Source organism: Noviherbaspirillum suwonense (assembly GCF_900182955.1).
Taxonomy (GTDB): Bacteria; Pseudomonadota; Gammaproteobacteria; order Burkholderiales; family Burkholderiaceae_D; genus Noviherbaspirillum_A; species Noviherbaspirillum_A suwonense.
Genome location: NZ_FXUL01000033.1, coordinates 1 through 57,671, shown reverse-complemented (window position 1 = coordinate 57,671; position 57,671 = coordinate 1). Strand labels below are relative to the sequence as shown.

The 57,671-nt window shown below is 62.5% G+C and carries 48 protein-coding genes (1 of these 48 running past the window's edge); 20 read left to right on the top strand and 28 right to left on the bottom strand.

Features of this window, described 5'->3' with window-relative positions; all coding sequences use genetic code 11:
* Together QOL82_RS26820 and QOL82_RS26815 are read right to left on the bottom strand one after the other, a co-directional pair.
* A protein-coding gene (locus QOL82_RS26820) for a dioxygenase family protein (protein ID WP_283445391.1) crosses the window boundary here: on the bottom strand, positions 1–157 show its 5' end (the start). Its footprint begins 629 nt before the window's first position; only the first 157 of its 786 coding nucleotides appear in the window; it begins with the start codon at positions 155–157; the stop codon falls past the left edge of the window.
* An 82-nt stretch (positions 158–239) separates the two neighbouring features.
* Entirely contained in the window at positions 240–698 is a 459-nt protein-coding gene (locus tag QOL82_RS26815; protein ID WP_283445390.1) for a hypothetical protein, read from the bottom strand.
* 522 nt (positions 699–1,220) lie between these two features.
* Here QOL82_RS26815 and QOL82_RS26810 point away from each other — a divergent pair.
* Complete coding sequence (locus QOL82_RS26810; protein WP_283445389.1) at positions 1,221–2,027, top strand: pentapeptide repeat-containing protein; 807 nt, start codon at positions 1,221–1,223, stop codon at positions 2,025–2,027.
* Between the two features lie 130 nt (positions 2,028–2,157).
* Positions 2,158–2,442 carry a hypothetical protein gene (locus QOL82_RS26805; RefSeq protein ID WP_283445388.1) on the top strand — a complete coding sequence of 95 codons (285 nt, stop codon included), beginning with the start codon at positions 2,158–2,160 and terminating at the stop codon, positions 2,440–2,442.
* Between the two features lie 21 nt (positions 2,443–2,463).
* Here the strand turns inward: QOL82_RS26805 and QOL82_RS26800 are convergent, their stop codons facing one another.
* Together QOL82_RS26800 and QOL82_RS26795 are read right to left on the bottom strand one after the other, a co-directional pair.
* Complete coding sequence (locus QOL82_RS26800) at positions 2,464–5,487, bottom strand: FAD-binding and (Fe-S)-binding domain-containing protein (protein WP_283445387.1); 3,024 nt, start codon at positions 5,485–5,487, stop codon at positions 2,464–2,466.
* A 128-nt stretch (positions 5,488–5,615) separates the two neighbouring features.
* Positions 5,616–6,836: a pyridoxal-phosphate-dependent aminotransferase family protein gene (locus tag QOL82_RS26795; protein WP_283445386.1), complete on the bottom strand. Its 1,221-nt coding sequence runs from the start codon at positions 6,834–6,836 to the stop codon at positions 5,616–5,618.
* A gap of 202 nt (positions 6,837–7,038) precedes the next feature.
* Between QOL82_RS26795 and QOL82_RS26790 the strand changes: the two genes are divergently transcribed.
* Positions 7,039–7,791 (top strand): GntR family transcriptional regulator, encoded by a 753-nt coding sequence (locus tag QOL82_RS26790; protein ID WP_283445385.1) that lies wholly within the window; start codon positions 7,039–7,041, stop codon positions 7,789–7,791.
* Positions 7,792–7,821: 30 nt separating this feature from the next.
* Here the strand turns inward: QOL82_RS26790 and QOL82_RS26785 are convergent, their stop codons facing one another.
* The 10 genes from QOL82_RS26785 to QOL82_RS26740 form a co-directional block, all read right to left on the bottom strand.
* Entirely contained in the window at positions 7,822–9,321 is a 1,500-nt protein-coding gene (locus tag QOL82_RS26785) for a tripartite tricarboxylate transporter permease (protein WP_283445384.1), read from the bottom strand.
* An 11-nt stretch (positions 9,322–9,332) separates the two neighbouring features.
* Complete coding sequence (locus QOL82_RS26780; RefSeq protein ID WP_283445383.1) at positions 9,333–9,851, bottom strand: tripartite tricarboxylate transporter TctB family protein; 519 nt, start codon at positions 9,849–9,851, stop codon at positions 9,333–9,335.
* Positions 9,852–9,923: 72 nt separating this feature from the next.
* Positions 9,924–10,928 carry a Bug family tripartite tricarboxylate transporter substrate binding protein gene (locus QOL82_RS26775; protein ID WP_283445382.1) on the bottom strand — a complete coding sequence of 335 codons (1,005 nt, stop codon included), beginning with the start codon at positions 10,926–10,928 and terminating at the stop codon, positions 9,924–9,926.
* A gap of 209 nt (positions 10,929–11,137) precedes the next feature.
* Positions 11,138–12,376, bottom strand: coding sequence for an MFS transporter (locus QOL82_RS26770; protein WP_283445381.1), 1,239 nt, complete (start codon positions 12,374–12,376; stop codon positions 11,138–11,140).
* 25 nt (positions 12,377–12,401) lie between these two features.
* Positions 12,402–13,622 (bottom strand): CaiB/BaiF CoA transferase family protein, encoded by a 1,221-nt coding sequence (locus tag QOL82_RS26765; protein WP_283445380.1) that lies wholly within the window; start codon positions 13,620–13,622, stop codon positions 12,402–12,404.
* A gap of 73 nt (positions 13,623–13,695) precedes the next feature.
* Positions 13,696–14,472 (bottom strand): enoyl-CoA hydratase/isomerase family protein, encoded by a 777-nt coding sequence (locus QOL82_RS26760; RefSeq protein ID WP_283445379.1) that lies wholly within the window; start codon positions 14,470–14,472, stop codon positions 13,696–13,698.
* Between the two features lie 30 nt (positions 14,473–14,502).
* The gene (locus QOL82_RS26755; RefSeq protein WP_283445378.1) at positions 14,503–15,195 is read right to left on the bottom strand and encodes a GntR family transcriptional regulator; all 693 of its coding nucleotides are present in this window, start codon (positions 15,193–15,195) and stop codon (positions 14,503–14,505) included.
* Between the two features lie 20 nt (positions 15,196–15,215).
* On the bottom strand, positions 15,216–16,733 hold the full coding sequence (locus tag QOL82_RS26750; protein ID WP_283445377.1) for a tripartite tricarboxylate transporter permease: 1,518 nt from the start codon (positions 16,731–16,733) through the stop codon (positions 15,216–15,218).
* A gap of 24 nt (positions 16,734–16,757) precedes the next feature.
* Positions 16,758–17,240, bottom strand: a complete 483-nt coding sequence (locus tag QOL82_RS26745; RefSeq protein WP_283445376.1) for a tripartite tricarboxylate transporter TctB family protein — start codon at positions 17,238–17,240, stop codon at positions 16,758–16,760.
* Between the two features lie 82 nt (positions 17,241–17,322).
* On the bottom strand, positions 17,323–18,324 hold the full coding sequence (locus QOL82_RS26740; RefSeq protein ID WP_283445375.1) for a Bug family tripartite tricarboxylate transporter substrate binding protein: 1,002 nt from the start codon (positions 18,322–18,324) through the stop codon (positions 17,323–17,325).
* 311 nt (positions 18,325–18,635) lie between these two features.
* On the opposite strand from QOL82_RS26740, the gene QOL82_RS26735 reads away from it, so the two are divergent.
* From QOL82_RS26735 to QOL82_RS26705, 7 genes are all read left to right on the top strand, one after another.
* Positions 18,636–19,607: a tripartite tricarboxylate transporter substrate binding protein BugD gene (locus QOL82_RS26735; RefSeq protein ID WP_283445374.1), complete on the top strand. Its 972-nt coding sequence runs from the start codon at positions 18,636–18,638 to the stop codon at positions 19,605–19,607.
* A gap of 1,585 nt (positions 19,608–21,192) precedes the next feature.
* Positions 21,193–22,215, top strand: a complete 1,023-nt coding sequence (locus tag QOL82_RS26730; protein WP_283445373.1) for a hypothetical protein — start codon at positions 21,193–21,195, stop codon at positions 22,213–22,215.
* Between the two features lie 2 nt (positions 22,216–22,217).
* Positions 22,218–23,549 (top strand): HlyD family secretion protein, encoded by a 1,332-nt coding sequence (locus QOL82_RS26725; protein ID WP_283445372.1) that lies wholly within the window; start codon positions 22,218–22,220, stop codon positions 23,547–23,549.
* The gene (locus QOL82_RS26720) at positions 23,546–25,720 is read left to right on the top strand and encodes a peptidase domain-containing ABC transporter (protein WP_283445371.1); all 2,175 of its coding nucleotides are present in this window, start codon (positions 23,546–23,548) and stop codon (positions 25,718–25,720) included. Before QOL82_RS26725 ends, QOL82_RS26720 begins: the two co-directional genes overlap by 4 nt.
* A 424-nt stretch (positions 25,721–26,144) precedes the next feature.
* On the top strand, positions 26,145–28,109 hold the full coding sequence (locus QOL82_RS26715; RefSeq protein WP_283445370.1) for a site-specific integrase: 1,965 nt from the start codon (positions 26,145–26,147) through the stop codon (positions 28,107–28,109).
* 912 nt (positions 28,110–29,021) lie between these two features.
* A complete protein-coding gene (locus tag QOL82_RS26710; protein ID WP_283445369.1) occupies positions 29,022–29,720 on the top strand; it encodes an AAA family ATPase in 699 nt (232 codons plus the stop codon).
* On the top strand, positions 29,717–30,784 hold the full coding sequence (locus tag QOL82_RS26705; RefSeq protein WP_283445368.1) for a ParB/RepB/Spo0J family partition protein: 1,068 nt from the start codon (positions 29,717–29,719) through the stop codon (positions 30,782–30,784). The genes QOL82_RS26710 and QOL82_RS26705 overlap by 4 nt, the downstream gene beginning before the upstream one ends.
* Before the next feature lie 30 nt (positions 30,785–30,814).
* Here QOL82_RS26705 and QOL82_RS26700 read toward each other — a convergent pair whose 3' ends face one another.
* The 3 genes from QOL82_RS26700 to QOL82_RS26690 form a co-directional block, all read right to left on the bottom strand.
* Entirely contained in the window at positions 30,815–32,164 is a 1,350-nt protein-coding gene (locus QOL82_RS26700) for a replication initiation protein (RefSeq protein WP_283445367.1), read from the bottom strand.
* Between the two features lie 1,351 nt (positions 32,165–33,515).
* Positions 33,516–34,076, bottom strand: a complete 561-nt coding sequence (locus tag QOL82_RS26695) for a hypothetical protein (protein WP_283445366.1) — start codon at positions 34,074–34,076, stop codon at positions 33,516–33,518.
* Between the two features lie 213 nt (positions 34,077–34,289).
* Positions 34,290–34,463, bottom strand: a complete 174-nt coding sequence (locus QOL82_RS26690; protein ID WP_283445365.1) for a CsbD family protein — start codon at positions 34,461–34,463, stop codon at positions 34,290–34,292.
* A gap of 255 nt (positions 34,464–34,718) precedes the next feature.
* On the opposite strand from QOL82_RS26690, the gene QOL82_RS26685 reads away from it, so the two are divergent.
* On the top strand, positions 34,719–34,883 hold the full coding sequence (locus tag QOL82_RS26685) for a hypothetical protein (RefSeq protein ID WP_283445364.1): 165 nt from the start codon (positions 34,719–34,721) through the stop codon (positions 34,881–34,883).
* 49 nt (positions 34,884–34,932) lie between these two features.
* Here the strand turns inward: QOL82_RS26685 and QOL82_RS26680 are convergent, their stop codons facing one another.
* Together QOL82_RS26680 and QOL82_RS26675 are read right to left on the bottom strand one after the other, a co-directional pair.
* A complete protein-coding gene (locus QOL82_RS26680) occupies positions 34,933–37,167 on the bottom strand; it encodes a xanthine dehydrogenase family protein molybdopterin-binding subunit (protein WP_283445363.1) in 2,235 nt (744 codons plus the stop codon).
* On the bottom strand, positions 37,164–37,640 hold the full coding sequence (locus tag QOL82_RS26675; protein WP_283445362.1) for a (2Fe-2S)-binding protein: 477 nt from the start codon (positions 37,638–37,640) through the stop codon (positions 37,164–37,166). The genes QOL82_RS26680 and QOL82_RS26675 overlap by 4 nt, the downstream gene beginning before the upstream one ends.
* Before the next feature lie 399 nt (positions 37,641–38,039).
* On the opposite strand from QOL82_RS26675, the gene QOL82_RS26670 reads away from it, so the two are divergent.
* Together QOL82_RS26670 and QOL82_RS26665 are read left to right on the top strand one after the other, a co-directional pair.
* Positions 38,040–39,710 carry a sensor domain-containing protein gene (locus tag QOL82_RS26670; RefSeq protein ID WP_283445361.1) on the top strand — a complete coding sequence of 557 codons (1,671 nt, stop codon included), beginning with the start codon at positions 38,040–38,042 and terminating at the stop codon, positions 39,708–39,710.
* 92 nt (positions 39,711–39,802) lie between these two features.
* Positions 39,803–40,003: a hypothetical protein gene (locus QOL82_RS26665; RefSeq protein WP_283445360.1), complete on the top strand. Its 201-nt coding sequence runs from the start codon at positions 39,803–39,805 to the stop codon at positions 40,001–40,003.
* 12 nt (positions 40,004–40,015) lie between these two features.
* Here the strand turns inward: QOL82_RS26665 and QOL82_RS26660 are convergent, their stop codons facing one another.
* Positions 40,016–40,357 carry a hypothetical protein gene (locus QOL82_RS26660; protein ID WP_283445359.1) on the bottom strand — a complete coding sequence of 114 codons (342 nt, stop codon included), beginning with the start codon at positions 40,355–40,357 and terminating at the stop codon, positions 40,016–40,018.
* 500 nt (positions 40,358–40,857) lie between these two features.
* Here QOL82_RS26660 and QOL82_RS26655 point away from each other — a divergent pair, with 500 nt between their 5' ends.
* On the top strand, positions 40,858–41,304 hold the full coding sequence (locus QOL82_RS26655) for a hypothetical protein (protein WP_283445358.1): 447 nt from the start codon (positions 40,858–40,860) through the stop codon (positions 41,302–41,304).
* A gap of 13 nt (positions 41,305–41,317) precedes the next feature.
* On the opposite strand, the gene QOL82_RS26650 is transcribed toward QOL82_RS26655, so the two are convergent.
* On the bottom strand, positions 41,318–42,259 hold the full coding sequence (locus QOL82_RS26650) for a transglutaminase-like domain-containing protein (RefSeq protein ID WP_283445357.1): 942 nt from the start codon (positions 42,257–42,259) through the stop codon (positions 41,318–41,320).
* A 215-nt stretch (positions 42,260–42,474) separates the two neighbouring features.
* Between QOL82_RS26650 and QOL82_RS26645 the strand changes: the two genes are divergently transcribed.
* Positions 42,475–43,239 (top strand): SDR family oxidoreductase, encoded by a 765-nt coding sequence (locus QOL82_RS26645; RefSeq protein WP_283445356.1) that lies wholly within the window; start codon positions 42,475–42,477, stop codon positions 43,237–43,239.
* A 91-nt stretch (positions 43,240–43,330) separates the two neighbouring features.
* A complete protein-coding gene (locus tag QOL82_RS26640) occupies positions 43,331–44,317 on the top strand; it encodes a tripartite tricarboxylate transporter substrate binding protein (protein WP_283445355.1) in 987 nt (328 codons plus the stop codon).
* Between the two features lie 109 nt (positions 44,318–44,426).
* Here the strand turns inward: QOL82_RS26640 and QOL82_RS26635 are convergent, their stop codons facing one another.
* The gene (locus tag QOL82_RS26635; RefSeq protein ID WP_283445354.1) at positions 44,427–45,224 is read right to left on the bottom strand and encodes a DUF3014 domain-containing protein; all 798 of its coding nucleotides are present in this window, start codon (positions 45,222–45,224) and stop codon (positions 44,427–44,429) included.
* 82 nt (positions 45,225–45,306) lie between these two features.
* A complete protein-coding gene (locus tag QOL82_RS26630; RefSeq protein ID WP_283445353.1) occupies positions 45,307–45,750 on the bottom strand; it encodes a hypothetical protein in 444 nt (147 codons plus the stop codon).
* Positions 45,751–46,060: 310 nt separating this feature from the next.
* On the opposite strand from QOL82_RS26630, the gene QOL82_RS26625 reads away from it, so the two are divergent.
* The gene (locus QOL82_RS26625) at positions 46,061–47,173 is read left to right on the top strand and encodes a zinc-binding dehydrogenase (protein WP_283445352.1); all 1,113 of its coding nucleotides are present in this window, start codon (positions 46,061–46,063) and stop codon (positions 47,171–47,173) included.
* A gap of 74 nt (positions 47,174–47,247) precedes the next feature.
* Here QOL82_RS26625 and QOL82_RS26620 read toward each other — a convergent pair whose 3' ends face one another.
* The 4 genes from QOL82_RS26620 to QOL82_RS26605 form a co-directional block, all read right to left on the bottom strand.
* Positions 47,248–47,823: a winged helix DNA-binding protein gene (locus QOL82_RS26620; RefSeq protein WP_283445351.1), complete on the bottom strand. Its 576-nt coding sequence runs from the start codon at positions 47,821–47,823 to the stop codon at positions 47,248–47,250.
* A 124-nt stretch (positions 47,824–47,947) separates the two neighbouring features.
* Entirely contained in the window at positions 47,948–49,243 is a 1,296-nt protein-coding gene (locus QOL82_RS26615; protein ID WP_283445350.1) for a TRAP transporter large permease, read from the bottom strand.
* Between the two features lie 10 nt (positions 49,244–49,253).
* Positions 49,254–49,766: a TRAP transporter small permease gene (locus QOL82_RS26610; RefSeq protein ID WP_283445349.1), complete on the bottom strand. Its 513-nt coding sequence runs from the start codon at positions 49,764–49,766 to the stop codon at positions 49,254–49,256.
* Between the two features lie 120 nt (positions 49,767–49,886).
* Positions 49,887–50,861, bottom strand: coding sequence for a TRAP transporter substrate-binding protein (locus QOL82_RS26605; RefSeq protein ID WP_283445348.1), 975 nt, complete (start codon positions 50,859–50,861; stop codon positions 49,887–49,889).
* Positions 50,862–51,105: 244 nt separating this feature from the next.
* On the opposite strand from QOL82_RS26605, the gene QOL82_RS26600 reads away from it, so the two are divergent.
* Positions 51,106–54,777 carry a hydantoinase B/oxoprolinase family protein gene (locus QOL82_RS26600; RefSeq protein WP_283445347.1) on the top strand — a complete coding sequence of 1,224 codons (3,672 nt, stop codon included), beginning with the start codon at positions 51,106–51,108 and terminating at the stop codon, positions 54,775–54,777.
* A gap of 119 nt (positions 54,778–54,896) precedes the next feature.
* Positions 54,897–55,340 (top strand): CHRD domain-containing protein, encoded by a 444-nt coding sequence (locus QOL82_RS26595; RefSeq protein ID WP_283445346.1) that lies wholly within the window; start codon positions 54,897–54,899, stop codon positions 55,338–55,340.
* 60 nt (positions 55,341–55,400) lie between these two features.
* Here QOL82_RS26595 and QOL82_RS26590 read toward each other — a convergent pair whose 3' ends face one another.
* A complete protein-coding gene (locus tag QOL82_RS26590; protein WP_283445345.1) occupies positions 55,401–55,724 on the bottom strand; it encodes a hypothetical protein in 324 nt (107 codons plus the stop codon).
* Between the two features lie 146 nt (positions 55,725–55,870).
* Here QOL82_RS26590 and QOL82_RS26585 point away from each other — a divergent pair, with 146 nt between their 5' ends.
* The gene (locus QOL82_RS26585) at positions 55,871–57,268 is read left to right on the top strand and encodes an amidase family protein (protein WP_283445344.1); all 1,398 of its coding nucleotides are present in this window, start codon (positions 55,871–55,873) and stop codon (positions 57,266–57,268) included.
* Positions 57,269–57,671 lie beyond the last annotated feature (403 nt).

The window sequence follows — 57,671 nt, the reverse complement described above, 5'->3', positions numbered from 1 at the left end:
GCGCGCCGTCCGACTCCCAGTGCGCGGAGATGACGAGGATGGACGTTGGCCGCGGCAGCGAACGTCCGAGCGACTCGAGGAAGCGGCGGGCCGGGCTGTCGCTGATCGCCAGCATCGGCGAGCCATGCGAAATGAATAGGACAGGCAGGGGCTCCATCGGGATATCCTTTAATAGGCGTTGCATCTGGATCAGCGTGATTCGCCGTCCTGCCGCTGTCCTTGCCGTCCCCGCCGGCCGACTAGCGCCGGCTGCGGCGATAGAGCGCCAGCAGGATGCCGGCGCCCAGTCCCCAGGCGGCATTGACGCAAAGACCGGTGATCATGTTGTTGGCCTTGAATCCGCCGGCCATCGGCAGGCCCTTGAGGGGCGCGACCACGAACCAGGCAACCAGCGTCGGAAAGATCATGCCGAAGATCAGGCACTTCAGCAGGAAACCCGCGCCGACGGGCCAGCGGCGGCTCACCGCCTGCAATACCATGCCCCAGATCCCGCCCCAGAAGGCAGCCGAGATGAACTGCGGCACGCCCAGCGGCCCGACCGCCTTGCTTGCATACGGCACCGCCTGGGTGATGCCGAGCGAGGAAAGCAGGCCGAGCATGGGCTGGTGCAGCGCCAGCACGGCAACGAAGCCGGCGGCGAAGGCAATGGGCCACTGCATCGTGGGCTGTCGGATGGCAATCGACTCGGTGTTGGGCATGCGGCTACTCCCGGTAAGTTATCGTTTGATATAGTAAATACAATTTTACGGGGATGCCGCCCGGTCGGGCGGCGGGCGGCACGAGGTCTTGTCCTGACGCATGATTGCAGCGGTCAGCCGGGGATCGACCCGCATGCGACCGAACGGCAACGGTCGCGGCCTGCCATGCGCCCGGTGGCCGTCGTCCTCACCGCTTTTCCCGGCATGCGGCAGAGCGTGCGGCAGGGCGTCCGGGGCGCTACCTTTGCGCAGACGCCCGCTGCAGCCTGCGGTTCCGCCGCGGCGGTGTCCATGCGTGCCTGTTTCACCTGCCTTTGCCCGTCATCAGAAGTTGTGTAAAAACTCATTTCCTGCGCGACTGCACGCATTATGTCTTTTTGTACTATGAAGTCCGACAACGCCGCTGTCGCTGCCCGCAGACCACCCGGATCGACGCAAGGCAGCAGGAAAGGCGGCGCATTTTCCCCACCGACCGAGGAGTCCGTCATGGCCAACCGGCGCTTGTTTCCCACGAGCCAACACATGCGCTCCCTGTTGATGGCGCTGCTGATGGCGCTGCTGCTGGCGCAAGCCGGCGCGGCGGGCGCGGCCGAATGGGCTGGTTACGAAAAGCTGGACCGGGCGCAGGTGCTGTCGCGGCTGGCCGGGGCGACGGCTGCCGCGCCGGCAGATTTCTATGCCAGGAACCTGTCCGGGCTGGACCTGGCGTCTATCGATTTCAAGGGCGCCAACCTGGGCGCGGCGGTGCTGAACGGCAGCAAGCTCCAGCATGCCAACCTTGCCGGCTGCAACCTGACCGTCAGCTTCGGCGAAGGCGCGGACTTCAGCGGCGCAAACCTGTCGGGCGCAATGATGTTTTCGATGCAGCTCAAGGGCGCCAACCTGGCCGGCGCGAACCTGGCCGGCGCGCGCTTCATCGGCGACCTGTCGCGCGCGCGGCTGCGGGGCGCGAACCTGGCCGGGCTGCAGGGCGCGGCCGACATGAAGAACCAGTCGATGGGACTGATGCGGGCAAGCTTCGCCTCGGCCGACCTGCGCGACGCCAACCTGGCGGGCGCGGACCTGAAGCGGGCCGATTTCAGCTTCGCCGACCTGCGCGGCGCGAAGCTGATGAATGCCAACCTGGCCGGCGCCGAGTTCGCGTCGGCGGACCTGCGCGGCGCGGACCTCAGCGGCGCCGACCTGCGCGGCGCGGAATTGATCGATACGCGCTTCGCCGACGCCGTGCTGACCGGCGCGCGCTTCGAGGGCGCCAGCTGGCGCGGCGTGCAGGGCATGGAAAACGCGGCGGCGCGCGGAGCCCTTGCCGTCCCCGAGTCCCTGCGCTGACCTGCAGCGGGGCCTTGCCGCCAGCCATGCCGGCGCGTCCGATGTTCTGCGCGGGTTCAAGGCCGGCGCTGCGGACGGGATTAGCATTGAACGTTCATAACCCGGCCCACCCTACCGACCAGGAGCGATCATGCCTTTCAATCACTGCGCTGCGAAGCACCGGCCGCCTGCGCATTTATCCCGGATAGACAAGCAGGCCATCGGCGCCCGCGCCATCGGCACGCAGGCGATCGGCAGCACCGTGCTCGGCGTGATGGCGACCGGCGCGCTGGCGATCGGCGCGGTGGCGCTGGGCGCGCTGGCGATCGGCTCGCTGTCGGTCAAGAAAGCGCGCATCAGGCGGCTGGAAATCGACGAGCTTGTCGTACACAAGCTGAGCGTGACCGGCAAGCTCGACCTGCCCGACAGGTCCTGACGGGCCCGCCGGCGTCCCACTTCAGCCGAGCGCGCTTGCCGGGCCGGCCTGCAGCGAGGAGGCCAGTACGCGCGCGACATGCACCGCGTTCCTGGCTGTCCCGTCGTGTATCTGGTGCCGGCAGCTGGTGCCGTCGGCGACCAGCAGCGTGTCGCTCGCCGCCTTGCGCACCGCCGGAAAGAGCGACAGCTCGCCCATCGCCTGCGACACCGCGTAATGCTCCGCCTCGTAGCCGAAGCTGCCCGCCATGCCGCAGCATGACGACTCGATCACGGAAACCTGCAGGCCGGGTATCCAGCGCAGCACGGTCTGCACCGGATGCACCGCGTCGAAAGCCTTCTGGTGGCAGTGTCCGTGGACCAGCGCCTGGCTCGTGGCGAGCGCATGCAGGTCCAGGGCCAGGCGGCCGGCTTCCTTTTCCCTCACCAGGAATTCCTCGAACAGGAAGGCCGATGCCGCCAGCTTCTCCGCTTCGGCGCCGTAGCCGTAATGCAGGAATTCGTCCCGCAGCGACAGCAGGCAGGACGGCTCCAGCCCCACGATGGCGAGGCCGCGCTCGACATAGGGCAGCAGCTGGTCCAGCGTGCGCCTGGCTTCGGCCCTGGCCTGGTCGACCAGGCCCGCCGACAGGTAGGTGCGGCCGCAGCAGAGCGGCCGCTCGCCGTTCCGGGTATTGAAGTGCACCGCGTAGCCGGCGGCTTCGAGCACGCGGCGCGCGGCTTCCGCGTTTTCCGGCTCCATGTAATTGTTGAAGGTGTCGACGAACAGCAAGACTTCCTTGCTGCCGGCCGCGGCAGGCCGGTTTGCGCCTGCGCCCGACAGAAAGGACTTGCGGAATTGCGGAAACGCCCGCTGCGACGCCAGCCCCAGCTTGCCCTTGAGCCAGGCCGAGAGCCGCGGCGCCCGGTCAGCCGCGGCCATCAGCCCGCCGACCCTGCTTGCATACGGCGCATAGCGCGGCATGAAACCGACCAGCTTGTCGCGCGCCGACAGGCCATGCTTGCGGGTCCAGGCGGCGCGGGCCTCGATCTTGATCTTGGCCATGTCCACGCCGGTCGGGCATTCGCGCTTGCAGCCCTTGCAGGAAACGCAGAGGTCCAGCACGTCCTTGACGTCCTGGCTGGCCAGGCCGTCTTCCCCCAGCTGGCCGGAAATCGCCAGCCGCAGCGTGTTTGCCCGGCCGCGGGTCACGTGCTTTTCGTCGCGGGTGGCCCGGTAGCTCGGACACATGGTGCCGGCATCGAACTTGCGGCAGTGCCCGTTGTTGTTGCACATCTCCACTGCCTTGGCGAGGCCGCCGCTGCGGTCGGAGCCGGTTCCAGGCGCGCTTTCCTCGCCGGTCAGCGGGTCGCGGGTGACGTTCCAGGCAGACCAGTCCAGCGCCGGCGTGAGCGGCAGTTCCCGGTAGCCGGGCGCGAAACGGAAATTGCGCTTGTCGTCCATCTTGGGCGGGCGCACGATCTTGTCGGGGTTGAAGCGGTTGTCCGGGTCGAACAGGTCCTTGATCTCGCTGAACGCCTGGTTGATCCGGGGACCGTATTGCCACGCGACCCATTCGCCGCGGCACAGTCCGTCGCCATGCTCGCCCGAATAAGCGCCCTTGTACTCGCGCACCAGCGCCGACGCGACCTCGGCGATCTCGCGCATGTCGCGGGCGCCGTCGCGCCGCATGTCGAGGATCGGGCGCACATGCAGCGTGCCGACGCTCGCATGGGCATACCAGGTGCCCTCGGTGCCGTACTTGTGGAAGACATCGGTCAGGCGGCTGGTGTATTCGGCGAGATGCTCGAGCGGCACCGCGCAGTCCTCGATGAAGGACACCGGCTTGCCGTCGCCCTTCATGCTCATCATGATGTTCAGCCCGGCCTTGCGCACTTCCCACAAGGCCTTCTGTTCATTCGCATCCGGCATTTTCACGACGGCGCCCGGCAGCCCCAGGTCGCTCATCAGCTCGGCGAGGCGGTCCAGCTTTTCCTTCAGCGCTCCCTTGTCGTCGCCGGCGAACTCGACCAGCAGGATGGCCTGCGGATGCCCGGCAAGCGCCTTGCGGATGACAGGCTCGAAGGCCGGGTTGGTCAGCGCCAGGTCGATCATGGTCCGGTCGACCAGCTCGACCGCGGTCGGCCCCAGCCTGACGATATGCTGGGTCATGTCCATGGCCTGGTAGAAGGTCGGGAAGTTGACCACGCCCAGCACCTTGTTGCCCGGCAGCGGCGCCAGCTTCAGCGTGACCTGGCGGCTGTATGCCAGCGTGCCTTCCGAGCCCACCAGGATATGGGCGAGATTGGCCGTGCCGTCGTCGGTATAGGCGCGCGGGTTCTGGCAGTCGAACAGGTCGATGTTGTAGCCGGCGACCCGCCGCAGCACCTTGGGCACCCGCTCGACGATCTCGCTGCGCTCGCGCCGCGCGATCCGCTCGATGCCCGAAACGATGTCCCCCACCCGGCCTGCCGGCGGCATGCCGGCCATCGCGCCGAACCGGGCCTGCGTGCCATCGGCCAGCACCGCGTCGACGGCGAGCACGTTGTGCACCATGTTGCCGTATTCGATCGAGCGCGAGCCGCAGGAATTATTGCCCGTCATGCCGCCGATCGTGCACTGGGCGGCGGTCGACACGTCGACCGGGAACCACAGCCCATGCGGCTTGAGCCAGGCGTTGAGATGATCGAGCACCATGCCCGGCTCCACCGTCACGGTCATCGCGACCGGGTCGAAGTCGATCACCTGGTTGAGCCACTTGCTGTTGTCGATCACCAGCGCGTCGCCCACCGTCTGGCCGCACTGGCTGGTGCCGGCGCCGCGCGCCAGCACCGCGGCCCGGTGGTGGCGCGCGATGTCGAGGCAGCGCAGCAGGTCTTCCTGGTTGCGCGGGACGGCCACGCCGACCGGCATGACCTGGTAGATCGACGCATCGGTCGCATAACGGCCGCGGTCGGCCCGGCTGAACAGCACCTCGCCCTGCATTTCCTGCCGCAGGTGCCGTTCGAGCGGCGACTCGGCGCGTCCGGGGCCGGCTGGGACGAAATGGATGGGCTGGGTATGCATGGCTGCCAATTTCCTTTTGCTGGGTGCGGGCGATACGGCGGCGCCGTTGCGACTGTGAAACCGTGAAACAGTGAAACAGTGAAACGGTAAGACGGTGAGGGCGGCGCCGATGCGCCGCCGCGCCTGGATCAGGCTGCCTTCCTGTCCGCTGCCGCGATGGACCCGGCCATCAGGTTTTCCATCGCCGCGCTCACGCCGCTGCCGGCAATTGGCACGCCCGCCAGCTTCAGGCCCATCTCGCAGCCGGCCAGCGTCGCCATCAGCGTCAGTTCATTGGCTTCGCCGAGATGGCCGATACGGAACATCTTGCCCTTCATCTTGCCCAGGCCGGTGCCGAGCGACATGTTGAAATTATCATAGATGATGCGGCGGATCGCGTCGGCGTCGAAGCCTTCCGGGGTCATCACGCCGGTCAGCACCGGCGAATAGACGGCCGGGTCGGCGCACTGGATCTCGAGGCCCCAGGCATTGACGGCGGCGCGGCAGGCGGCCGCCAGGCGCTGGTGGCGCTGGAACACGTTGTCCAGCCCTTCGCCCAATATCATGTCGAGCGCCTCGTGCAATCCGTACAGCAGATTGGTGTTGGGCGTGTACGGCCAGTAGCCGGTCTTGTTCATCTCGATGATCTCGGTCCAGTCCCAGAATGCGCGCGGCAGCCGGGCCGACTTGCTGGCGGCGATGGCTTTTTCCGACACTGCGTTGAAACTGATTCCCGGCGGCAGCATCAGGCCCTTCTGCGAGCCGGATACGGTAACGTCGACGCCCCATTCATCGTGCCGGTAATCCGCCGAGCCCAGGCCGGAAATGGTGTCGACCAGCAGCAGCGCCGGATGGCCGGCGGCGTCGATCGCGCGGCGGACCGCGGCGATATCGGACGTCACGCCGGTCGAGGTTTCGTTGTGGACGACGCAGACCGCCTTGATCGCATGGCTGCTGTCTTCGCGCAGCCGGGCCTCGATCCGGTCGGCCTGCACCCCGCGCCGCCAGCCCTCGATGCCCGGATCGCCCAGGAACTCGGGCTTCAGGCCGAGCGCCTCGGCCATCTTCTTCCAGAGCGTCGCGAAATGGCCTGTCTCGTACATCAGCACCGCGTCGCCCGGGCTGAACACGTTGCACAGCGCCGCTTCCCAGGCGCCGGTGCCGGACGCCGGGTAAATGATGACCGGCTGCTCGGTCTTGAACACCTTCTTGATGCCAGCCAGCACCTTCAGCCCGAGCGCGCCGAATTCCGGGCCACGATGGTCGATGGTCGGATAACTCATCGCACGGAGTATGCGGTCGGGCACCGGGCTGGGTCCCGGGATCTGCAGGAAGTGGCGACCGGCGGGATGGAAGTCGAGAGTCAGCATGGTGTCCTTGTTATCCTAGATCGAGTCTTTGAATTTTGAATACAAAATACTCTAACAAAGCGTTCGCTGTCCGTAAACAGCTTTCTGAATTAATTCTCCAGGCCCTGTTTGCACGGCGTACTCTCTGACACCAAGGCCAACTAGTGGTCACCCTGGCCCGGGTAACAACTTCGGTTAAAATACCGCGATTCGGAGGTTTAGCATGCAAAATACAGAAAACGAGAGCGCGCCATCCAGTTTCCTGGCCGTCACCAAGGTCGAGCGCATGCGCCTGCATGACACCGTGGTCACCCATCTGCGCAACCTGATCGTCGAAGGCGCGCTTGCGCCCGGCATGAAGCTCAACGAACGCGAACTGTGCGAAACGCTGGGCATTTCACGCACCCCGCTGCGCGAGGCAATGAAGGTGCTGGCGGCCGAAGGACTGATCGATATCGCCCCGAACCGCGGCGCATTCGTCTCGCGGATGTCGGACACCGAAATCTGGGAAAGCTTTGAAGTCATGAGCGGCCTGGAGGCAATGTCCGGCGAACTGGCGGCCATGCGAATCACCCCGGTCGAGATTGCGGAAATCAAGGCGCTGCACTATGCGATGATCGCCTGCCGCGCGCAGAACGACTTGCCGGGCTATTACAGCCGCAACCAGACCATCCATAACAAGATCAACGAGGCGGCCCGCAATTCGGTGCTGCGCCAGACCTACCTGTCGATCAACCGCCGCCTGCTCGCGCTGCGCTTCAAGTCCAACTTCCAGGCCGGAAAATGGGACAGCGCGATCCAGGACCATGAGGAAATGATCAAGGCGCTCGAAACCCGCGACGGCCCGCGGCTGGGCGCCATCCTCCGCAAGCACTTGCTGGAAAAACGCGACGCCATCCTCCGGGACCTGGCCGGCGCTCCGGCCGCCGCCGATAGCAAGTCAACGGCGTCCGACAAGACAACCGCGGCCGCCTGAAGCCGGCGCGCGGCGTCCTGGCCCTTCTGCTCAGGCAGTCCGCATCCGCATCCGCTCGCGCAGGCTGCCGATCAGCGACCAGACCAGGCCGGCGACAGCCAGCGTCATGATGGTGCCGACCAGGCCATTCGCCCAGAAGATGCCCAGCCCGCCCTTGGACGCCAGCATGCTTTGCCGGAACGCGTCCTCGGCACGGTCGCCCAGCACCAGCGCCAGCACCATCGGCGCGAGCGGATAGTCGAGCTTCTTGAAGACATAGCCGACGATGCCGAAGATCAGCATCAGCCAGATATCGAACTGCGCGTTGTGCACGGTGAATGCGCCGATCGCGCAGATCACCAGGATGGCCGGCGCGATGATGGAAAACGGTATGCGCAGGATCGCGGCGAACAGCGGCACCGAGGCCAGCACGATGATCAGGCCCGCCAGATTGCCCAGGTACATGCTGGCGATCAGCCCCCAGACAAAGTCCTTCTGCTCGACGAAGAGCAGCGGCCCCGGCTGCAGGCCCCAGATCATCAGACCGCCCAGCAGCACGGCCGCCGTCGCCGAGCCGGGAATGCCCAGCGCCAGCATTGGCAGCAGCGCGCTGGTGCCGGCCGCGTGGGCGGCGGTTTCCGGCGCAAGCACGCCCTCGACATTGCCTTTGCCGAAGCTGTCCGGGTCCTTGGAGAATTTCTTGGCGACGCCGTAGCCCATGAACGATGCCGCGGTGGCGCCGCCCGGGGTCACGCCCAGCCAGCAGCCGATCAGCGACGACCGTATCAGCGTCATGAAATAGCGCGGCATGCCGGCCCAGGTCTTGAGAACGACCTTCAGGTCTATCCTGGCCTGCTTGCCCTTGAAGGCCAGCCCCTCCTCCATCGTCATCAGGATCTCGCTGATGCCGAACAGGCCGATGACGGCAACCAGGAAGTCGAAGCCGCGCAGGAGCGGCGCCATCCCGAAAGTCATCCGCAGCTCGCCCGAAATCGTGTCCATGCCGACCGCCGCCAGCACGAAGCCGACGCACATGGCGATGACGATCTTCGCCTTCGGCTCCTTGCCCATGCCGATGAAGCTGCAGAAGGTCAGGAAGTAGACCGCGAAGAATTCCGGCGGCCCGAAGCGCAGCGCGAATTTCGCCACCAGCGGCGCGAGGAAGGTGATCATGATCACGCCCACCAGCGCGCCGATGAAGGAGCCGGTGAATGCGCTGGTCAGGGCTTCGCCCGCCTTGCCCCGCTGCGCCATCGGGTAGCCGTCGAACGTGGTCGCCACCGACCAGGCTTCGCCGGGGATATTGAACAGGATGGAGGTAATGGCGCCGCCGAACAGCGCGCCCCAGTATATGCAGGACAGCAGGATGATGGCCGAGGTCGGGTTCATCGTGAACGTCAGCGGCAGCAGGATGGCCACGCCGTTGGGCCCGCCGAGGCCGGGCAGCACGCCGACGACGATGCCCAGCAAAATGCCGATCGCCATCAGGCCGAGGTTCTGCCACGACAATACCGTGTAGAACCCGGAAATCAATAGGGAAATATCATCCATGTGGGCTCCTGTCAGTATCCAAAAAATGCTTCGAGCGGACCCTTGGGCAGGGGGACCTGGAACATGGCCTCGAAAATCCAGAACAGCACCAGCGAGGTTGCACAGCCGGTCACCAGCGCTTTCCACCAGCTGAATTTCCCGACGAAGATCATGAAGGCGCCGATGAATACGGCCGAGGCCAGGTAGATGCCGGTAAACTGCACCGCGGCGACGAAGACGATCAGCGGCAGCAGTACGGTGGCCACCAGGCGCAGCTGCCCCTTCTCGATAAACGCCGACCGGTCCTTGCTCACATAGGCCTGCCTGAGCACGACGAGGCTGCCGATGAAGATGGCGAGGCCGAGGCGGAACGGGAAATAGCCGGCCTGGGGGCCGTCGCTGGCCCAACCGGCGCCAAGCTGGTAATTGCTGACCATGACGAGGATGGCGACCAGCGCCAGCACGCCGCCCACCGCCAGTTCGGCGGTTCGTCGCGTGACGGCGGTTTCGGTCTGCTCGTCGACCTCGTGGACTTCAGGCTGTGTGCTCATGATGAAGGACGTCGAATGAAAGGTGGGGAAAGCCGCAGCGCGACGCTGCTGCGGCATGGGTGCGGCAGCAGCCTAGTTTTTCGCGAGGAAACCGGCTGCGCTCATGATCTCGCGATGCGCTTTTTCATCCTTGGCCAGGTAGTCGCGGAGCGGCTGGCCCACCAGCGCGGTCGACTTCAATGCATTCTTCTCGAGATAGCTCTTCCACTCGGGCGTGGCCATGACCTTCTGGAACAGGTCCTCGTAGAACTTCGCGGCGTCGGCCGGCACCTTGCCCGGCAGCATGAACACGCGCAGCATTTCATACTGCACGTCCAGGCCCTGCTCCTTGCAGGTCGGCAGGTCCGCCCAGCTCTGGGTGTCGGTGACCTTTTCCTTGTACTCGCTGCGCTTCTCGGAGAACAGGCACAGCGCGCGGTGCTGCCCGGCGCGCCATTGCGCGATCGATTCCGACGGATTGTTGATGTTGGAATCGATATGCTTGCCCGACAGCTGCGTCGCCGCTTCGCCGCCGCCCTTGTACGGGATATAGGTGAACTTGACGCCGGCCTTCTTTTCCATCAGCGCGGTGATGATGTGGTCCTCGCGCTTGGAGCTGGTGCCGCCCATCTTGAACACATCCGGCGTTTTCTTGACAGCGGCAAGGTATTCGCCGGCAGTCTTGTACGGCGTCTCGCTGTTCACCCACAGCACGAACTGGTCCTGCGCGACCATCGCGACCGGGGTCAGGTCCTGCCAGTTGAACGGCAGCCCGGTGGCCAGCGGCACCGTGTAGAGCCCGGACGACGAAGCGACCAGCTTGTGCGGATCGCCCGCCGACGCCTTCACGTCCAGCAGCCCTTCCGCTCCGCTGGCGCCGGCCTTGTTCTGGACGATGATGGCCTGCTTCATCAGCTTGTGCTTGGTGATGATGCCCTGGATCGAGCGCGCCATCTGGTCGGTGGCGCCGCCGGCGCTGAATGGCACGACGATCTCGACCGGCTTGGTCGGCTCCCATGCATGCGCAGTGCCGGCGAGGCCGGCGCCGAGCGAAACCAGGGCGAGAGGAACAGCGAATTTCAACGATGGGTTCAACATTTTGTCTCCTTCGCGGCTCGGGCCGCAGCTTGTAATTAGTTGTGTCGATCAGTAATCCGCGATCTGCCGGGGTGGTTTCGACCGGCCCGGCAGCGGCTGCCTCCAGGCCGGTCCACGGCAACCGCTACTTCCATTCCGGCAATTCCTCGGATTACATTTTGAATACAATATCCGAAATGATGTAGCGGGCAAAGCGTTTTTTCCGTCCTTCAGCCGGTCACCGGGATCTCCGGCCGGGCGCGGCGCAGCAAGCTGAAGGTGAACGACGCCGCCAGCACGCCGGCGCTTCCAAGCAAAATCACCAGCGACGTGCCCGCCCTCTCCACCATCGCGCCGGCCAGGGCGACGCCGACCGACTGGCCGAGGTAGAAGCAGGACGCGAATGCGGCGACCGCGGCGCCGCGCCGGTCGCTGGCCATCTGGGTCGCGTTGATCTGCAGCGTGTTATGCAGCATGTAGAAGCCGACGCCGGCCGCGAAGCAGCCGGCCAGCGCGTACCACATCGACGGCGCCAGGCTGATGCCCAGCAGCGCCGCGCCCAGGGTCAGTCCGCCCCACAGTGCCAGGCCGTGCTCGCCCAGCCGCGGCACGATGGCTTTCGCGCCGGCCGCGAACAGCAGCCCGCCGAGTCCGAACGGCATGATGACCATGCCCGCGCTGGACAGCGACATGCCCAGCACGCGGTGCAGGTGGGACGCAATGAACGCGAATGCGCCGTAGACGAATGCCCCTTCCAGGAAAACCGTCGTCAGCACCACGCGCGCCCAGGGCCGCCCGAGCACGTAGCCGAAATCCGCGAGGATGCGGCGCATCATCGGCCCCTCGCTCCTGCGCGCAATGCGGGCGCTGGCGGGCAGCCTGCCGTTGATCTTCAGCAGCACCGACGCGATGCCGGCGAACAGCAGCGCGATGCCGATGAAGGGCACGCGCCAGTTCAGGAAGTCTGACGCGAACCCGCCGACCAGCATGCCCGAGGACAGGCCCAGGATCTGGCCGGCGAGGAAGCGCGCCAGCACCGGCTGCCGCTGCTCGTACGGGACGACATCGCCCAGCCAGGCCATCGACAGCGGAATGATCGCGCCCGCGGTTGCGCCCGCCAGCAGGCGGCCCAGCAGCAGCATCTGGTAGCCCGGCGCGACCGCGCAGAGCGACGCGGTCACCGCGCAGGCGACGCAGGCCCAGGCGACGACCAGGTATTTCCCATGCCGGTCGCCCAGCGGACCGAAGAACAGCTGCGACGCGCCATAGGCGATGGAGAACGTCGTCACGATGTAGGCGGCGTCGCCCAGCGACACGCCCAGCTCCTCGGCCAGCCGGGGCAGCTGGGCGTCGGTCACGCGCAGCGACAGCGCGCTGGCAAAGGAGGCCAGCGCCAGGTAGACCACGGCGGCGCGCGGCAGCGCATCCCCGGCCGGGGCGGCCGGCGTCATCCCCGGCTTCCCGTCCATGCGCGTCGCGCCGGCGGCCGGCGCATCATGCTTCGGCCCCGGCGGCCACCGCACTCGCCAGCACCGCATTGGCGCGCACCAGCGCGTCGACTTCCTCGGCCGAATAACCGATTTCCATCAGCACGTCGCGGGTATGCTGCCCCAGCATCGGCGCCGGCAGGCAGGCCTCGCTCTTGCCGTTGGAAAACCGGATCGGCAGGCCGATGCCCTTGACCGTGCCGGCCGCCGGATGCTCGGTCTCGACGATCATGTCGCGCGCCAGCGCCTGCGGGTGGGACAGCGCATCGGGAATCTCCAGGACCGGACCGGCCGGCAGGCCGGCAACGTCGAACAGGGCCATCCATTCGTCGGTGGTGCGGGTCTGCAGGCGCTCGGTGAGCAGCGCGACCAGTGCGTCCCGGTTCGCCATGCGGTTCTGGTTGGTGACGAAACGCGCGTCCGTTGCCAGTTCGGGCATCTCCAGCACCTCGACCAGGCGCTGGTAGTTGGCCTGGTTGGCCGCGCCGATATTGATCCAGCCGTCGCGCGAGCGGAATGCCTGGTAAGGCGTGCTGGTGGAGTTGGCCGATCCCATCTTCGGCAGGATGGTGCCGTTGCCGAAATAGTTTGCCGCCGGCCAGTACATCTGCTGCAGCCCGGCTTCGAACAGCGACGTGTCGACCACCTGTCCGAGACCGGTGCGAAGTTTTTCCGCATAGGCGGCGGCGATGCCCAGCGCCGCCAGGATGCCGGCATTGATGTCGGCCACCGGCGAGCCGGCCTTGATCGGCGGACGGCCTTCCTCGCCTGTCATGCTCATCAGCCCGCTCATGCCCTGGGCGATCAGGTCGAAGCCGCCCTTGTCGGCATACGGCCCGGTGCGGCCGAAGCCGGAAATGCAGCAGTAGATCAGGCCGGGATTGAGCTTCCTGAGCTCTTCATAGCCCAGGCCGAATTTCTCCATGGTGCCGCCGCGGTAATTCTCGGTGACCACGTCGGCATCCTTGAGCAGCCGCGCCAGCACCGCGCGCCCGCCTTCGGTCTTCAGGTTGATGCCGATGCCGCGCTTGTTGCGGTTGACGATCATGAAGGACGCGGACTCGCCGCATTCCAGCACCGGCGCGAAGCGGCGCGAATCGTCGCCGTCCGGCGTCTTTTCCACCTTGATCACGTCCGCGCCCATGTCGGCCAGCATCATGCCGCATACCGGGCCCGACATGATGTGGGCCAGTTCGATCACGCGCATGCCTGCAAGAGGTCCTGTCATCTCGATTTACCTTTATTCGTTGTGGTTTTCAGGTGGTCGCCTGGTGTTAGCTCAGTGCCCGCTCGGTGCCGGCTCAGCTGCCGGTCCAGACCGGGCGTTTCTTTTCCATGAAGGCCTCGACGCCTGCCCGGAAGTCCCGGCTGCCGTAGCACATCCTGATCAGGTCGCTGCCATCGGGCAGGCCGGCCGCGACGATGCGGCGTATCGCTTCCTTCGACGCGCGCATCGTCACCGGCGCATGTTTCGCCAGGCGGCCGCAGAGCGCCGCCGCCCGCGCGTCGATTTCTTCCGGCTGTGCGATTTCCGTCAGGAAGCCGCAGTCCAGCGCTTCCTGCGCGCCCAGGCTCTCCGCCAGCAGCATCAGGCGCTTCGCCCGGGGTGCGCCGACCGCGGCAACGACGCGGGCGTAATTGGCCATCGACAGGCAGTTGCCCAGGGTCCTGGCGATCGGCACGCCGAACGATGCGTCCGGGGTGCCGATACGGAAGTCGCAGGCCGCCGACAGCGCAAAACCGCCGCCGATCGCATAGCCTTCGACGATGGCCACGGTCGGCATCGGCAGCCGCTCGATCGCCTCGATCATCGCGTCGATTTTCTTCTCGTATTCGATGCCGTCCTCGCCGTCCTTGAACGTCAGGAACTGCTCGATATCGGTGCCTGCGACGAACGCTTCGCCGCCGGCGCCGCGGATGGTGGCGACCCGGACGTCCGGGCTGTTGCCGAGCTGCTCGCAAATGGCGCCGAGCTGCTGGTACATCGCCCAGGTCATCGCATTGCGTGCCGCCGGCCGGTCGATCAGGATGGCTGCAATGCCATCACTGACGCTCAGGCGCACTTCCCCTGTACTCATAATCGCTCCTTGTTGATAGTCGTCACCCGCTCAGGCGGCATCGCGGCCGGCAGCGGGCAAACGGTTGATGTAGTCCTGCGTGATGCGCACCGTCGTCTCCAGCACGTGCGCCTTGAGCAATTCGGCCAGCCTGGCGCCGTCGCGCTGCTCCAGCGCGGTCACGATCTGTTCATGCTCGGCGATGGCCTTCTTCCACTGGTCGACGGTCTTGCCTATCGTGAAGCGCACGCAGTGGATGCGGGTCAGCATCTGCTGGTACATGCCGGCCAGCGTGGCATTGCCTGTCATCTCGACAATGGCTTCATGGATCAGTCGGTTGTGCCGCAGGTAGGCAGCCTCCTCGCCGGCCTCGTAATGGCCGACCATCGCATTGTGCAGCGCCCGCAGCTGCGCAATCTGCGCGTCGCTCGCCTTGCGGCAGGCCTGTTCTCCGGCAACCGCTTCCAGCGCCGCCATGATGGGGAACAGTTCCTCGATATCCTGCGGCGTGGTTTCGGCCACGATGGCGCCGCGATTGAGCTGCAGGCGCAGCACGCCTTCCGCGGCAAGCACCTTCACCGCTTCCCGCATCGGCGTCCGCGACACGCCGAAGCGCTCGCACAGCATCTGTTCAGGCAGCTTGTCGCCGGGGCGCAGCTCGCCTTTCAGGATCAGTTCGCGCAGGTGGCTGACCAGCATGTCATGCAGGCTGCTGCGCACGATGTGTTGAGGATGCATGTCCATGAATATCCCGTTCCTTCCTGTCAGGCCGACTGTTCGGCCAGAGCCGTGGCCGCCGGCTTCCTGCGCCGGGCCAGCGACAGCAGCGGCAGGCTTAGCAGCACGAAGCCGACCAGCATCATCGTCGTGACCAGGGGGTTGGACCAGAAGATGGAGGCCGACCCTTCCGCTGAAATCATCGCCTGGCGGAACGCGTCTTCCGCCTTGTCGCCGAGCACCATGGCCAGCACCAGCGGCGCCAGCGGATAGTCGAGCTTCTTGAACAGGTAGCCCAGCACGCCGAAGGCCAGCGCCAGGTAGATGTCGAATTCCTTGCCGGCCACGGTGAAGGCGCCGGTGATGCAGACCACCACGATGACCGGCCCGATCACGTTGAACGGGATGCGCAGCATGGCGGCGAAGAAGGGAACGGTCGCCAGCACCAGCACCACTGCGATCAGGTTGCCCATATACATGCTGGCAATCAGTCCCCAGACGAAGTCCGGGCGCTCGACGAACAGCATGGGACCGGGCGCCAGGCCCCAGATCATCAGGCCGCCCATCATCACGGCCGCGGTGGCGGAACCCGGGATGCCAAGCGCCAGCATCGGCAGTAGCGCGCAGGAGCCGGCGGAATGGTCGGCGGTTTCCGGCGCGACGATGCCTTCCGGCGCGCCCTTGCCGAACGCCGCCTTGTTGCCCGCCATGCGGCGCGCGATGCCGTAGCTCATGAAGGACGCGGCGGTCGGGCCGCCCGGGGTGATGCCCATCCAGCAGCCGATCGCGCTGCTGCGCAGCAGCGTCTTCCAGTAGCGCGGCAATTCGGCCAGCGCGCTGCCGATCTCGCGCAGCGTCAGCTTGGCCCGCACGCCCTTGAATTTCGCGCCTTCCTCGATCGTCATCAGCAGCTCGCCGAAGCCGAACAGGCCGATCACGGCGATCAGGAAGCTGATGCCGGCAATCAGGTTGTCGAAGCCGAATGTCAGCCGCGATGCGCCGGACACCGTGTCCATGCCCACCGTCGCCAGGCCGAAGCCCAGCGCCATCGACACCACCGTCTTGAACGCCGAGCCGCTGGACATGCCGATGAAGCCGGCGAACGCGATGAAATAGACCGCGAAGAATTCGGCCGGACCGAACTTCATCGCGAACCCGGCCATCCAGCCGGACAGCAGCGTGATCACCACGACGCCGATCAGCGCGCCGAAGCCGGCCGACGCGAATGCCAGCGTCAGCGCACGGCCGGCCGCGCCGCCCTGCGCCATCGGATAGCCGTCGAAGGTCGTGGCGACCGACGACGGCTCGCCCGGGATGTTGAACAGGATGGACGTGGTCGAGCCGCCGAACAGCGCGCCCCAGTACATGCTGGTCAGCAGGATGATGGCGCTGACCGGGTCCATCGTAAAGGTGAGCGGCAGCAGCAGCGACACGCCGTTCGGCGCGCCCAGGCCTGGCAGCACGCCGACCACCAGCCCCAGCAGCACGCCGGCGACCATGATGAAGATATGCTGGTAGGTCAGCGCAATGCTGAACCCGTCCATCAGTGAATGCAGGTTGCCCATGATTTTCCTCGCTCGCCCCTGCGGTCAGTAGATGCCGAACAGGCCCAGCAGCGGCCCCTTCGGCAGCGGCAGCTTGAACGCGTATTCGAAACAAACAAAAAAGAACAGGGCAGTGCCCAGGCCGAGCGCCAGCGCACGCGGCAGCCGCAGCTTCGCCTTCCAGACGCCGACGACGAGCAGGTAGGCCGCGGTGCTCACATACAGGCCAAGGAAGGCCACCGCGACGGCGAAGGCAAGCACCGAGCCCATGAACACGAGCACCTCGTTTTTCCGGTCAGCCGGGATGAACTCGCCCGTCAGCCGGCGCCGGGCCAGCGTGGCCTGCACCAGGTTGCCAACGCTGCCGAGCACGATCAGGCAGCCGATGTAGAAAGGGAAGAAGCCTGCCGCCGGCCCGTTCTCGGTCCAGGCGATGCCGTGCCTGAGCGCGCCGAAGGCGAACACCAGCCCGACCGCGGCAGTGAACAATGCAGCAATGACTTCCATTGCGAAGCGCGTATTGAACATCCGGTTACCTCATTGTGTTGCGGACAAGGAGCGATGCGGGACCGGGACCAGCGGCCAGCGCCGCAGTCCCGCCCGGTATCCGTTACTGCGCGGACCAGCCGTTGCGGCCGAAAATCTCTTCGTAGCCTGCCTTGTCGGTGGCAATGAAGGAACGCAGCTCCTCGTCCACCATCACGGTGGGTATCGTCACCGACCGTTCGACGTAGGATTTCCATTCAGGCGTCTGCGTGACCTTCCTGAACAGGTCCTTGTAGAACGCCACGACGTCCGGGTCCATGTTGGCCGCGAGCCAGATCGTGCGCGGCTGCTCGAACGGCCGCACATTCAGGCCGGCTTCCTTGCAGGTCGGAATGTCCGACCATGACTTGCCCTCGCCCACCGGCGTCGTGCCTGGCATGCGCTTGGCGCTGAACACGCAGAGCGGGCGTTGCGCGCCGGCGCGCCATTGCTCGACGCTTTCGGCCGGGTTGTTGACGTTGAAGTCCAGATGCTTGCCGGCCAGCTGGGTCGCCACCTCGCTGCCGCTCTTGTAAGGAATGTAGCGGGCATTGATGCCGCTTGCGCCCTTGATCAGCGAGACCAGGGTTTCGTCCGCTTCCCTGGCTTTCGCGCCGCCTGCCTTGAAGCCGCTCGGGCTTGCCTTGGCCTTGGCGACGAAGCTGGCGACGTCGGTGATGCCGGATTCCGGCTGGACCCAGAGCAGGAAGGGGTCGAACAGCATGGAAATCACCGGCGTCAGGTCGGCCGGCGTGTACGACAGCTTCGAGCCGATCGGGAGCAGGTAGACATCCTGCGTGCCGAAGTAAACCTTGTACGGGTCCTTCGCATTGGTCTTTGCGTAGACAAACGCTTCGGCGCCGCTGCCGCCGCCCTTGTTGGTCACGATGACGGACTGCGGCAGCAGCTTGTTCTTGTTGATCGCGGTCTGCACCGTACGCGCGAAGACATCTGTGCCGCCGCCCGCGCCGGCGGACGCGATGAATTCGATCGGACGGGTGGGCTGCCAGTCGGCTGCCTGCGCGGCTGTGCTGAATGTGACTACGCCTGCGCCTGCCATTGCGGCGGCGAAAAACAGTTTTTGCATGAAGTCTCCGGATTGTGGTTTTAGCCGGCCGCATTCTCTGGCGATGCCGTGGATTTATGATGCCTTGGATTCAAAATAATGTCTATTACATTTTGAATGCAAAATTATGAATGCAGCTTCGCCCCCTGTTTCCCGCTTCGATCAACAAACACATCGGTTTTGTGACTGTCCGTACTTTCCACACTGGCATTTCGCCAGGACTTGAAATATTGTCTCGGACTAGCGAAATCCCGGCGCGCACCAGTGCGCGCCGCGGACGCGAACCTTACCCTGCCTCGCATTCCGAACACATCGATAAAATTGGAGACTGCATGAAGACACCACTGCGTTATGCCTTTGTGACCTTGGCCCTGGCGGCCAACGTGGCCGGCGCCCAAACCTATCCGACCAAGCCAGTGACGATGGTCATCCCGTTTGCCGCCGGTGGACCCACCGACGTGGTCGGCCGCCTGCTGGCGCAGTCGATGAGCAAGACGCTCGGCCAGCAGGTCATCGTGGAAAACACCGTCGGCGCCGGCGGCACGATCGCGGCGACCCGCGTTGCCCGCGCCGCGCCGGACGGATACATGGTCCTGCTGCATCACATCGGCCATTCGACCGCCCCGAGCCTGTATCGCAAGCTGCCGTATGACGCATTGAACGGGTTCGAGATGCTGGGCCTGGTGACCGACGTGCCGATGACAGTCGTGGCCAAAGGGAATTTCCAGGCGAAGGATTTCGGTGAAATGGTCCGCTACGTCAAGGCCAACAAGGAAAGCATCAACCTGGCCAATGCCGGCACCGGCTCGGCCTCGCACCTGTGCGGCCTGCTGCTGCAGGACGCGATCAGCACCAAGGTGACGACGGTTCCGTACAAGGGCACCGGCCCGGCAATGAACGACCTGCTGGGCGGACAGGTCGACCTGATGTGCGATCAGACCACGAACACCACCAGCTATATCAAATCCGGCAAGATCAAGGCTTATGCAGTGACGACGCCGAAGCGGCTGGCCGTGCTGCCCGACCTGCCGACGACCCGCGAAGCCGGCCTGCCGGCGTTCGAGGTGGCGGTCTGGCACGGCATGTATGCGCCGAAAGGCACGCCGGGCGATGTCGTCACCAAGCTCAACGGCGCAATGAAGGTCGCGCTGAAAGACCCGCTGGTGATCGAGCGTTTCGCCGGACTCGGCACCGAGCCGGTCGCGGAAACCCGTGCTACGCCGGAAGTGCATCGTCAATTCCTGACGGCTGAAATCGCCAAATGGAAGAGCGTGATCGAAAAGGCTGGCGTCCAGCCGGAATAATTGTCGCGCTCATCGGCTGCCATGGCGACTTGTGCGTTGTGGCAGCCTGGTAGTGGCAAGCACGCCGCGCTGATCGGCGAGTGCCATTACATGAATTTATCCCGCCTTGTAAGCGCCCGTCCCGCTAGCGAAGTTCATAGGACAAGCCAGGCCAGGCCGGATGACTATGACAGCCTGGCCGACCTTCTCGCCCTCCCCCAAAACTCAGCAAAACCGGCGATCGTCTGCGCCTCGACACTTAACGTTGGCGGTTGTCGGGAAATCGGTTTGCGAGCACGACCTATGCAGACTGCTAACCGCACGTTCGCGCATCGTTCTACACCATCTTCGAGCCAGAAAATCCAAAGCCAGGAGCATCTGGGCGCGGCAGGTAACGGACGGGCCGGGATCAGTTCGCGTCGCTTGATAGCCGATTGACCTCCCCACGGTTTTACCTACTGGCGATATCGCTTCCTTCCCGCGTCATGCTGGCAATGCATTTGCCATCGATAGGGTACAGCTGTCAATGCCGCTGCTGAATTAGCTCTTCCTTACTTCAAATATGTCACCCCGGATTCGGACCGCTATCCGGCGGCACTCCTGAAATACTCGACAATAGGAGATTGATTGATATTCACTGAACATCCTTTCCTATTTTCTCAAATTATTCGCTTGGATGAATAAAATCGCGTTAATGATTTCAAGTTTTTCTGTGAATAACCGCATGCCGGCGCGAAAAATAGCGGATCAAATCTTCATTTGATGAATATCAAAAAAATTTTCAATCAGCGATTCATTCTGATCCCATGGAAATGCGGAATCATGGATAAAGAAATTCAGCGAGAAAACGAATACCAGGCCACCTTCTCTATAGAATCGCCATCAACCTGATTAGGTGGTCTTACTGATTCAAAATGAGTGATAGAAACCGTCATGCATTAAGCTGATGCATCGATCCTGAGTCGATGCTCTTGTATAAATAGCTAAAAAATGACTGCACTCGACAATTTTCGTCACGATATGAATGCAATAGTCCTGCTCGTAAAGAGATTCCTTGATCAGCTAATTGACGCGTTTTTTTCAAAAAGTTTCGCGGCACCTGCACAGATTTTATTTCTTCCGACAAAGCAGACTTCTGATTCAGATTCTTTTTTAATCATTTCGCATCTAGAACTTGCCTCAAAGGCAAGACCGCTGCAAGAGCCTTTTGCAGCGGATAACCGATGTCTATAGGAACCAGACATCTTCTGTATCTTGAAAATGGAGACTGCTATGAGAAATCTGACCAGTACTGAACTTGAACATGTTTATGGCGGGAATAAGGCGTACGGCGACAAGGACAGGTCCAAGTCACATACCCGCGGGCATGGAGGGAGAAGCAAAAGCGGTTCGCATCATGGCAACAAAAATCAGAGCGGCAGCCGCAGCCGTAGCCACAGCCATAACAAGTACTAAAGCCGTATTTGCCTGGAAGGCCGTTGCAATCTGAATGATGGCCCTAGTCGCACCGGGCCAGGCGTTCTGACAAAACGCTTGGCCCGGCACTATCCGTAAATCGCCTGCCGGCTTTGTGAATGAACCCTCGGTGTTGGGCGCCGGGGATTACATGATCTATCCGATAAAGGCATGCATTTTACTGTTCGCAAGATCAACTTTTTATGCGCAAGCGGGAAGATTTATGGACAGGTTCCAAAACGGGCATGAGACTGCGGCGCAAGCTGCCGGCCAGCAGGAATTATGGATTCTAGGCCAGCCTCCGCTGAAAAAATACCTCGACTTTGTCGATGACCTTGGGCGAGAAGGTGCAAATGGAATCCGTAGCGACAGGGTAAATGAATGGCGTAACGCTAACGATTACTATGAACTTCTCATGAGAACCGAGAGAAACATCGCGGACGCGATAGAAACTTTCTCGCTTCCATCGGAACTCGATGATTGTGCAGCGGAACTTGCAGCTGATCCCCGCTTTCGGCATACATTCGAAAGTCTGCCGACCGCGATTAAGATGGTCGAACTCGATCGCCTGGTGGTATGTCAAAACCATGTGAATCGCAATTTCGTGGAAATGCTCAAGTCCCGACTTGGGCAGGCGGCGGATATTGCATCCTTGTTTCGCTTCTGTCTGCCGCTTGAGGAATACCAGGCGCCCGTCCAGATAAGGGAGGCGGATTCGAGGCGATATATCTTTCGCTCGTCTTCTACAGACTTCCGCTTTCATGAAGCCCTGATGCTCAAACCCGGCCAGATTTCAGGTCATGAGTCATTTGGGCAGATTGCCGGCGTCATCGGTTTGGTCGTGGGATTCAGCTCGAATTTCCTGAATGCGATCCATGATGACGACAGCGGTCGATTGGTTCTTAATAATGGATACCATCGCGCATGCGCATTGAGCGAGCTGGGCATCACTCACGCGCCATGCATTGTCCAGACGGTAACCCGCCGTGATGAACTCGACCTTATCGCCAAACCCATCGTCGCCAATGACCCGGGCTATTTCTTCAATTCCCCGAGGCCGCCGCTGCTGAAAGATTTCAAGGATCCGAAGATCAGGAAATTGTGCGCAACCAAAAAGGTTGCCCGGACAATTGAAGTCAGCTACGAGATCCGTGACTATCTGGTCGAAGAATAGATATGGAAGGCTCGGTCCGGACACAAGCCATCGATGCGGGCCCCGGTAAAGCGCTGGCCCCCAAGGATTCCCTATTCCGGCCACAGGTTCTGGTCGAGCAGCAGACCCAATGGCTGGGCACGGTTCTCCTAAAGCCCCGTCCGTCCCAGCGATGGTTCACGGCGATTGCCCTTGTCCTCACCGCTGGAATCCTTTCCCTGCTGTTCTGTGCCAGCTATGCCAGGAAAGCGCATGTGGGGGGCTGGCTGGTGCCGGAACAAGGCGTGGCACGGGTATTTGCCTCGCAGCCGGGCGTCGTGACGAGTTTTTTCGTGAAGGAAGGCGATGCGGTTCGCAAGGGACAGCCCCTGGTCGCCCTGTCGACGGAGCAGCAAAGCGTCAACCTGGGCGATACGCAGGCCAGTATCGCCCGGGCAATGGCAGCGCGACGCGAGAGCCTGCTCCAGGAAGGACGTCAAAACCAGCAGTTATTGAAGCAGCAGTCCAAAGCAATCACTGACCGGCTGACCGCGTTGAGCCTGGAGCAAGCTCAACTCAAGGAGGAGATCGATCTGCAGCGGTCGCGTCTGCAACTGGCAATCAAGACGGAAGAACGCCAGAAAGACCTGGTTGACCGCGGATTCATCTCTCAGCAACAGCTTCAGACGGCTGCAGAAGCGCGGATCGAGCAGGCCGCCAAGCTGAGGGCGCTGGAGCGAAATCGCATGATCTTGCAGCGCGATCGTCTTGGACTCGAAGGTGAACTCCGGGATCTCCCGATAAAATTTCAGGCCCAGGACGCCAGCATCGCCCGCAACATTTCCGTCATCGGCCAGGAGTTGGCTGAAGCGGAAGCGCGGCGCGAGATAGTGGTGCCTGCGCCGCAGGACGGTACGGTGAGCGCCGTGCAGGTTGAATTGGGGGGCGGCGTAAAACCTGCGGTGCCCTTGCTTAGCATCATCCCATCCGGCACCCGGCTGGAAGCCCACCTGTACGCGCCTAGCCGGGCAATTGGTTTTTTGCAGGCGGGCCAGCGTGTACTGCTTCGCTACCAGGCCTACCCTTACCAGAAATTCGGCCACTACGAAGGAACGATATCCAGCATCGCCAAGTCGGCGATCAGCCCTGCGGAGCTGCCGCCGCAACTCGCTGGACTCGTCAACGCCCCTGGCTCCACCGAGGCGGTGTACCGCGTGACCGTCCGTTTGACTACACAGGATGTCACAGCCTACGGCAAGGCCTTGCGATTGCAGCCGAATATGCAACTCGACGCGGATATTGTCCTGGAGCGGCGTCGCTTGTATGAATGGGTGCTGGATCCTCTTTACTCCTTTACCGGAAAGTGGAACGGATGAGCCTCTTGGACGAGCTCAACCTTGGCTTGGGCAAGCCCCTGCCGATGATGCTGCAGACGGAAGCGGCTGAGTGCGGTCTCGTTTGCCTGGCGATGATTGCCGGCTACCATGGCAATCACGTCGACATGGGAGAGCTGCGCCGGCAATTTGGCCTGTCGCTCAAGGGGTCGACCTTTAAAGACCTGATCGGCATTGCCGACAAGATCGGGTTGGCATCGAGACCGCTGCGTTTGGAAGTGGAGGAATTGCGTCAGTTGCAGGCGCCCTGTATTTTGCACTGGGACCTGAACCATTTCGTCGTTCTCAAGCATGCTGGCGCTGCCAGCATCGTCATTCACGATCCGGGCGTCGGCGTGCTCCGGGTATCCAACACGGAGGTCCTTCAGCATTTCACCGGCGTGGCGCTTGAACTGACGCCGACAGCCCAGTTCGATGAAATGAAACCGGCGGCGCGCGTCCGCATCAGCAGCCTCCTGGGGCGCATGGTCGGCCTGAAGCAGTCCCTCGGGATGCTTGCATTGATGGCGCTTGCCATTGAGGTGTTTGCGGTAATAAGTCCCTTTTTCATGCAGTGGGTCGTCGATGAAGCGCTGGTCACCGCAGACGCCAACCTCTTGCTTACCCTTGTGATGGGCTTCATGCTGCTCCTTTTTATCCGGGTGGCAGTGACAGCAATGCGGGGATGGACCCTCATTGCAATTTCCAGTTCCTTGAAGGTCATGGGCCGCGCGAATCTGTTCACCCATCTTATTAATCTACCTGCGAGCTATTACGAATCGCGCCACATCGGCGACGTCATGTCGCGATTTGGGTCGCAGGAGGTGATCCTGCAGGCGATTACGACTGACATGGTCGAAATCCTGCTCGACGGACTGATGTCCTTGATTACCCTGGTGGTGATGTTCATCTATGCGCCCGCCCTCGCCGCCGTCGTGCTTGCAGGCGCATTGCTCTACGCCCTTTTGCGGTGGGGTCTGTACACGCCGCTGCGACAGGCCTCGATTGAGTCCATTGTCTGGGGCGCTAAACGGGACAGTCATTTTCTGGAAACCATGCGCGGCATAAAAACCATCAAGCTATTCAATGCGCAGGAAAATCGCCGTGCGCACTGGCTCAATCTGTTGGTCCAGACCGTAAACCGCCAGATCACGACGCAGAAGCTTTCCCTGGCGTTTAAAACAATTAATTCCCTCCTGATCGGCACGGTTGCCATCCTGGTCGTCTGGCTGGGTGCAAACCGCGTACTGCAAAACACCTTTTCCGTCGGGATGCTGCTTGCGTTTCTCAGCTATAAGGACCAGTTCCTGAGCCGTGCGACAGAAGTGATCAACAAGGCGCTCGATCTTCACCTTCTACGGTTGCATGCTGAACGCCTGGCGGATATCGCATTGACCGCGCCGGAGCCGCGAACCCCCGTTTTCGAGCAGGAGCGGCAAACCAGGCCTCCCGCAGTCGAAGTAAGAAACCTGCGATTCCGATATGGCGCAAACGATCCCTGGGTGCTGGACGGCCTGAATTTTCGAATCGAACCAGGAGAATGCGTGGCCATCGTCGGCATTTCCGGCTGCGGCAAGACTACCCTGCTCCGCGTGCTTGCGAGCCTGCGCGAACAGACGTCGGGTGATGTGCTGATCGATGGAAGTCCGCTCGACCGTGTCGGATTGGAACGTTATCGCGCCATGATCGGCGTGGTGCTGCAGGACGATCACCTGTTTGCCGGCTCCATTGCGGATAACATCAGCTTCTTCGCGGACAAGCCCTCCCCTGCCAGGGTCAGAAAGTGTGCCGAACTAGCAGCAGTGCATGAGGACATCAATAACATGCCGATGGGATATCACACGCTGATCGGCGATATGGGAACCGTCTTGTCCGGAGGACAGAAGCAGCGCGTCCTGATTGCGCGCGCGCTCTACAACGACCCGGTCATCTTGCTGCTCGATGAAGCGACAAGCCACCTGGATGTGGCGCGAGAAAGAGCAGTCAATGCTGCAATTTCCGAGAACCGGATGACCCGCATTATCGTCGCGCACCGCCCCGAGACCATCTTGTCAGCAGATCGCGTGATCGTCATTGACCGAGGGAAAGTGATCGACGATGTCCGGACGATGGAACACAAGGAAGCGCTTCTTGCTCATTCTTTTATCGTGCGTCCCGAACAGATCGGTGCATAAGTTTCCGAAGCACTGATTTGCCCTAGGGAAAGTATCGGGGTTCGCCTGCCTTCGGTCGTAGAACTGCTGGCCGAATACCTGACGATGCCTGGCGGTTTTGGAAAGCCGTTTCACGGATGACGTCGTTGCCGCGAACATCGCTCCAGTCAGAGGCACTGCCTGCCTGCTGCCATTAGCGCTGTAGGGAGAATGTGGAAGACGGTGGGACTTAGGTGACACCCGGAAGGATCGGAGCCGGCTTCACGTAAGGCTTTCCCTGGTATGCCATGAACGGCGAAATGAGAATGATAAGGATTGATTACTGAAATTATCAATATACCGTTATTTATCCGTAAATACCCTGTTTCATCATTTGCGCTCTTCGCCTACATTCGCGTAACATTCAAATTCCTTATTTAAAACAACGACTTCCCTCTCCCATTTCATGCCGGCAAACTGGATTTCCCGCGGAACCGTGCTTGTACAGCTTGGTCGCCATCACTTCGCTTTCTTCCGCGGCTATCTGGATGGCCTGGACTTAAGGCAACTCTCCGAACGGTATATCGAAACAAATGCGGCGCAGGCTGGCGCCACTGACCTGCGCGTTGCGAAGTCGCTGCTGGGCTGGATCGTCGATCAGCTCACTGTCGCCGCGCGGCGGACAGGCAATGCGGCTGGCGCTCGGGTAATTCGCATGGCTCCCGAAAAGCTTGCCGCCAGGCAGGAAGGAGCAAGCCCTGACCTGGATGAATTTCGCGAAGAGCGCGATCCGCACCAGATGTTTTCCGAACGAGAACTTCTCGAACTTTTCGAACAGGAATATGGTGCGACGGATCCAGGCGCGCAGAGGCGGTTCAAGCGGAACAAGCGGCTGCGCGAACGGCAGGCCGCTGTGCTCAACCAGCTTGAGGCACTCGTCCAGGCCGATCCGCATCTGGATGATGGCGTCGCTGGCTGGCTCGATCCGGCGATCGCAAACCGCCTGGTCGCGGCCCGAATCATTACATTGCGGGATCTCGTCGACACGATCGAAGCCCATGGATTTCGGTGGTACACCAAGGTCCCACGCATCGGGATCAAGGCGGCCGGCTATATCGTCGAGTGGCTCATGCTTCCTGAAACGGCTGACGCGCTGGGGGTGACGCTGTCCATACGCAGTATCCAGCCGCGCATGCAGATACTGCCGGCGTCCGTACCCGCCCTGCCCCGCCGGCCCGGCATCGTGCCGATCGAACAATTCGAAGTGCCGCAAGCATTAAGCGGCGCCACGGGTTCGAACAGGGCCGAGCGTTCATCGCTCAGCGCACGCAATGACCTCGAGGCAATTAATGTTTGGCTGTCGCGCAGGAAGCCGGGCAGTCATACCTTGCGCGCCTACCGCAAGGAAGCAGAGCGTTTTTTGCTTTGGTCTGTGCTGGAAGCCAGGACTGCGCTGAGCTCTCTGACAGTGGAGGACTGCATTGCCTACCGTGACTTCCTGTGGCGACTGGGACGGGAAACAGACGAGCAATGGAAACAGCACTTCCGGATCGCACAAGCCGACTGGATAGGCCCGCGCGGCATCGACCGGTTTTCTTCGCGCTGGCGTCCGTTTGAAAGCGCACTTTCCGAGAGTTCACAGCGCACTGCGCTTGTCATCTTACAAGGCATGATGCAGTGGCTGTGCGACCAGAATTATTTGCACAACAATCCATTTAAAGCCATGCCGCATCTGGCGGCGCGCAATGAGGGCATGGACATTACGCGGGCATTGACGCTTGAAGACTGGAGCGTGGTAAAGCGTTATCTGAGATCCATGCAAAAGGATCAAAGGTATTACCGGCTGCGGTTTGTCCTCGCACTTGCCTACAGCACGGGATGTCGCCTTTCGGAACTTGCAGCATTGCACCGACGTGACTTGATTACGTTCGTCCGGGCTGGAGAACAGGACGCCCAGTGGGAACTGGCTGTGCTCGGAAAGGGCGGTAAAACCAGGCGTGTGCAACTCAATCGCCTGATCGTCGCGGAGATAGAAAGCTACTTTCAGACTAGGGGATACCGGACATTCGCAGACGCGCCGCCCGACGCGCCATTGATCGCGTCGGTGCCCCGGGATAAACAGGCCGTGCGCGTGGAAACACCGTTGTCTTCGGGACGAATCTACAAAGTCCTCAAGACATTTTTCGAGGACGTTGCTAACGAGATTCAGGCTGAAGATCCTGCGCGAGCCGCAAAGTTTGGGCGCGTTTCAACGCACTGGCTGAGGCATACCTTCGCGACGCACGGCATACATGCCGGGATGGGTCTTGAAACGATACGCGACCTTTTAGGGCATCGGTCGCTTACGACAACATCTATTTATATAACGACCGAAAAGGACAAGCGCAGCCGGGAAGTGGAGAAGCTCGAGGCGCTCGGGTCGCTAGACTAGGTGACCACGCGGATTTCTAGCGAGCCAGAAGGTTGCAAGAATTGGAAAAGTCTTCCAGGAAAACGAGTCAGGAGAATTGCCTGCTCGGCTCAGGATTGTGAACTGGTTGTGAATCTTAGTTTTAGGGTTAAAGATCCCTGATTTGCGGATCGGCTTACCGCTGAAGCAGAGCCGGCTTCCCAGCCAAATATTCAGGAAATTTCTCCCGATCGCGATATTCACCGGGGAATAAAACCTTGTCCATGGTGGCTCACAACGAAGGTTGCTACCTTTAGCCAGAATGATGCCTTGCGTAAGGGCTCACTAAAACATCTTAAATATGTGGACGCTGCCGACAGTTTCCAACACGCATTAGAGAACAGCGCCGGCGTAGTAAAAGCAGCTAGATCTCCTGCCAAGGATAGAACTCACTAGATCTACAGCCATAGCCATAGCCATAGCCCCAGCGACAGAGTTGATTTTTTGACTCAGCCTAGAGCTGTTTCTGCAAACAGAATGTAACTACGATTTTTCTGCGTTCTTCGTTTGTATCTAGCTGTTGCCCGATACCGCTTTCCACTCGATGATGCGGCTGAGTTTCCAAACCATTGAAAAAATTGAGCCCGTGCCAAGTAGGTTTAATTTTCAGAGCTAAACTCGGTGGTCAATATTCCCCAGGGAATATCAATCGCCAGACGCGCTCCGAAGACGGCAAAGAATTCTATTTAGCCTCGGACCAAAGACCCCTATATCGCACAACGCGTGTTCCTGCCCCGGCTCGGAAGCTTACATAACCCTTAAACCCCTTTACTCTTAACAGTTCAAGAGCAAGAAGCCGACTTGTTATGGATAGCAACCCAACAAAACGTAGCGCATCATTGATTTTAAATACGGTTTTTAGTATAAGAAAGAATTAAATTCTAAAATCTAACCATGCCAGCCAAACTCATCATCGTCACAAATCAGAAGGGCGGCGCTGGGAAGACCACCGCTGCAGTGCATCTGGCCGGGACCGCCGTCCGTAGAGGTTTCAAAACCTTGCTGATCGATGCAGACAAGCAGGGAACGGCGACGAAATGGGTTGCCCAGGCAGAAGAAGGGCAGGCGCACAAGATCCGCGTGATGGGACTGGCGATGGCGGAGGCCAAGATTGCGCAGGAAGTCAAACAGTACGTGGACGATTACGATCTGATCTTCGTCGACTGCCCGCCCTCGGTCGATTCGCCGATACCGCAGGTCATGCTGATGATCGCCGATCTGGCGATCGTCCCCATCGTGCCAAAGCCAGGAGATCTTTGGGCGTCGACTGACCTGCTGGAACTTGCCGAGCGGGCTGCTGCGGTCAACCCGGAACTCCAGATACGATTGCTCGGTTCCAACGTCATTGCCAATCTTGCCATGTCGCGCCACTCGCTGACCAGCATGGCGACGATGCGCGAAAGTGCGCCGCTATTCAAGACGCGATTGCACCAGCGCACCGCGTTTGTCGAAGCGATGCTGACAGGGGATTCGGTCCATTACTTCGGCAGCAGCGCGAAGACGGCCATCCTCGAGATCGAAAACTTGTTCGACGAGATCGTCGCCACCTTAAAACTGCAGGTTCCCAAGATCAAGACCAAGGGCAGGAAATGAGCAAAAAAAAGGGGTTGTACGACAGGCTGAACCCGAGCGTCGCCGACCAGACTGTGCAATCCAAGGACAAGTTCGAAAATGCGGATCTGGTCGTTGCGATGAGCCGGGTCAAGCTGCAACGGGCGCAGGAAGCGGAGACGAAGACGGCGACTGCTGAAGCCGGCTTGGATAGCAGGGCGCCAGCGCCCCCAGCCTCGGTACAGGCGCCCGCCAGCGAGGATTACGTAGTACGGGCTCTGCCAATCGCCCTGGTCAAGGACCATCCACGCAATGCACGCCAGGTCTACGATCCTGCGCGCATTGATGAGATGGCGACCACGATTGCACGGGACGGCCAGCGCGTGCCTGCAGTCGCGATGCCGGACCCTGACACGCCGGGCGCTTATCTGCTGATCGAGGGACGATACCGCAAGCGGGCGTTGATCAGCCTGGGCCGGACGACAATACTGGCGTCCATCGTCGAGCCGCTGTCGGACCTGGAGGCTTACCGGCTCTCCCTGCTCTTGAACGAGGAGCGTAACGACCAGACGATCCTGGACAACGCGCTCTCCTGGAGAACGATGCTGGATGACGGCACGTACCGCGGCCAGGATCACATTGCCGAGCATCTCAACATCAAGCAGGGCACGGTGTCCAAGACCCTTGCCGTGCTCGACCTCCCGCCCCGGGTGCTCAACATCGTCCGGACCCGGCCTGCCAGCTTCGGCATCCGCGTCGCCCAGGAGATGCGACAGTTGTCCAAGCTGGTGGATGAAACAGCGCTGGAATCCATCGCCGAGCAAGTGATCGCCGAAAAGTTATCGGTGCGTGACCTCGAGCGGATGCGCGAACGAAAAGCCCATGAGCCGCTTACCCGGGAACGGTCGCGCGCTTACCCTTTGCAATGGGGAAACACGCGTCTGGGCTCCATACGTGAATTCGAAGACGGTCGCCTGAAAATCGACCTGGCAAATGCGCCTGAAGGCCTGCGCGCGAACATCGTCAATGCGGTCAAGAAAGCGATGGCAGACACCCTTGCCGAACCGGCTGCAAAGCCCGTTGAAAACGCCGCCAAGCCGGATTAGCGATGAATTATTGCATTAAATCAACAATTACTATCCTTCCAGTTCCGCGAAATCGAGCACCGCGGCATCCGTGACTTCTCCCCAGGTCCGGGATGCCAGCCAGCCACCGAACGCGGCGCTGATCAGCGGCGAATTCAGGCCTTTTTTCAGGTGCGGCCGCAGGCTGCGATCCGCGTCGCTTGAAAATTCCGCATACAGTGCGGTCTGCTCCTGCGCCGACAGCTCGGCGTAATAACGCAGCGCTTCCTGGTTCCGGGCCGCGATGAAGCGCTCCCGGAAGCCTTTTCTCGGCTTGCTTGGCTGCTTGGGCTTGTCGAGCGGCTGCGCGACAGGCGCAGTCGTCGCAAAGCCCTTCTGCAGCGCAGTGCGGAAATAGCCGGCGGGCGCGTCGACGTTCGGTCCCTTGCGGATCCGCTTTTCGACAAAATCGATCGTCGCGAGCAGGGCTTTTTCTTCGTGGTTCGAGTAATACTCTTTTGCGTCCGCCTCGGAGATTCCCAGCCTGAGCATGCGTTCGATAATCGAGGAATCGATGACGATGGCTGCGCCGGTCTCCAACAGCGACGCCTGCGCTTTCAGCTGGACACGGAACTGGATGTCCTCGACCTTGCGGCCTTTCTTGGTCTCGATGAGTTCGACATCGATATCGGTGACGCTGTTGATCTCGGCAAGCGCCTTCAGGATCATGTCGCGCTTGAAGTATTTGTACTCCGGCAACACCACGTCCTTGATCGAGTTTCCGGACAGCACGTGGTACCACTCCTGCCAGCTGTCGCGATTGGTCAGGTGAGACGGACTGGTTGCATACCGCCGGCAGACTTCGTACAGCGCAAGACTGTGCGCGCTGCGCAGCACTGCCTGGTAGTACAAACTGAGCTTGGTATAGGTATCCGGCTTCAACACCTTTTCCCGGACCTGGGGTGGGAACGCGAAGCCGATGTAGACCGTGCCGCCCTTGTTGCGCAGTCCCGAGGTATTGAAGATGGTCAGGCCAGCCAGCAACCGTTCGCTTGCCCACATCTTGTCCGAAGTAGCCTCGACCTTGATGTTTTGCAGCGCTTCCGCATGCTCCTTGAAAAACTCGTAGTCGCGGCTGGTGTACTCGGTGTTTGCGCACAGGTCCGACATGCGTATCCAGTAGTATTCCTCGAATCCCGGAACGTCCGCCGGCGCTTCCACGCCGGTCTTACCCACTTCCTGCGCGCGGAAAATGAAGGCGTTGTAGATACGCCTGGACAGCAGCGAGAACTTGCCCTCGACAACCCGAAAACCGATCGCATCATTGGCCTTGCGGAATTCGGAAGTCAGCAGTTCAGGCTGATCGGCGATGGCGACAGCTGTCGTCGTCGCCTTTTTCTTTGCACGTTTTACTGTAGCCATGCGACGCATTGTGATTCTGGGAAAATCTCATGATGCCTATATGGTGAGCTGCATGCAACCGGAATTTCACCGGTGAATGCCAGAGCGTTGCGGATTCACCATGCCTGCTGAAACGACCTCGGAATGTGGTGTTCACAACAGTTCTCACCTTTGTACGGCATGGTTCACTTGTCCACTCACGTGAGTTCACAAAGCTTCTCACCATATTGCGGCCCGCTTCACTTTTTCCCTCACGCATGTTCACATGGAAGCTCACCCGAGTTCACATAGTTTCTCACCCGATCGCGCGGAGACCCATATGGGACGGGGGTGTGCGGTGTTCCTCAAGGTATTTAAGGTTTACAAGGGTTTACTACTAAGTTCTCTCAATGATCCCGAGCGTCGCTGGATACAACAATTTGCACCCGGTTGCCTGATTCGATTGCTTATACAGACTTGCAAGTACGGAAGAACGGGCCTTTTCCCGTAAGTTGAACGGCTAATAATTGCTTTCTAGCTACTTTTTTAGAAATAGATGCTCATAAGTCCTGCAAAATTGCGGCAGTTTAGGTAACAGGTTCACAAATTTGCTCACCATTGCGGCTACAGGGGGGTGAACGGTGGCGGCTACACAGGCTGATGTCTTTCCGGGCTTCACAATTATTCTCACCTTAGCGGGAATACATTGCTTTAACTGGTGGCCGAACACCTAACAGTTCACAGAATCGCTCACCTTCTATTTTCATGGTGGCCAAAATAGGCGAGGGCTGCGACTGAGCATGAAGGTTTGTCCTACCACATCACATTTGTGCGATTTCACATAAGTTCTCACCTTTGCTCGATGATTCCCTGGAAAAGAGGCATCAACAAAACCCAATCCACTGCAAGCGTTCACAAATTCGCTCACCTTTGAAGACGGTCGTGTCCCCGGACAGGCTACGTTCACAAAAACGCTCACCTTAAGTTGTTTGATGGCATGCGCTCCGGCGGACAAGCGACAGTTATCTGATCTGGTTCACAACTTTGCTCACCTTAGCTGGAGGAGGACGGAACAAATCGCTACAACCGGTTCTACTTCACAGAAGCTCTCACCATAAGCAGCTCGAGCTATCCGACGACCACCGGATGTTCACAATTCATCTCACCATGGACACTTCCCAGTCGGCCGAAAACTGGTTGCCCTGGCTTTTAGACCGGGCAACCATCCCGTGGCCGGCATTCCTGGATCGTTTTTGCCCATAGAACTGCGCCATGATCGCCGGCCGGCCGACGTAGCGACAAGACGCGCGCCACGTTCACAAATTTACTCACCAAGCGTTCGCGAGCATTTCGCCGGTCGTTCACAGATCGTCTCACCTATGAGTATTTCCACTCATGAGTCAGCGTCATCCAGCCGCTCATCGCGTTCCCATTCCGCGGCCCACACGGCCTGGTCTATGGTGTCGACCATCTGGAAAGCCAGGTCGTCAGGCAGGAAAAACGCCAAGGTCTCGCCATGTTTCATCCTAAATCCGCATACCATCCCGCCGCGGGAGAGGGTGGCGGTCGACAGTACGCCTGTTTGGGCCGGGTGCATGGCGGTCAGGAACTCGGCCGGAATAGCCAGCTCGTTCCAGCGCCGATGGAAATTTGCGTATGGATCGGTCGAGGGAAGCGTTTTCAGGAACTTGTCGCCGTAATTGAGCTGATGCGCCGCGCGCGTCTTGGCAAGGAACGATGCGTACTGGTCAGGATGGTCAATGCTGGCGGCGGCGCAGGCATCGCGCAGCACCCACACCTGGCGCTTTTCCAGTTGCAGGAAGGTCCTGGTCTCACCGCCGGCATCGCCTCTGAGCAGGAGGTGCAGGCTCAGCCCGATTCCGGGCAGGCCGCGCGCAGGCTGGACGACGGCAAAATTATAGGAAACGACGCGGGGGAGTTCTGGCTTGGTCATGGAGGTTGGCGTATCGGCAAGGCATGGATCGATGTCTCAATCCACCTAAATATAAGCCATGCAAGCCATTTACCGCGCTCGGCCGCCGCCGGCAGCGGCAAACCTTGCTCGCCTCCCACTTGGCAACCTGCCTGTAGATGAGCAGCTCAAGCGAATCCGCGCGCAAAAAAACGGCGGCCGCAGCCGCCGTGCACTTTGGACTGGCTCGACCGTCTACCGGTTCTTGCCAGCGTCCTTCACATTGCCGACCGCCTTCTGTGCCTTGCCCTCGGCCTGTTTGGCCATGCCCTTGGCTTGCTGCTTGTTGCTGCCCATGGCCTCACCTGCCTTGGTTTGCACCTTGCCGACAGCATCCTTGACAGCCCCTTTGACCTGGTCCTTGTTCATGATGATCTCCTTTGTCGATAACGGCACATCGCACAGTGCGCTGCCAAATGCAGCATAGGCGCGTGCATTTCCGTCGCGGATAGGACAATTACTATTGATGACGTAGGACTTTTACGGACTTTTTTGGCCCGGCCATCCTGACTGGGCCGGATGACTACTTCCCCGAATCCTACGAACACTCTGCCGGAAGTCCTATTGTAGACAGGCATCGTTTCCCCTTATCCTGCTGCGACCATCACCAACGGAGCAGCTAACATGACCCAACGCGTCGGCAACAAGAATCAGGCACAGTTACGCGGCAAGCAAGAGCGCAAGGAAATCAGGCAGGGCAACCAGGAGCGCGAAGCAGTGCGGCGGGCTGCGGCCCGGGCCAAGTACCGCAACGCGGTAAAAGGCCAGCCACTAACCGCGACGGCCTGACAGCGCCGCAAGCCGGGAAGAAAAGCACTGCGTCGCCGCAGTGCTTTTTTTACGCCTTTTTCAACTGTGCAGCCACGATAGGCAGCTTGCGCTGCCGCTGCCCAGTGGCCGCATAGACCGCATTGGCCAGCGCGGGCGCGGCGGCCGCCGTGCCCGGCTCGCCGATGCCGCCCGGCGCATCGCTGCTCTGGGCGATGTGGACTTCGATGCGCGGCGCTTCGTTCATGCGCATCATCCGGTAGTCATGGAAGTTCGACTGCTGCACGCGGCCCTTGTCGAAGGTGATCTCATTCCATAAGGCTGCCGTCAGGCCGAAGATGACGCCGCTCTCGATCTGCGCCACGACGGTATCCGGATTCACCACCTGGCCGCAGTCGACCGCGCAGACCACGCGGTGGACCCGCACCTCGCCGTCATCGCCGACCGATACTTCCGCCACCTGCGCCATGTAGCTGCCGAACGCGAACTGCGTCGACAGCCCGCGCCCGACCCGGCGCCCGGGGATGGGCTGGAGCGGCTTGTCCCAGCTTGCCTTCTCGGCCGCCAGGTTGAGCACGGCGCGCATGCGCGGCGACTTGTCCAGCAGGTCGCGGCGGAAAGTGAGCGGATCCTGTTTCGACGCAGCCGCCAGTTCATCGATGAAGCTTTCGACCACGAAGATGTTGTGCGTCGGTCCGACGCCACGCCAGAACGCGGTCGGCACCGGCGGTTCGTGCCGGACATACTCGACCCGGACATTCGGTATCGCGTACGGCATGTCCTTGGCGCCTTCGACCGCATCCGGATCGACCCCGTCCTTCACCGCCGGCGGCGCGAAGCGCGCCATGATCGACGAACCGGTGACCCGGTGCGACCAGGACAGCGGCTTGCCCTTGTCATCCAGCGTGGCGCTGAGACGGTCGTAATAATACGGACGGTACATGTCATGCTGCACATCCTCCTCGCGGGTCCAGACGAACTTCACCGGCTGCTTGACCTGTTTGGCGAAGGCCACCGCCTGGGCGATGAAATCCACCTCCAGCCGGCGCCCGAAGCCGCCGCCGAGATAATGGTTGTGAACGCGCACTTTTTCCGGCGGCAGGCCGGTCAGCTTGGCCGCCGCGCCTTGCGCGAACGTCGGCACCTGTGTGCCGACGTAAAGATCGCAGCCGTCGGCCCGGAGGTCGACCGTGCAATTCATCGGCTCCATCGTGGCATGCGCCAGGAAAGGCATTTCATAGACGGCTTCGATCACCCGGCCGCCCTGCGGCGCCGGCTTGGATACGTCGCCGTCGTTGCGCGCCACCGCCGCGCCCTTGCCCGACTCGGCGGCGTTCTTCATGTCGGCGACGATGGTGGCGGTGGTCATCGCCGCATGCTGGCCGTCGGACCAGACCGGCTCCAGCGCCGCCAGGCCCTGCTTGGCCGCCCACATGTGCTCGGCCACGACCGCGACGGCATTGTCTATCTTCAGGACCTGCCGCACGCCCTTGACCGCCATGGCCTTCGTTTCGTCGGCCGACTGCAGCATGCCGCCCGGCACCGGCGACGCGGCGACCGTGGCGACCAGCATGTTGGGCAGCCTGACGTCGATGCCGAACTTGGCCTGGCCATTGACCTTTTCCGGGCTGTCGAGCCGCGCATGCTTCTTCCCGATCAAGGTGAAGTCGGAGGCTTTCTTCAGCACGATCACCTTGGGCACGGGCAGCTTGCTGGCCGCATCCACCAGCTCGCCGTAATGCATGCTGCGCCCGCTCGCGGCATGGGTCACCACGCCGTTCTTCGCCGTGCATTCGCCGGCCTTGACATTCCATGCCTGCGCGGCGGCGTCGACCAGCACCAGTCGGGCCGCGGCGCCTGCCTGCCGCAGCGGCTCCCAGGCAGCGCGCACCGATGTCGAGCCGCCGGTCACCTGTCCGCCGAGCAGCGGGTCGCTGTAGAGGCTGTTGTCGGCTGGCGCCTGCTCGAGCTTGACCTTCGAAAGGTCGACTTCCAGTTCCTCGGCCAGCAGCATCGGCATCGACGTAAACGTGCCCTGGCCCATCTCGACCTTGTGCATGATCAGCGTCACCGCGCCGGTGCGGTCGATGCGGATGAACGCGCCATGCTCCAGGCCGGGCGCTTCCTCGGCAGCCTTGCTGGCGGCCTTGCCGACCGCGGCTTCCGGTGGTGTCTCGTTGCGTTTCTCGGGCTTGCATCCGGCCAGGCTGAAGCCGACCAGCAGGCCGCCGCCCGCGGCGGCGCCGACACGCAGGAAGTTGCGTCGCGACGGCGACGGCGGCATAGGTTGGTTACGGGCGCTCATGAACGCGGCTCCTGGGAAGTTGGCTTGGCAGCGGCGATCTTGATGGCGGCGCGGATGCGGCTGTAGGTACCGCAGCGGCAGATATTGCCCGCCATGGCCGTATCGATGTCGGCGTCGCTGGGATTGGGCTTGTCGTGCAGCAGCGCAGTGGCCGACATGACCTGGCCGGACTGGCAATAGCCGCACTGCACGACATCGATCTCGCGCCAGGCGGCCTGGACCCTCTGGCCGACCGGATCCTGTTCGATCGCTTCGATGGTGACGACCTTTTTGCCGGCGACTGCCGACAGCGGCGTGACGCAGGACCTGACCGGCGCGCCGTCCACATGGACGGTGCAGGCGCCGCACTGGGCGATGCCGCAGCCGAACTTGGTGCCGGTCAGGCCGGCCACGTCGCGGATTGCCCAGAGCAGGGGCATATCGTCCGGCAAATCCAGCGTGGTGGAATTGCCGTTAAGTGTAAAAGCAGGCATGAATATCCTTTGTTGGGCGGGGAATCGGAGGGGATCGATTGTCTGCCCGGGCCGCCGCGCCGAGTTTGTTCACAGGCAAACGGATGTCAGGGAATGACACTGTCGGCAGCATGGGCAGCCACAGCCCGCTGCCCGGCCCACGATCCCGCAGCGCCGAAGGTCTGGCCAGCGATATTTTCTTATGGCAATAAAAGGCTAATCGCGTTAACATCGCGCAACATTTCAACCCGGTCGCAGAACCGGGTGACTGGAGATACGGCCGCGGAGCAGCAACCGTGGCCGCTGGGTAGTTGACCACCGCCCGATGCAGGCTGCAGCAGCACAGGCCGTCTTCACGGAACGCCCGGGGTGGGCAGAGTGGACGCACACGGCTGGCATGGGCATTACAGGTGCTTGGACATGGAAAATCTGTCATCGCATTGTGGCCGTGGGGCCAACATCGCCTTCTGGGAGATGGACGACCAGGATTGTTTTACTTTCCTGGACCATGACGGCACGTGGCAGCTGCCAGCCGCCGAAGGCCTTGCCCTGTCCGACTGGATGCGACAGGTCCACCCGGACGACGCAGAGCGCGTGCTGCAAGCCAGGCGCGACGCGCGGGCAGCGCAGCGGCGGTTCGCGGTGGACTACCGGATTGCCGCGGGCGACGGCAGTTATCGCTGGATCAGGGATGCCGGCACGCCGCGGCTGTCGAAGGAAAACGGCGCGGTCAGGCTGACAGGCGCATTCATCGACCTTTCCGAGCAACACGCGGTGGAGACCAGGCTGACGCAACTTGAAGCGGAGCATCGGCTCCTGACGGAAAATGCGCGCGACCTGATCGCCTGCAGCGACATGCATCACACCTACCTGTACGTGTCGCCGTCCCACCAGGAAATCCTCGGCTACACCCCGGCAGAGATGGTCGGGACCAATGTGCTGAGCTACCTGCACCCGTCGGACCTGGCAGCCATGAAACAGGCGCGCAATGCCGAGGCGGCAGGCCAGGCCGGCGCGGGCCTGCACAGCATGCGGGTCAGGCACAAGGACGGGCGCTGGATCTGGCTGGGTATCAATAGCCGCACCCTGCGCGATCCGCATACCGGGAAAAGCACCGGGTACGTGGCCGTCGGCCGCGACATCACCCAGCAGCTGACGGCCGAGCGCGAGCTTGCGCGCCGCGAGCAGCAATTCCGCAGCCTGACTTCGCTGTCTTCGGACTGGTACTGGGAAACCGACCGGCACGGATGCTTCAGTTTCCTGTCGGACGGCATCCAGGCCCGACTCGGCCTGCGCCCCGCGGACCTGCTGGGCACTTCGCTGGAAACCTTTGCGCTCGATGCGCGCGAACCGGGCTTCATCGAATGCCGCGACAGCGTGACGGCATGCCGGCCATTCCGCGACAAGGTCTATTCGGTCGGCCTGGCCGGCTATCCCGGCGTGGTCCGTCACATCCGCATTTCCGGGGAACCCATCTTCGACGACGGCGTTTTCGTCGGCTATCGCGGCGCGACCCGCGACGTGACCCGCGACGTGCGCAATGCCAGGGCGCTCGAACACATGGCCACGCATGACCACCTGACCGGGCTGGCGAACCGCGCGGTGCTGGAAGCGCGGCTGCTGCAGCGCACCCAGGACCGCCGGGGCGGCGCCGGCTGCGCAGTCTTCTTTATCGACCTCGACCGCTTCAAGGTCATCAACGACAGCCTCGGGCACAAGGCGGGCGACATGCTGCTGACGGAAATTGCGGCGCGGCTCAAGCGCAGCGTCCGGCCGGACGACGTCGTGGCCCGCCTGGGCGGCGATGAATTCGTCATCCTGGCCGAGTGCAGCCGGGGCGCGGATTCGGCCGGCGCCATCGCCGAAAAGCTGCTGCAGGCGTTGAATGCGCCGCATACCGTGCTCACCGAGACCGGTAGCCATATCCTGCGGCCGAGCGCCTCGATCGGCATCAGCCTGTATCCGCAGGATGGCGACATGGCCGAGCGCCTGCTGCAGGACGCCGACTGCGCGCTCTATCGCGCCAAGCGCGATGGCAGGGAGTGTTACCGCTTTTTTCATCCCGACATGCGGACGGCGGCAGCGGCCTGAATGCGCATCGCCCGGCCGGCGGCCGCGGCCGCATGTTAGTCAAAAGACCATGCTAGACTAAGAGATCGGGTCACTGTAACAGGGGAACGATAATGGTCACCATGCGAGTTTCGTCTACCGAAGTTCAGGCGGGCGACATCATTTATGTATTCGCGCAGTCCGCCGACGCGAATGCCTTCCAGGAGTGCGTCTCCGCGCTCGGCGTCAAATACTGCGAACTGGAGCTGCCGCCGCTGGACAAGCGCTATGCGCAGGCCGGTTCGGTCGAGCTCGACAGCGTTTCCACGCAATAAAGGCGCGGGGCTTCAGGCACGCAGCGTATGAAACATCAGGTAGGCGCACAGCGGCCAGGCCAGCACCGCGATCCTGCCTAGCGCCAGCCTGCCCGCCAGCCGTTCGACCAGAATGGCGGGAATGGTCGCCAGCGCACTCATTCCCAGCGGTATGACCGGCACCCACCAGGCCAGCGTCCAGCCGCAATACACCAAGTAGACGAACCCGGTCAGCATCCCGGCGAACGCCATTCCCGTCAATAGCAGCTTGGTCCAGCCGTCATCCGCGTAGACCTGCGCATACAGGCGCTGGTAATAAACGAAGATGCCGAACGCGCAGTAAAAGGCGATCGATGGCCAGGGCAGCAACTCCATATCCGGTATTCCTTATAAAACGCACATCCGGCGCGCCGCGGGGCCTGCATCCGGGACGCCATTCAACAAAATTCAGCGCTATGTCCGCAACGTTACAGACCGGGTCTGGCGCTTCGGACACAATGCCGCTTTGGCAAGGAAATCCGGGTACCGCCGGGGCTCCCTACCATGCCTTTGCCGGCATCGCTGTCCATGCCGCGCCCTGGCATTGTGACCCAGTTCCCGGCGGGAAGTCTTGCATGGCGGCCTGCATTTCGCGCCGGTGGTTGCAAGGCCGCCGTCCTTGCCCTGTTTCATCGCCAACAATATGAAAGAGGAGCAATGCGCATGAATTCTCGCCTGGATCGACGACATCGGTCGGGAGACCCGGCGCACGGACAGGACCTGCCGGAAGCTTGGCCTGGCATGCACATGCGCCAGCGGCGCAAGCGGCACGGACGCGATGGCGGCCGGTTCACGCTCCGTGAACCGGGATGCGCCGCGTGCCGGCCCGACATCCAATGAAGACATCCGACAAGGCGCAAGGGGAAGAGACCGTCCTGATCGATCCGGTGCACCACCTGGAAGACCAGGTGATGGCGCTGCGCGATGGCGGCATGACCTTCAAGGCGGCAGGCGAAGCGCTGGGCATGACGGCGTCGCGGGCGCGACATCTCTACCTCCGGGCCAGCCGCCGCAAGAACGGCAGGAAGCCGGTCTGGACCGACGGCCTGAACGAGCGGCTCGCCAGCCTGCTGCGCTGGCTTGAATTCAGCAACCGCGAGGAGGTGGCGCAGGCATACAGGAGCGGGCATATCCAGCGGCTGGCGCTGCGCGAGCGTGGCATCAGCGCAGCCAACCTGCTCGAACTGGAGCAGTGGCTGGACGCCGGCGGCAGCCTGCACCAGCCGCCGGAGAGCCAGGACGCGCAGGTCGGCGATGCATCCGACGCAGGGAAACCGCGCTAGGCGTATGCGGGCGCTAGCTGCCGCTTCCGCCAACGCCGGCGGCGCTAGCCGCGCCGGCCGCATAGTCCGGCATCTGCACCGGGTCGCCGACCCGCTCCCGCTGATGGTCGACCGGATAGGACCAGACCTGGAAATAGGCGGTGCTGGCCTGGCCGTAAATCGTCGCAAAAGCGCAGTCGACAGCGTCCATGCCATGCGCGATTTTTACCCGGCCCACATGCGGCCGGTTGTGACGCGGGTCGAAGACCTGCCAGCCGCCGTCTATCCAGGCTTCGACATAGGCATGGAAATCCAGGCCGATGTCGGAATCGTCCGCCTGAAACAGCGGCATGTAGCCAGCCACGTAACGGGCCGGTATGTCCAGCGCGCGGCATAGCGCCACCATCACATGGGCAAAGTCGCGGCAGACGCCGTAGCCGCGGTCGATCGCGCCGCAGGCAGACAGCGACGGGTCGCCCGAGCCGTACCGGTATTCGAGATGCCGGTGGGTCCATTCGCAAATGGCCCGGGCCGTGGCCAGCCCCGGAACATGATGGCCAAACAATTCCGACGCCCGCGCACCCAGCTTGTCGGACTCGCAAAACCGGCTGGGCCGGGTATAGCGCAGCACGTCCATCGGCAATGTCGCGGCCGTAAACACCGGTTCATGCAGCGGCCTGGTGGTCGTATCCCGCGCCTCGGCGCTGACGAACAGCACCGCGTCATGCTGCAGCCGGTTCGCGCCGGGAAGCAGCATCATCCGCAGCAGATGATTGCCGTGCGAGTCGCGCAGCTGCTCGATTTCCACGCCGGTGTCGATGCTGAACTGCTGCGCCACCAGCTCCTGGCCGGTAGCCAGGCGCGGCTGCACCATCAGCAGCATCGGCGCCGGTTCATCGACATCGTAATGGAGCGCGCAGCCTATCCTGATGGCCAGGGTATGGGGCGGCAGGTCTGGCAGCAGGGGCAGGTTCATGGAAAGGCGGACTCGGGACAAAACGGATCTGGGTGGGTTGCCGGCATCATCATTAACGACGGGATGCGCCGGTGCGAGCAGCCATTATGAACGCCATTGGCGTCGGCGGACCGCGGCATCTGCACCGCAATTCCATTCCGGACAAGCTTCAGGCTTCCGCGCGCGCGGATACAATACCGCGGTAACGCAAAACAATGACAACGATGGAGATAACAATGAAATCACTACAGGACCAGGTCGCCTGGGTTACCGGCGCAGGTTCCGGCATCGGGCTGGCCGCCGCCGAAGCGCTGGCGCAGGCAGGCGCCACGGTCGTCATGTCGGGCCGCAGGCGCGAGCTGCTGCAGGCGCATGCCGACGCCATACAGGCCAGCGGCGGCAGGGCGGAGGTCGAGGAGCTCGACGTCAGCGACGCCGACGCGGTCAACCGGGTCGCGCAGGCCATACTGGGGCGGCATGGCCGCGTTGACATCCTGGTCAATAGCGCCGGCCTGAATGTCCCCAACCGCTTCTGGAAGACCCAGTCGACAGCCGGCTGGAACGAGGTCATCCGGGTCAATCTCGACGGCAGTTACTACTGCATATCGGCAGTGCTGCCGGCGATGCGCGCCGCCCGCAGCGGGCTCGTCATCAACATCTCGTCCTGGTCGGGCAAGTACGACACCTACATGACCGGCCCCGCCTACAACGCGGCCAAGCATGCAGTCGTCGCGATGACTGCGCACCTGAACCAGGAAGAATGCGTCAACGGCATCCGCGCCTGCGCCGTATGTCCGGCCGAGGTGGCGACGCCGATACTCGACAAGCGCCCGGTGCCGCCGTCGGCCGAAGAGCGTGCCCGCATGCTGCAGCCCGAGGATATCGGGCGCACCATCCGCTTCATCGCCGAGATGCCGGCCCATGCCTGCATCAACGAGATCGTGATCAGTCCCACCTGGAACCGCATCTTCCTCGGCGCGTCGGACATCCAGCGCACCTGATCGCACCATCACAGAGCAAAACCGTTCCGCCCTCCAGGCGCATGACGCCTGGCAGGGCATTCTTATGTCAGCAAACAAGCAGGAGACACGCATGAAACTAGCAGCACAAATCTCGACGACAGCCGCGGTGTTGGCGGCCATCGTGGTCATCACGCCCATTGCCGGGCACGCGCAGGACAACTGGCCGAGCAAGCCCATCACCATGGTGGTGCCATTCCCGCCCGGCGGCGTCGCCGACACGGTGGGCCGGCCGGTCGCGGTGGCGCTCGGCCGCGAGCTCAAGCAAAGCGTCATCGTGGAAAACAAGGGCGGCGCCGGCGGTGCGATCGGCATGGCGCAGGTGGCGAGAGCTGCCGGGGACGGCTACACGCTCCTGATGACGCTGTCGTCGATTTCCATCCTTCCGGAAGCCGCCAAGGTGCTGGGGCAGGAGCCGCTGTACCAGCTGTCGCAGCTCAAGCCGATCGCCCGCTTTACCGCCGACCCGACCGTCCTTGTCGTGCGCGCCGACAGTCCATGGAAAAATCTCAAGGAATTCGTCGCCGCCATGCGGGCGAAGCCAGGCGCCTACAGCTACAGTTCATCGGGCAATTACGGCACCATGCATGTGCCGATGGAAATGCTCAAGCAGAATGCCGATTTTCGCATGCTGCACGTGCCTTACACCGGCGCCGGCCCCGCCGTGCTGGCCCTGCTGAGCGGCCAGGTCGACGCGGTGTCGACCGGGCCGGCCAGCGTGCTGCAGCATATCAAGGCGGGCAAGGTGCGGGCGCTGGCGCACTGGGGCAATGCGCCGCTGGCGGCGCTGCCGGGCGTGCCCAGCCTGAAGGAAGCCGGTTACCCTGTCGAGTTCGCGCAATGGTCTGGCCTGTTCGTGCCCGCGGCGACGCCGGACGCCATCGTGGCCCGGCTGCGCGCCGCCGCCCGCGCCGCGGCGGACGATCCGGCCGTGCGCCAGACCATCTCGTCGGCCGGCAGCCCGCTGCTGTATGTCGACACGCCGGAGTTTCAGGCCTACATCGACGCCGACGCGCGCAAGATGAAGGACGTGGTGCAGAAGATAGGCAAGGTCGAGTAAGCGCCGCAGCGGCCGGGAGAGGGCGGAGACGGGCGCGCAGCGCCGCGCCTTCGTCCTCGGGAGGCCTGCCGGTGATTCCGGCCAGGACCCTCGCCGGGACGCCGCCGTCCTACTGCCGCGCCGGCGCCGCGCCCCGCACCAGTTCGGCGCGGATCTCGCGCAGCTTGGCCTTGACCACCAGCGCGTTCTGGCTGCCCATGCGCAGCATGATCTTGTGCCCGGCCGAAGCGCGCTCGAGCTGGGGGTCGGCGAATTTATAGACGATGTGCGGCTGGGTCAGCTTCAGCGGCCCGTCCGCGGTCGGCGCTGCCAGCAGGTGGTCGATCACCTCGACCAGGCGGTCATTGAAATACCCCTTCGGATAGCCAAGGTCCACGTACGCCGCCTGGAACAGCGGATAAAAATTGATATACAGGCTGACCAGCTGGGCGGCATCGGTGCGCCTAGCCAGTTCGACATAGGGCAGGTAACGCGCGGCATTGGCTGGCGCAATGGTGGTGTCGCCGCCGGACTTGCCGACGATGAATGCGCCGGGCACCGGCTTGGTCGGCAGCAGCCGGGTGGCGACGGTTTCGCGCGGCAGGTTGTCGATGGTCGCCACCATGTGGCGGACCATGCTGTCCAGCCCGAACAGCTGCTGCACCGACTGCCGGCCGAAATAATTCACGAGCGCGTCGCGCACCGTGTCGTCGCTGCTGTCGAGCGGCGGCAGCTGCGCCGCCGGCACCTCCGGTAGCGGATGGAGGATGGCCGGCTCCACCGGCCTGGCGTCGACCTGCGCGGATGGGGCCGGCGCCGTCACCTGCGCTTCCGGCGGCGACGGCGGTGTCTTGGTCAGGTAAAAAAAGCCCGCCACGGTCGCCGCGGCGATCGCGACCGCGACGCCGGTGGTATAGGTTCGTTTCATATCGTTGCCCTGCTAGTGACTTGACGGCACTGCCGCCGCAGTAGCTTCGATTGCAGCACGAAACGCTTGGTTCCGCTCGCGTTCAGCGACGCTCGCCGGCCGGCGGCGCATCGCCATCGTGCCGCGCGAACAGGCCGTATTCGTCGAGGATGGCATAGCCGACGTCGGGATGGTTGTCCAGGCAGCGGCGGATGGCGGCCGGTATCGCCTGGCGGGTCTTGCGGCACAGTCCCGGCCGCTCGGCGACCTGTATCTGGAAGCCGCGCGTGGTGCGGACCTCATTCGGACCCGGCTCGATCCGCAATTCGATTCCCAGCAATTGCCGCATCCGGTCGAGCATGCGCTTGAGTTCCGGCAAGGTGCTGACCGCTTCGAGCCGTGCCAGCAGCCGCTTTTCCTCTTCCCTGGTCAGCGCGAGAATCCGCTTGTCGCCGGACGGGTCCGACAGCAGGCTGTCGAGGTTGCACTCGCACGCTCCCGGCGGGCAGGGATTACGTATCAGGACAGGGACAGCCGCTTCTGACATGCCTGTGACGCTCCGGACGGTGGATGGCGATGCCATCATGGTTTTGGATCGAGCTGGCGAGTATCCATGCTGGCCGAAGGCGTGTCAAACAGGCGGTCATCAGCAGTGTGCCCGGCTTTCCCGGTGCCTGGGCCGGCGCGACGGTGGACTGGTCCCGCCGCCCCCGCGGGTCGCTGCCGCATCCTCCACGCGCCGGACCCGCACGCGGGCGGCAGGCCGGCAATTGACAATCTGACTGCGTTGCAATTAAGGTCTGGCTGAACGCACGCGGCGCAGCGGCGCGTGACTTTGACCCACTACAGGAAATCCCATGGAACAACGAGCGAAGGCGGTCGTCTGCCGCGAGATCAATGCCCCGGTCACGGTAGAAGAAATCATCGTCGAGCCGCCGCGCTACGGCGAGGTCATGATCAAGCTGGCGGCCTGCGGCGTCTGCCACAGCGACCTGTCGGCCACCAATGGCACCATTCCCTTCCCGCCACCCGTGGTGCTGGGCCACGAAGGCGCCGGCCGCATCGTGGCCGTCGGCGACGGCGTTTCCGATTACAAGGTGGGCGACCATGTCGTCAGCTCCTTCGTCAGCATGTGCGGCAAGTGCCGCTATTGCCAGACCGGCCGGCCGCAACTGTGCGACCAGGCCGCGAAGGCCGCGATCAGCCTGCCCGACGGCACGGTGCGCACACGCGACCTTGCCGGCAACCGGCTCAATGTCTTCTCCGGTTGCGGCGTGATGGCGGAATACGCCACGCTGCACATCGACAATGTCGTCAAGGTAGACCAGCAGATGCCGCTCGACAAGGCCGCCCTGATCGGCTGCGGCGTGATGACCGGCTACGGCGCGGCGGTCAACACCGCGAAAGTGGACGCCGGCTCGGTCGCGGTGATCTTCGGCTGCGGCGGCGTCGGCCTCAATGCGATCCAGGGCTGCGCGATTTCCGGCGCGCGGATGATCGTCGCCGTCGACACATCGGATGCCAAGCTGGAGGCGGCGCGCGAGTTCGGCGCCACTCACGTGATCAACAGCGCCGCCGAGGAAAACCCGGTCAAGGCCATCATCCGCCTGACCGAAGGCGGCGCCGACTATGCATTCGAATGCGTCGGCCTCGGCGAGATTGCCGCGCAGGCTTACGGCGTGCTGCGCAAGGGCGGCACCGCAGTGGTGGTAGGGGTGGCAAACCAGAAGGACATGACCTCGATACGCACCGCCACGCTGACTTTCGGCGAAAAAACCCTGACCGGCAGCTACTTCGGTTCGGCCCGGCCGCGCGAGGATTTCCCGCGGCTGATCGGCCTTTACCGGACGCACCGGCTGAAGCTGGATGAATTGATCAGCCGCACTTACACCATCGACGAGGCGCCGCAAGCCTTCGCCGACATGCAGGCCGGCCGCAATATGGCGCGCGGCGTCATCCTGTTCGAGTAAAGGAAGGCGAGTAATGGCCGGCGAGTGACAGCCGGCGAGTCAAAGCCGGCGAGTCAAAGCTGGCCCTACGCATCTCACAGCGACGTGGCGGCGCGGGCCGCCTGCTCGTACAGGCCGGACAGCACGCGCAGGAAACGCGCCAGTTCGCTGAGCTCGAAACCCTCGGTGCCGCTTCCGGTCAGCCCCGACACCAGGACCTGCTCGCGGATTTCGTAATAGCGCTGGCACAGGGCCTGGCCTTCTTCGTTGGTCGAATACAGGACTTCCTTGCCACGCTTCTCGGTCTTCACCAGGCCGAGCGCCTGCAATTTCTTCAGCGAATAATTGACGACATGGGTGTCTTCGATATTCAGGATGAAGGCGATGTCCGCGAGTTTTTTCTCTCGCGCCCGGTGATTGATGTGGTGAAGCACCAGCACGTCGGTAATCGTCATGTCGTTGACGCCCGCCGCCGTCATGCAGCGCACCGCCCAGCGGTTGAACGCATTGCTCGCGATGATCATCCCGAACTCGAACTCGCTCAGTTCGGCGCTGCGTCCCGAGGCCAGGTGCGCCGACGAGACGATGGCGGCCTTGCCGGATAACGAGGCCGGCTTCGCCGCGTCGGCGCTGTGCTGATTCGCGCCATTGGCGCTCTTTTGCTTGGGCATGGCTGCTGGACTCCTGGTGAACGCCGGGCCGGCCCATGCGATCCGCAGGAGCCGGCGCTTTCCGGTGCTGGAGCGGCCACCCGGTCATTGTCCTGGCGCCCGGCCAGTGACCGGGCAGCAATGCTTATCGCATCTGCTGCGGCAGCATGGTAACAATACCTGGAACAAAATACACCAGCAGAACCGCCGCCAGCATCAGGAAGAACAGCGGGAGCGCATTTCGGGCAATCGTGCTGATCTCCTTTTTGGTCAGGCTCTGCAGCACGAACAGATTGAAGCCGACCGGCGGCGTGATCTGCGCCATCTCCACCACCAGCACGATGAAAATGCCGAACCAGACGAGGTCGATGCCGGCCTTTTCCACCGTCGGCAGCAGCACCGATATGGTCAGCACCACCATCGAAATGCCGTCGAGGAAGCAGCCCAGCACCACGAAAAAAACGATCAGCGCCAGGATCAGCATGAACGGCGACAGGTTCAGGGAACCGACGAACTCGGCCAGGTGCCGGGGCAGGCCGATGAAACCCATGGCCAGGGTGAGAAAGGCGGCTCCGGCAAGGATCAGTCCGATCATGCAATAAATGCGCGTGGCGCCCAGCAGACCTTCCTTCAGGGTCTTCCAGTTCAGCGTCCCTTCGACCTTCGACAGCAGCAGCGAGCCGGCGACGCCGAACGCAGCCGCCTCGGTCGCGGTGGCCACGCCGGAATAGATCGAGCCGAGGACCAGGCAGATCAGGCTGACGACCGGGATCAGGTGGCGCGACGCATGCAATTTCTCGCGCAGGCTAGTGCGTTCGCCCGCTGCCGGGATGGCGCCGGGATGCAGCAGCGACCACACCATCACGTATCCCATGAACAGCAGCGCCAGCATGATGCCCGGCAGCACGCCGGCCAGGAACAGCTTGGCGATTGATACGTTGGCTGCCACGCCATAGACGATCATGATGATGGACGGCGGAATCAGCAGGCCCAGCGTGCCGGCGCCGGCCAGCGTGCCGATGGCGATGTCGTCCGGGTAGCCGCGCTTCTTCAGTTCGGGCAAGGCGATCTTGCCGATGGTGGCGCAGGTGGCCGCCGACGAGCCCGACACTGCCGCAAAGATGGCGCAGCCGATGATGTTGACATGGAGAAGGCGGCCCGGCAGCCGCTCCAGCCAGGGCGCCAGCCCGCGAAACATGTCCTCGGACAGCTTGCTGCGGAACAGGATTTCTCCCATCCATAGAAACAGCGGCAGCGCGGTCAGGGTCCAGCTGGACGTCGAACCCCAGATGGTGAGCGCCATGCTGTCGCCGGTCGGGCGGCTGGTCAGCGTTTCCATCGCGAATACGGCCACGCCAAGCAAGGACAGGCCTATCCAGAGTCCGGAGCCCAATACCGCGAGCAGCAGCCCGATCAGCAGGAAGGTAATCATCAGTTCCATTGTATTGCTCCTACTCGGTGCGGGCCATTTCGGCCGCGGGATCCACATTCACTTCCTCGCCTGACAGCTTCAGGACCAGGTCTTCGACAAAGGCCAGCGCCAGCCCGAACGCGCCCACGGCCATCGCCACCTGCGGAATCCACAAGGGCGTCGCGTCGGCGCCGCCCGATATGTCGTGGGTTGCATAGGACACATAGACCAGCCGCGCCGCATACCAGGCCAGATAGCCGGTCAGCCCAGTGGCCGATAGCAGGCACCAGTAGTCCAGCACCTTGCGCGGCGTGCCGCGCAGCTTCCCCAGCAGCAGGGTCACGCGGATATGGTCGCCATTGCGTAGCGTCGCCGGCAGCGCCAGAAACAGCGAGGCGGCGATGGAATAGCCGGCATAGGCGTCGAGGCCGGGCAGGTCCAGGCTGAATTCGCGGGCGGCGACGCCGATCAGTATCGCCAGCAGCGTAACAACCATGGACAGGGCCGCCAGATAAAGCAGCCCCTGGTAAAAGCGGTCTAACAGGTTTCGCATTTTTGCCTCTTGTGAAATGCCGTGCGCCGTTTCAGGGCGGAAAAAATCCTTCGGTACTGCGGTCTGCTTATTTCAGCCCAATAAAAAAGCCATCTGCGGGAGATGGCTTTTATGGCGTCCTTAATTCTTCCGGTAGGCCTCGACGATTTGCCGGCCCTGTTCGCCTGCGGTCTTGATCCACTCGGCAGTCATGGCGTCGCCTATCGTCTTCAGCTCGGCCTGGAACGCCGGCCCTGGCACCGCGACCTTCATGCCGTTGGCGGCAAGCTGTGCGGTGAACTCGGTGCTCTTTTGCTGGCTGACTTTCCAGGCGCGGACTTCCGCTTCCCTGGCCGCGTTCACCACCGCTTCCTGCGCGGCGGGGTTCAAGCCGTCAAATGCCTTCTGGCTGACGACGATCGCATTCTTTGGAAACCAGGCATTGACCTCGTAAAAATGCTTGACCTGTTCGTACAGCTTGTTTTCGACGCCGCTCGCATTCGAGGTCAGGAAATTGTCTACCGCGCCGGTCGCCAGCGCCTGCCCCAGTTCCGCCAGCTGTATGGTCGCCGGTTGCGCCTTCATCAATTGCGCGATGCGGTTGGTCGCCGGGTTATAGGTGCGCATCTTGGTGCCGCGCAGGTCGGCAACCGACGCCACGGGCTTGATTGAATACAGGCTCTGTCCCGGCCAGGGCGAGACGAACAGCAGCTTCAGCCCCTGCGTTGCCAGCGCCTTCTCGACCGCGGGACGGGACGATTCGGACAGCCGCCTGGCGTCCGCGTAGCTGCTGGCGAGGAAGGGAACTGCATCGACGCCGAACAGCGGGTTTTCATTGGCAGCGCCGGAAAGAAGGAATTCGCCGATCTGCGCCTGCCCGGTCTGCACGGCGCGCTTGATTTCGTTGGCCTTGTACAGGGAGCCGTTCACATGCACCGTCATCGTGAGCTTGCCGCCGCTTGCCTTCTCGACATCCTTGGCGAACTGGACCACGTTTTCAGTTTGGAAACTGTTGGCGGAATAACCGGTGGGAAAGTCCCATGTGGTCTGGGCACCGGCTGTGCAATAAGCGCCCATTAGTGCGATAGCAATGAACAGGCTGCGTTTAGTGATCATCTTTGTCTCCTGGCTAGGTGAATGAGCCTGGGCTAGGTGGAAAAAATTTGCATCTTGTTCCCCTCTACGAAGGCTGCCGACCACATTATTCGCAACGGATGCCGGAATTTATAAAAACAGTATGTAAATAAATTATCAAATAAAACGTATACAAGTTAATAGAATTTTGTTGGCATAATGCGCGTCAGACTATCCTGAAGCGCCCCCCGCGCTGCCAGCCTTTCATCAAGACGGAGACAAGCACATGAAGCAAACGCCGGTTTCACTTGGCCAGTCCGATAAACGATGGCAGTTCTGGATAGACCGCGGCGGCACCTTTACCGACATCGTGGCCCGCCGCCCGGATGGCAGCCTGCAGACCCATAAGCTGCTGTCGGAAAACCCCGAGCAATACCCGGATGCGGCTGTCGCCGGCATCAGGAAGATGCTGGGCCTGGACGCATTCGAAGCCATCCCGCAGGCGCTGGTCGAAGCGGTAAAGATGGGCACGACAGTGGCTACCAATGCGCTGCTCGAGCGCAAGGGCGAGCCGCTGGTGCTGCTGGTGACCCGCGGCTTCCGGGATGCGCTGCGCATCGCCTACCAGAACCGGCCCCGGCTGTTCGACCGGCACATCGTGTTGCCCGAACTGCTTTACCGGGAAGTCATCGAGGTCGACGAGCGGCTGGACGCGCACGGCAAGGTGGTCCTGCCGCTGGACGAGGCCGCGGTCAGGCAAGCGCTGGAGACACGTTACGCGGCGGGCTACCGGACCGCCGCCATCGTGCTGATGCATGGCTACCGCTACGCCGAACATGAACAGCGCGTCGAGGCAATTGCCAGGGAGGTCGGCTACACGCAGGTATCGGTCTCGCACAAGGTCAGCCCGATGATGAAATTCGTGTCCCGCGGCGACACCACCGTGGTTGACGCCTACCTGTCGCCGATACTGCGCCGCTATGTCGACCAGGTCGCCGGCCAGATGAACGGCGTGCGCCTGCTGTTCATGCAAAGCAACGGCGGACTGACCGACGCCCGCAGCTTCCAGGGCAAGGACTCCATCCTTTCCGGTCCCGCCGGCGGCATCGTCGGCATGGTGCGCACCGCGAAAACCGCCGGCTTCGACCGCATCATCGGCTTCGACATGGGCGGCACGTCGACCGACGTATCCCACTATGCAGGCGAGTTCGAGCGCGAGTTCGAGACCCAGGTCGCCGGCGTGCGCATGCGCGCCCCGATGATGAGCATCCATACCGTCGCCGCCGGCGGTGGCTCCATCCTGCATTTCGATGGCAGCCGTCTTCGTGTCGGGCCCGACAGCGCCGGCGCGAATCCCGGCCCAGCCTGCTACCGGCGCGGCGGACCGCTTACCGTCACGGACTGCAATGTCATGCTGGGCAAGATCCAGCCCGCCTATTTTCCGGCCGTGTTCGGCAGCAATGCCGATCAGCCGCTCGACCGCGACGTCGTCGTCCGCAAGTTCAGCGCGCTCGCCGATGAAATCCATCGCGCCACCGGAAAACGGCGCACGCCGGAGGAAGTCGCCGAGGGCTATATCGAGATTGCGGTAGGGAACATGGCCAACGCCATCAAGTTCATCTCCGTCCAGCGGGGCCATGACGTGACCGGCTACACGCTGACCACCTTCGGCGGCGCCGGCGGCCAGCATGCCTGCCTGGCCGCGGATGCGCTGGGCATGACTAGGGTCTTCGCCCATCCGCTGGCGGGCGTGCTGTCGGCCTACGGCATGGGCCTGGCCGACCAGACCGTCATGCTCGAGCAGGCGGTCGAAGCCAGCCTGGACGCAGAACTGGCCGAACGGCTCCGCGCCGAGCTGGCCGCGCTGTCTCAGCGGGCCAGCGCGGGACTCGTCGCCCAGGGCATGGACGCCGGCCGCATCCGGGTCGTGGAGCGCGCGCATCTGCGCTATGCCGGCACCGACTCGGCGATCGTGGTCGACTTCGCCGGCATCGACGCCATGTGTAGCCAGTTCGAAGAGGCCTACCGCAAGCGCTATTCCTTCCTGATGAGCGGCAGGGAGCTGGTCGTCGAAGCCATTTCGGTCGAGGCCATCGGGGCGTCGGATGGCGACATGGCGACGCCCGAGCAGATTGGCCCGCGCGACGGTCCGCTGGTCGCTGCCGATACCGTGCAATTATTCTCGTGCGGCCAGTGGCACGAGACCGCGCTATACCTGCGCGAGGAGATGCGCGCCGGCGACCTGGTGCGCGGGCCGGCCATCATCGCCGAACGCAATGCGACCAATATCGTCGAGCCCGGCTGGTCGGGCGAGGTCACCGCGCTCGACCACCTGGTCATGCGCCGCACCGAGGCGCGCCCGGTGCGACGCGCAATCGGCACCGAGGCCGACCCGGTGCTGCTGGAAGTCTTCAATAACCTGTTCATGTCGATCGCCGAGCAGATGGGGTTGCGCCTCCAGAACACGGCTTTCTCGGTCAACATCAAGGAGCGCCTGGATTTTTCCTGCGCGCTGTTCGATGCTGGCGGCAACCTGATTGCCAATGCGCCGCACATCCCGGTCCACCTCGGGTCGATGGGTGAAAGCATCAAGACCATCATGCGCGAAAATGCCGGCAGGATGCGGCCGGGCGATGTTTACATGCTCAACGATCCCTATCACGGCGGCACCCATCTGCCCGACGTGACCGTGATTACCCCTGCCTTCGACGCCAACGGCCGCGATGTGCTGTTCTATGTCGGCTCCCGGGGTCACCATGCGGACATCGGCGGCATCACGCCGGGCTCTATGCCGCCGGACAGCACCGTCGTGGAAGAAGAGGGCGTGCTGATCAATAATTTCAAGCTGGTCAGCGCCGGACGCTTGCTCGAAGCGGAAACGGTGGCGCTGCTGTCCTCCGGCCGCTACCCGGCGCGTAATATCAGCCAGAACCTGGCGGACCTCCAGGCCCAGGTCGCGGCCAACCAGAAAGGCGTCGACGAGCTGCTGAAGATGGTCGGGCACTTCGGGCTGGACGTGGTCCGGGCCTATATGAACCACGTCCAGGACAATGCCGAGGAAGCGGTGCGCCGCGTCATCCCGACGCTGGCCGATTCCTCCTTCGAATACCGGCTCGACAATGGCGCGCTGATCAGGGTGGCGATCCGGGTCCATCATGCCGAACGCACTGCCGACATCGACTTCACCGGCACCTCGCCGCAGCTGCCCAACAACTTCAATGCGCCGAGCGCCATCTGCATGGCAGCCGTTCTCTATGTGTTCCGGACGCTCGTCGATGACGACATCCCTCTCAACGCCGGCTGCCTGAAGCCGCTGAACGTGATCATTCCCGAAGGCTCGATGCTCAACCCGCGCTACCCGGCCGCGGTCGTGTCCGGCAATGTCGAAACATCGAGCTGCATCACCAATGCGCTCTACGGCGCCCTCGGGACGCTGGCATCCTCGCCGGGCACCATGAACAACTTCACATTCGGCAATGCGCAGCATCAGTATTACGAGACCATTTCCGGCGGCTCGGGCGCGGGCGAAGGCTTCGACGGAACGGACGTGGTCCAGACACACATGACCAATTCGCGCCTGACCGACCCCGAAGTGCTCGAATGGCGCTATCCGGTGCGGCTGGAGAGCTATGAAATCCGGCCGCGATCCGGCGGACCGGGCCGCTGGCATGGCGGCAACGGCAGCATACGCAAGATACGTTTCTTGGAAAAAATGACGGCTTCCATCCTCTCGAATAACCGCCTGATTCCGCCATTCGGCGCCGCCGGGGGCGAACCGGGCGCCTGCGGCCGCAACTACGTGGTCCGGGCCGAAGGACGCGAGGAGGAATTCAGCTTTGTCGCAAGCACCGACATGCATGCCGGCGATGTCTTCGTGATCGAGACGCCGGGCGGCGGTGGATATGGCAAACCAGACATGCAGGAGGCGCCAGCGACGCCTGGCGCCACGCACGGTTAATGCTTGTACGCATGACAACAGCGTAAGGGTTGCGTAGTATGCAAGGTGTCCGCTAATCGCGCCCTGCAGGTCGGCACGTTGCGGGCGCGTCCAATAACTCGAACTCCTGGAGACATGACATGCATTATTTCAGCAAGACAGTCAGGTTGGCTTCCGCTGCTGCCATCGTATTGCTCGCCGCAGCCTGTTCTTCAATGGGAGGCGGCGGCGGCATCACCGAGAAAACCAGCCCCGCATTGACGGGTGCGCAGGAAGTGCCGCCGGTGTCCACGTCGGCTTCAGGCCGCAGCACCATCTCGGTCGCTTCCGACCGCTCGGTGAGCGGCGCGGTGATCGTGACCGGCATGGAGCCGACGATGGCGCACATTCACCAGGGTGCAAGGGGAGCCAACGGCCCGGTTGTCGTGCCGCTCGTCAAGACCGCACCGATGACCTTCAGCGTGCCCGCTGGCGCAAAGCTCACCGATGCGCAGTACGAAGCACTAAAGGAAGGCAAGCTGTATCTGAACGTCCACAGCGCCGCCTACCCGGGCGGCGAGGTACGTTTGCAAATGGCGCCCTGAGTTAGGCAGTTGACGCGACTTGCCCGGTCCCGGGCTGGTCGCGTCGGACCATCGCCATGCTTAACAGGCAGATTTCTCCTGCGGCGCCGCGGACATGCGTCCGGCATTTTGCGCGCCCGGTTCGAAGCATCCGCCGTCGGTCGGCAATTTCGACGGTTGCGCAAGCTGCATGGCAATCTGCTTCCCGTAGCGCTCGGCGGCCGTCAGCGCGTCGTTGCGGGCATCGAAGGTCGTCTTGACATGGTGGGTCTTGCCGCGCACGAAGGCATTGCCGTCGCCGACCTTGTGAAGGAAATGAACAATGCCTTCAAATTCATGGTGAGCCGTTTTTCGGGCTTCGCAGTAAAAATACTGGCCGGCTTCTTCGAGCAGCATCTTGATCATCATGGCTTGTTTCCTCCCCTTTTGAAAAACCATCGTAGCATCAAAATAGTTGCAAATAGAACAATTTATGGGGGGATTTGACGAGAAACAACTGTGCACACAACATTAACAATAAAACAACTCTATAAATGAGAAAAGGAAGAGACATGTCTGATTTGTGGCGCTTATCGGCAGCACAGGCAACAGCAATGTTCCGGGCCGGCGATGTTTCAGCTCGGGAACTGGCGCAAGCCGCATTGGACCGGCTTGCCGCCGTCAACCCTTCGATCAATGCCGTGGTCGATTTTCGCCCGGACGATGTGCTGAACCAGGCCGACTCCGCCGATGCGGCCCGCTCCCGCAACGAGCCATTGGGCATCCTGGCGGGCGTGCCAGTCACGGTGAAAGTCAATGTGGACCAGGCCGGTTACGCCACGACCAACGGCGTCACCCTGCAAAAGGATCTGATCGCCCAATCCAACAGCCCGGTCGTGGACAACCTGCGCAAGGCCGGCGCGCTCATCCTGGGTCGCACCAACACGCCTGCTTTCAGCTACCGCTGGTTCACCAGCAACCAGCTTCACGGCAGCACCCGCAACCCGCACGATCCGGCGCTAACGCCCGGCGGTTCCTCCGGCGGGGCCGCCGCCGCTGTCGCCGCCGGTATTTGCCACCTGGCGCACGGCACCGATATCGCGGGGTCGGTACGCTATCCGGCGTATGCCTGTGGCCTGCACGGCCTGCGTCCGACGCTGGGACGCGTCGCCGCTTACAACGCGGCCCTGCCGGAGCGTGCGATCGGGCCGCAGCTGACGGCCGTGTCCGGCCCGATCGCGCGCACGATCGAGGATATCGAACTGGGACTGGCCGCGCTGTCGGCGCATGATCCACGGGACCCGTGGTGGGTGCCCGCGCCGCTGCAGGGGCCGGATGCGCCGCGGGTGGCGGCACTATGCATACGGCCTGACGGCCTGCAGACGGCCCCGGAAGTTGAGTCGGCGCTCCGTGACGCCGCAGAACGGCTACGGGCGCGCGGCTGGCGGGTCGATGAAGTCGACAACCTTCCGCCGCTGAAGGAGGCGGCCGAGCTGCAGATTAGACTGTGGCTGGGAGATGGCTATGCCGGCATGGAAGCGGCCGCGTTGAAGGAAAACGATCCCGGGGCGCTGGCCGCACTTGCTGGGCACAAGGCGCTGGCCGAACAACTGGATCTGCCGGCCATTTCGCATGCGCTGGTCCGGCGGGCGACGCTCCTGCGGATGTGGCAGCTGTTCCTGGTCGATTATCCGGTCGTCCTGCTGCCGGTGTCGGCAGAGCTGCCATTCGCCGATAACCTGGACCTGAAGGATGATGCCTCCTACGCGCGGGTATGGAGCGCGCAGATGACGCAGATTGGCTTGCCCTTGCTTGGATTACCCGCGCTGACCGTATCGACCGGTTTTAGCGGAAAGACCCCGGTCGGCGTCCAGCTCGTTGCCGGCCGTTTCAGGGAAGACCTTTGCCTGGCTGCCGGACGCGACATCGAGAGCGGCGGTCAGCCGGTGCTGCCGGTCGATCCCGCCTGATTGCCTCCCAGCGATTGAAACCCGGTGGAGCACGACTGCTTCCACCGGTTCTTATCGAAAAAACAAGGAGCAAAAACTTTTTGAAAAATCCTTGAATTTGGGCTTGCAGGGCGCAAAAAGCCTCTCTATAATTCGCCTCCTCGCTGATGCAGCAAGACAGCAGCAAGCGAGGCAGTAACGAATAAGCAGCAACGACAGGCAGACACAACGCTCTGCCACATCGAAAGTTCTTTAACAACTAACAGCCGATAAGTGTGGGCACTTGATGGAGTGCACCGGCAGCAATGCCGGAATGCTCAAGTTATATAAAGCAAGTGCTCACGCAGAAGAAATACAGAAAGGTTCGCAAGAACACAACTGTCAGTATTTTGAGTGAGCGACGGTTCCGTGTCACAGCGGAACC

Excerpts from the sequence above, each read along its gene's own strand:
- QOL82_RS26625 (WP_283445352.1), top strand. The coding sequence starts at position 46,061 with ATGGAACAACGAGCGAAGGCGGTCGTCTGCCGCGAGATCAATGCCCCG.
- QOL82_RS26745 (WP_283445376.1), bottom strand. The coding sequence starts at position 17,240 with ATGTTCAATACGCGCTTCGCAATGGAAGTCATTGCTGCATTGTTCACT.
- QOL82_RS26785 (WP_283445384.1), bottom strand. The coding sequence starts at position 9,321 with ATGGATGATATTTCCCTATTGATTTCCGGGTTCTACACGGTATTGTCG.
- QOL82_RS26780 (WP_283445383.1), bottom strand. The coding sequence starts at position 9,851 with ATGAGCACACAGCCTGAAGTCCACGAGGTCGACGAGCAGACCGAAACC.
- QOL82_RS26695 (WP_283445366.1), bottom strand. The coding sequence starts at position 34,076 with ATGACCAAGCCAGAACTCCCCCGCGTCGTTTCCTATAATTTTGCCGTC.
- QOL82_RS26670 (WP_283445361.1), top strand. The coding sequence starts at position 38,040 with ATGGAAAATCTGTCATCGCATTGTGGCCGTGGGGCCAACATCGCCTTC.
- QOL82_RS26765 (WP_283445380.1), bottom strand. The coding sequence starts at position 13,622 with ATGACAGGACCTCTTGCAGGCATGCGCGTGATCGAACTGGCCCACATC.
- QOL82_RS26690 (WP_283445365.1), bottom strand. The coding sequence starts at position 34,463 with ATGAACAAGGACCAGGTCAAAGGGGCTGTCAAGGATGCTGTCGGCAAG.
- QOL82_RS26805 (WP_283445388.1), top strand. The coding sequence starts at position 2,158 with ATGCCTTTCAATCACTGCGCTGCGAAGCACCGGCCGCCTGCGCATTTA.
- QOL82_RS26650 (WP_283445357.1), bottom strand. The coding sequence starts at position 42,259 with ATGAACCTGCCCCTGCTGCCAGACCTGCCGCCCCATACCCTGGCCATC.
- QOL82_RS26685 (WP_283445364.1), top strand. The coding sequence starts at position 34,719 with ATGACCCAACGCGTCGGCAACAAGAATCAGGCACAGTTACGCGGCAAG.
- QOL82_RS26720 (WP_283445371.1), top strand. The coding sequence starts at position 23,546 with ATGAGCCTCTTGGACGAGCTCAACCTTGGCTTGGGCAAGCCCCTGCCG.
- QOL82_RS26655 (WP_283445358.1), top strand. The coding sequence starts at position 40,858 with ATGAAGACATCCGACAAGGCGCAAGGGGAAGAGACCGTCCTGATCGAT.
- QOL82_RS26715 (WP_283445370.1), top strand. The coding sequence starts at position 26,145 with ATGCCGGCAAACTGGATTTCCCGCGGAACCGTGCTTGTACAGCTTGGT.
- QOL82_RS26585 (WP_283445344.1), top strand. The coding sequence starts at position 55,871 with ATGTCTGATTTGTGGCGCTTATCGGCAGCACAGGCAACAGCAATGTTC.
- QOL82_RS26665 (WP_283445360.1), top strand. The coding sequence starts at position 39,803 with ATGGTCACCATGCGAGTTTCGTCTACCGAAGTTCAGGCGGGCGACATC.
- QOL82_RS26795 (WP_283445386.1), bottom strand. The coding sequence starts at position 6,836 with ATGCTGACTCTCGACTTCCATCCCGCCGGTCGCCACTTCCTGCAGATC.
- QOL82_RS26610 (WP_283445349.1), bottom strand. The coding sequence starts at position 49,766 with ATGCGAAACCTGTTAGACCGCTTTTACCAGGGGCTGCTTTATCTGGCG.
- QOL82_RS26735 (WP_283445374.1), top strand. The coding sequence starts at position 18,636 with ATGAAGACACCACTGCGTTATGCCTTTGTGACCTTGGCCCTGGCGGCC.
- QOL82_RS26660 (WP_283445359.1), bottom strand. The coding sequence starts at position 40,357 with ATGGAGTTGCTGCCCTGGCCATCGATCGCCTTTTACTGCGCGTTCGGC.
- QOL82_RS26725 (WP_283445372.1), top strand. The coding sequence starts at position 22,218 with ATGGAAGGCTCGGTCCGGACACAAGCCATCGATGCGGGCCCCGGTAAA.
- QOL82_RS26680 (WP_283445363.1), bottom strand. The coding sequence starts at position 37,167 with ATGAGCGCCCGTAACCAACCTATGCCGCCGTCGCCGTCGCGACGCAAC.
- QOL82_RS26590 (WP_283445345.1), bottom strand. The coding sequence starts at position 55,724 with ATGATCAAGATGCTGCTCGAAGAAGCCGGCCAGTATTTTTACTGCGAA.
- QOL82_RS26775 (WP_283445382.1), bottom strand. The coding sequence starts at position 10,928 with ATGTTGAACCCATCGTTGAAATTCGCTGTTCCTCTCGCCCTGGTTTCG.
- QOL82_RS26640 (WP_283445355.1), top strand. The coding sequence starts at position 43,331 with ATGAAACTAGCAGCACAAATCTCGACGACAGCCGCGGTGTTGGCGGCC.
- QOL82_RS26635 (WP_283445354.1), bottom strand. The coding sequence starts at position 45,224 with ATGAAACGAACCTATACCACCGGCGTCGCGGTCGCGATCGCCGCGGCG.
- QOL82_RS26815 (WP_283445390.1), bottom strand. The coding sequence starts at position 698 with ATGCCCAACACCGAGTCGATTGCCATCCGACAGCCCACGATGCAGTGG.
- QOL82_RS26790 (WP_283445385.1), top strand. The coding sequence starts at position 7,039 with ATGCAAAATACAGAAAACGAGAGCGCGCCATCCAGTTTCCTGGCCGTC.
- QOL82_RS26605 (WP_283445348.1), bottom strand. The coding sequence starts at position 50,861 with ATGATCACTAAACGCAGCCTGTTCATTGCTATCGCACTAATGGGCGCT.
- QOL82_RS26630 (WP_283445353.1), bottom strand. The coding sequence starts at position 45,750 with ATGTCAGAAGCGGCTGTCCCTGTCCTGATACGTAATCCCTGCCCGCCG.
- QOL82_RS26600 (WP_283445347.1), top strand. The coding sequence starts at position 51,106 with ATGAAGCAAACGCCGGTTTCACTTGGCCAGTCCGATAAACGATGGCAG.
- QOL82_RS26620 (WP_283445351.1), bottom strand. The coding sequence starts at position 47,823 with ATGCCCAAGCAAAAGAGCGCCAATGGCGCGAATCAGCACAGCGCCGAC.
- QOL82_RS26705 (WP_283445368.1), top strand. The coding sequence starts at position 29,717 with ATGAGCAAAAAAAAGGGGTTGTACGACAGGCTGAACCCGAGCGTCGCC.
- QOL82_RS26645 (WP_283445356.1), top strand. The coding sequence starts at position 42,475 with ATGAAATCACTACAGGACCAGGTCGCCTGGGTTACCGGCGCAGGTTCC.
- QOL82_RS26700 (WP_283445367.1), bottom strand. The coding sequence starts at position 32,164 with ATGGCTACAGTAAAACGTGCAAAGAAAAAGGCGACGACGACAGCTGTC.
- QOL82_RS26675 (WP_283445362.1), bottom strand. The coding sequence starts at position 37,640 with ATGCCTGCTTTTACACTTAACGGCAATTCCACCACGCTGGATTTGCCG.
- QOL82_RS26760 (WP_283445379.1), bottom strand. The coding sequence starts at position 14,472 with ATGAGTACAGGGGAAGTGCGCCTGAGCGTCAGTGATGGCATTGCAGCC.
- QOL82_RS26730 (WP_283445373.1), top strand. The coding sequence starts at position 21,193 with ATGATCTATCCGATAAAGGCATGCATTTTACTGTTCGCAAGATCAACT.
- QOL82_RS26755 (WP_283445378.1), bottom strand. The coding sequence starts at position 15,195 with ATGGACATGCATCCTCAACACATCGTGCGCAGCAGCCTGCATGACATG.
- QOL82_RS26750 (WP_283445377.1), bottom strand. The coding sequence starts at position 16,733 with ATGGGCAACCTGCATTCACTGATGGACGGGTTCAGCATTGCGCTGACC.
- QOL82_RS26710 (WP_283445369.1), top strand. The coding sequence starts at position 29,022 with ATGCCAGCCAAACTCATCATCGTCACAAATCAGAAGGGCGGCGCTGGG.
- QOL82_RS26770 (WP_283445381.1), bottom strand. The coding sequence starts at position 12,376 with ATGGACGGGAAGCCGGGGATGACGCCGGCCGCCCCGGCCGGGGATGCG.
- QOL82_RS26810 (WP_283445389.1), top strand. The coding sequence starts at position 1,221 with ATGCGCTCCCTGTTGATGGCGCTGCTGATGGCGCTGCTGCTGGCGCAA.
- QOL82_RS26615 (WP_283445350.1), bottom strand. The coding sequence starts at position 49,243 with ATGGAACTGATGATTACCTTCCTGCTGATCGGGCTGCTGCTCGCGGTA.
- QOL82_RS26800 (WP_283445387.1), bottom strand. The coding sequence starts at position 5,487 with ATGCATACCCAGCCCATCCATTTCGTCCCAGCCGGCCCCGGACGCGCC.
- QOL82_RS26740 (WP_283445375.1), bottom strand. The coding sequence starts at position 18,324 with ATGCAAAAACTGTTTTTCGCCGCCGCAATGGCAGGCGCAGGCGTAGTC.
- QOL82_RS26595 (WP_283445346.1), top strand. The coding sequence starts at position 54,897 with ATGCATTATTTCAGCAAGACAGTCAGGTTGGCTTCCGCTGCTGCCATC.